Here is a 57498-nt window from a genome sequence, read left to right as displayed (position 1 = left end):
AAGCCTCCGCCGACAGCTCCCGAAAATCGTCGAGGGCGGCGCGCAGCCTTGCGTGGTCCCAATCCCACCAGGCGAGCGCCTGGTAGCGCTCTGCGGTGCGGCGGTCGAAGCGTTCGCGGATCGGCTTGGCCGGCACGCCGCCGACGATGGTGTAGGGAGCGACGTCCTTCGACACCACCGCCCCGGCACCGACCGCCGCGCCGTCGCCGACGGTAATACCGGGCAGGATGGTCGAGCCATGGCCGAGCCAGGTGTCATGACCGATGGTGACGCGTTTGGCGCGGCGCTGAGCGAAAAACTCGCTCTCGTGTTCGGCGTCGTCCCAATAGTCCGAAGCGCGATAGGTGAAATGGTGCAGCGTCGGCCGCCAGGTCGGATGATTTGTGGCATTGATGCGGACGCTTGCGGCGATGTTGGCGAATTTGCCGATCGTCGCGCACCAGACGCCGCAGTCCTGCATCATGTAGGAATAGTCGCCGATTATGCTTTCGGAAACCCGGCTGCGCTCGGCGATCTCGGTCCAGCGGCCAAGCGTCGAGTTCTCGACTTCCGCCGTCTCGTGGACCAGCGGCGCCTCCGACAGCTTCCTGGTCATGCGGCGATTTTCCCGGCAGCGAAGGCGGTCACGTCGATGACGCGGTCGGCGACCGCCTCACGTACGTCGTGATCGTGGAAGATGCCGAGCAAAGCGACGCCCGCCGCCTTTTTGGCGGCGATCAGGGAAATCACCACGTCGCGGTTCCTGGCGTCGAGCGAGGCGGTCGGCTCGTCGAGCAGCAGGATCGGATGGTCGGTGATGAAGCCGCGCGCGATGTTGACGCGCTGCTGCTCGCCGCCGGAGAAGGTTGCCGGCGGCAGCGCCCAGAGTTTTTCCGGCAGGTTCAGCTGCGCCAGCAAGGCGCGCGCCTTTTCGCGCGCGACCTCGCGCTCTTCGCCGCGCTCGACCAGCGGTTCGGCGACGACATCGAGCGCCGAGACGCGCGGTACAGTGCGCAGGAACTGGCTGACATAGCCGATGGTGAGCCGGCGCACCGCAAGCACGGTGCGCGGGCTGGCCGTGGCGAGATCGATGAGCCCACCCTCATGCTGGACGATGATCTGGCCTTCATCGACGGCATAATTGCCGTAGAGCATTTTCAGGATCGAGCTCTTGCCGGCGCCGGACGGGCCGCCGAGCACGGCGCATTCGCCGGCCCTGATCGCGAACGAGACACCGGCGACCACCGGCAGTTTGATGCCGTCGCGCAGATGCATGGTGAAGCTCTTGGCGACATCGGAGACAACGAGCGGGGTTGCCATCTTCACACCTGCAGAATGGAAGAAACAAGAAGCTGGGTGTAGGGCGCGCGCGGATCGTCGAGGACGCGGTCGGTGAGGCCGCTTTCGACGACGCGGCCGTCCTTCATCACCATCATGCGCTGCGACAACAGCCGCGCCACGGCGAGATCGTGGGTGACGACGATGGCAGCGAGGCCGAGATCGGTGACAAGGCCGCGCAGCAGGTCGAGCAGGCGCGCCTGCACCGAAACATCGAGGCCGCCGGTCGGCTCGTCCATGAACACCAGCCGCGGCCCGGTAACGAGATTGCGGGCGATCTGCAGGCGCTGGCGCATGCCGCCGGAAAAGGCGCGAGGCTCGTCGTCGATGCGGTCTTCGTCGATCTCGACGCGCGACAGCCAGTCGACGGCCGTGGCGCGGATTTTTCCATAGTGGCGGTCGCCGACCGCCATCAGCCGTTCGCCGACATTGGCGCCGGCCGACACCGTCATGCGCAACCCGTCGGCGGGGTTCTGGTGGACGAAGCCCCAGTCGGTGCGCATCAGGAAGCGGCGCTCGGCCTCGCTCATGCGGTAAAGCTCACGGAACTGGCCGTCGCGCATGCGGTAGCTGGCGGTGCCTGAAGAGGGCAGCAACCGCGTCGACAGGCAGTTGAGCAAAGTTGTCTTGCCGGAACCGGATTCGCCGACCACCGCCAGCACTTCGCCCGGCCAGAGGTCAAAGGTGACGTTCTCGCAGCCGACCCGCGAGCCGTAGAATTTGGACAGCGCCGAAACGCGCAGCAGCGGTTCGTCGGTCATTGCGCCGGCTCCGTTTTTTCCTGGGCAAGGGGGGTCTCGGGCGCAAGGTGGCCGCGATGGCCTTCGGCCCGCCGCTTCTCGCAATGATCCGTGTCGGAGCAGACGAACATGTGGCCGCCATGGTCGTCGAGGATGACTTCGTCGAGATAGACGTTCTCGGCCGCGCACAGCGCGCAGGGCTGGTCGAAGGTCTGCACCTCGAACGGATGATCCTCGAAGTCGAGGCTGACGACGTCGGTGAAGGGCGGCAGTGCATAGATGCGCTTTTCGCGGCCCGCGCCGAACAATTGCAAAGCCGGCGAACGGTGCATCTTCGGATTGTCGAATTTCGGTGTCGGCGACGGATCCATCACATAGCGGCCCTCCACCTTGACCGGATAGGCATAGGTGGTGGCGATGCGGCCGTGCCTGGCGATGTCCTCGTAGAGCTTCACATGCATGAGGCCATATTCCTCCAGCGCATGCATTTTGCGCGTCTCCGTTTCGCGCGGCTCGAGGAAGCGCAGCGGCTCGGGGATCGGCACCTGGTAGACCAGCACCTGGCCGGCACTCAGCGGATACTCGGGGATGCGGTGACGCGTCTGGATGATCGTCGCCTTCGCCGTCTCGGTGGTGACCGCGACATTGGCGACCTTCTTGAAGAAAGCGCGGATCGAAACCGCATTGGTGGTGTCGTCGGCGCCCTGGTCGATGACCTTGAGCACATCGTCCGGGCCGATGATCGAAGCCGTGACCTGCACGCCGCCGGTGCCCCAGCCATAGGGCATCGGCATTTCGCGCGACGCGAACGGCACCTGATAGCCAGGGATGGCGATGCCCTTGAGGATGGCGCGGCGGATCATCCGCTTGGTCTGTTCGTCGAGATAGGCGAAGTTGTAGGTGGCGATGTCGGTCATGGCGATCGCTTCCGCTCTGTGCTACCGAATTGAGTTCCAAGACACGTAAAAGGGGCTGGGCTCCGATGACCCCGATCGGATGGATGCGCCTCGGAATACTGTTGCTGGTGTTCGTCGGGGTGGTTGCCTTTGTGCTTCGTAGAATGGTTCTTCCTGAGCCGAGGGAAGGCGCGCAAGGCGAGACCGTCGGCAGCAGTAGCGGTTACGGCGGATCCGGAGGCCATTCCCCAGACGGGGGAAGTCACGGTGGTGGAGCTAACTGAAGTCATTCCGCGGCTTGCCTCTTCTCTTCGCCCTTGCCGGCATTTTCGCGAGCGTCGTGCTCGGCGCGCATGCGGCGCACGAGGTCGAGCTCGGCCTGGAAGTCGACATAGTGCGGCAGCTTCAGATGCTCGACGAAGCCGGTCGCCTGGACATTGTCGGAATGCGAGATGACGAACTCCTCGTCCTGCGCGGCGGCAACGACGTCCTCCCCGAACTCCGAGGCGCGCAGCGCGCGGTCGCATAGCGCCATGGCCATCGCCTTGCGCTCGCTCTGGCCGAAGACAAGGCCGTAGCCGCGGGTGAATTGCGGCGGCGCCTTGGCCGAGCCCTTGAACTGGTTGACCATCTGGCATTCGGCGACGCGGATGCTGCCGAGCGGCACGGCAAAGGGCAGTTCCGGCACGTCCAGTTCGAGTTCGACCTCGCCGATGCGAACCTCGCCGACGAAGGGATGGTTGCGCGCGTAGCCGCGCTGGGTGGAATAGCCGAGCGCCAGCAGAAACCCCTCGTCGCCGCGCGACAGCGCCTGCAGGCGGATGTCACGCGCCATCGGGAATTCGAGCGGCTCGCGGGTGATGTCGCCGGGGACATGATCACCTGGCATGTCGCCGTCGGGCTCGATCAGGCCTTCGCGGGCGAGAATGGCGGAGACGCGCGGCATCGCCTCCGCTTCGCCGGCACGCTGTTCCGGTTCGGCGACATCGCCGCCGGCGGCAAGCTCGGGATCGAGCAGCCGATGGGTGTAGTCGAAAGTCGGGCCGAGCAACTGGCCGCCGGGCAGGTCCTTGTAGGTCGCCGACACGCGCCGCTCGACCAGCATCGTGCCGGTGTCGATCGCCCTGGTGTAGCCGAAACGCGGCAGCGTCGTGCGATAGGCGCGAACCAGGAAGATCGCCTCGATCATGTCGCCGCGCGCCTGGACGATGGCCAGTGCCGCCAATTCCCTGTCGTAGAGCGAACCTTCGCTCATCACCCGGTCGACGCCCAGCGCCAGCTGCTCGACGATCTGGTCGAGGCGAAGTGCGGGCACCGATCGGTCGCCGCGCCGGCGGTCGGCGAGCAGTTTGTGAGCATTGCGAATGGCCGCTTCGCCACCCTTTACCGCAACGTACATGCTATGCCTCCATCGTCTTGATGCGCGTCGTGCGCGGCAGGCAGGCAATCGCGTCGGACGTGGCGAGGATGATGTCGACGCCACGCGGAAAGCGCTGATTGTTCTGCTTCCATTGCTCGACGAAATGACGCGGCATTTGCGCAGGCGCGATCGTCGCCGTCTTCTCGATGCCGGGGCCTTCGAGCAGCAGCGGAGCGCCGGAGACGAGATCGCCGACCCCGAGAATCAGCGTCGTGGAACGGTCGGGATAATCCTGGGTGCCTTGCGAAAACCCGTCGAGCGCCATCATCTCGGCCGCCGTGGCGATCAGCGCGAAATGCGCGTCGGCCGGGGTGTTGGCCAGCGGCGCCCCGGTATGGAAGCCAAGCCAGGATTTCACCGCTGCCGATCCCTGCAAGGCCGGGTCGAGCCAGAGCGGCGTGTCGTTGTCGCACAACGCCAGCGCGACGGCCCCGGCGGTGGCCGATAGCGGCGCCGGCGGGTGGGCGAGGGCCGGCAGCGGCTGCACGCTGCCCGGCCGCGCCATCGCGTCCATGACGGCGCGGAATACGGTCTGGGCGTTGAATACCGGATCGGCGAAGCCGCCTTCGATGGATTGAGTGGCGATATCCATCAGTCTTCTCCGCGCACCATGGTGAAGAAATCGACCTTGGTCGCAGCCGTCTCGGCGCGGCGCTGGTCACGTGCCTTGGCCAGTGCGGCCTGCAAGGGCGCGACGACCTTGGTCTCGACCTCGTTGCGGTGGGCCGGGTCCTGCCAGAGCGCGTCGGCGATTGCCGCCAGCCTTGCCTTCTGCTTGTCGCGGCCGAGCGCATAGCAGTGGCCGACATGGCCGGACGCAAGCCGTACCGTGGCACGGGTGACCGTCGCCTCGCCGACATTGAAGGGAGCGCCGCCGCCGCCGATGCGGCCACGTACCGTGACCAAGCCGGTTTCGGGGCCACGCAGAAGTTCCGCTTCGCAAGGCAGGCCGGCTTCGTCCCACAGGCGGACGATGTCGTCGCCGGTCGATTGTGACAGCGTCGCCATCACGGCCTTGCGCTCGGCCTGCTCTCGCGCTTCCCGTCCTCGCATGGTTAACAGTCCCTTGTCACCAAAAACTTGTCTATTGATATAGACAACTATACAAATTATATCTATTTTCTAATGCGTGTCCATGACGAGTGCATGACACGAGGAAAATGTCTGGGGCAAAAAAGATCGGGGGCGGAAATGATCGGACAAGCCAACAGCATCGAGCGGCGCAGCGGTGTCGCGCTGTGGCGGCAGATCGCCGACCAGATACTGCATTCGATCGCCGCCGGCGATTTTCCCGAGAATGCCGCGCTGCCGCCCGAGATCGCGTTGGCCGGACGCTATGGCGTCAACCGTCACACGGTGCGCAGCGCTATCGCAGCGCTGGTGCAGGAGGGCGTGCTCAGGGCGGAGCAGGGGCGCGGCACCTTCGTGCTGTCGCGCAGGCGCCTGTCCTATCCGATCGGCGCCCGCACCCGCTTTTCCGAGGGATTGCAAGGACAGGCGTCCGAGCGGCATATCACCTTGCTCGCGTCATCGGTCGAGCCCGCCGACCGTCGTGTGGCAGAGGGCTTGGGCCTTGCGAAGGGGGCCGAGGTGATACGCCTGGAAACGCGCGGCGAAGCCGATGGAATGCCGGTGTCCCGCGCGGCCGGCTGGTTCGATGCCAGGCGCTTTGCCGGCATCGATGCCGCCATGGCGGAAACCGGTTCGATCACCGCATCGCTGGCACGTTTGGGCATCGACGACTATCTCCGGCAATCGACTGTGCTGTCGGCGCGCCATGCCGATGCCGCCGACCTTGCCGACCTCGACCTGCAGCCCGGCGCCATCGTGCTGGTCACGGTCGCCGTCAACGTCACGCCCGACGGTCAGCCGATACAGTTTTCGGAGTCACGCTTCCCGGCCGAGCGGATCGAGCTCAAACTGTCGGCGCTGTAGGTAGTGCCGGCCGGTACGAGACCGTGATTTATCTGACTCACGCTGATATCATACCGGCTCGGTCGCGCTTACTTATCAGCGGCTTGGCGTTTGAGGACCGCCTTCCCCCACTCCGTCTCGGCTTCGCCGAGCCACCTCTCCCCCCTCCGGAGGGAGAGGAAGGGAGCCCGCTGACGGCGGGAGAAGGAGGGAGTCTGGTTGAGGAGCGTTGGCTGCAATAGGCTCGCACCCTTCCTCTACCCCGTCGATCGTCCCGTCGATCGGGGGAGAAGTGGCTCGGCAAAGCCGAGGCGGAGTGGGGGTCGACCTGCGCGGGGCGTCGTCAATTCGGGCCGGGTTCACCGCCTGCCATGTTATGAACCCACCTCGATCACGGCCTTGATGAGGCCGGACTTCTCATGCGCCCAGCGGGCGAGGTCACGCGGCGTCTCGCCAAGCGTAGTGCGATGGGTGACGAGCTTTGCCAGTGGCACCGCGCCGTTGCGGATCGAGGCGGCGACATGGTCGAAATCGGCACGCAGGGCGTTGCGGCTGCCGATGAGCATCATCTCGCGCTTGTGGAATTCCGGATCGGAAAAGGCGATGTCGTCCTTGACGACGCTGACCAGGACCAGCGCCCCGCCATGCGCGACATGGGCGAAAGCCGACTGCACCGACCGGGTGTTGCCGGTGGCATCGAAAACCACGTCGAAGCCATCGCCGCCGGTTGCTTCCCGCACCAGGTCGGCGGTGGCGCCCTGCGAGCCGTCGAGGGTCGCGAAGCCGAGTTCACTTTCGGCGAAACCCAGCCTCTCCGCACTCATGTCGAGCAGCGTCACATTGAGCCCGGCGATGCGGGCGAACAGCGCCGTGCCGAGCCCGATCGGGCCGGCGCCGATGACCAGCGTGCGCGCATCTGGATTAGCCAGCGAGCGCCGCACGGCATGGGCGCCGATCGCCAGGAATTCGACGGCGGCGGCATCGGCCAGCGACAGGCCGTTTGCCGGATAAAGATTTTGCGCCGGCACCAGGACCTGCTCGCACATGGCGCCGTCGCGGTGGACGCCGAGCACCTCGATCCTGACGCAGCAATTGGGCTTGCCTTGCCGGCAGGCGATACATTTGCCGCAGGCGAGATAGGGATTGACGATCACCGCTTCGCCGACCGAGAGATCGACATCCTCGCCAACCTCGATCACGGTGCCGGAAACCTCGTGGCCCATGATGCGGGGATAGGCGAGGAACGGGTGCTTGCCTTCGAAGATGTGATAGTCGGTGCCGCAGATGCCGACATGGCTGACGGCGACCAGCGCCCAGCCGGCGGGGGGCGCGCCAGGCGCCGGACGATCTTCGAGGACAAGTTCGCCGGGGGAACGGCAGACGACGGCTTTCATGCTTCAATCCAGTCGGGTTCATGGCACCGCCGGCCCTGCTGTCGCGAGGCCGGCGGTTGTTGGGAGGCGGTCTATTTGCCGCGGCGGCGCAGCCCGTCGAAATAGACGATGACGATGATCAGCACGCCGGTGATGATGCGCTGCCAGAAGGCGTTGACGTTAAGCAGATTGGCGCCGTTGTTGATGGTGGCAAGGATGAAGGCGCCGAGCAGCGGCCCGTGCACGGAGCCGACAGCGCCGAACAGCGAGGTGCCGCCGATCACCGAGGAGGCGATCGCCTGCAATTCCCAGCCCTCGGCCTGCGTCGGATTGCCGATGCCGATGCGCGAGGCGAGCAGCACGCCGACGAAGGCCGCACACAGCCCGGACAACGTATAGGCCATGTAGATGGTGCGCTGGACGTTGACGCCCGACAGGCGCGACGCCTCGGCGTTGGAGCCGACCGAGAACAGATAGCGGCCCCAGCGGCTGTGGTGCAGGAAGATGTAGGCCGGGATGCCGACCAGGATCACCATCCAGAACAGATTGGGGACGCCGACGAAGGAACTGCGCGAGAACGTCTGGAAGGCGTCGTTGTTGATCGAGATCGAGTTGCCGTTGGTCATCAACAGACCGATGCCGCGCAGCGAGGTCAGCGTAGCCAGGGTGATGATGAAGGGCGGCAGGCCCATCTTGACGATGCCGAAGCCATGGAACATGCCGATGGCGACGCCGACCAGCAAGGTGATCAGGATAGCGAGGAAAACCGGTGTGCCGGCGTTGATCAGCATCGCGACGATGACGGTGGCGAAGCCGACCACGGCGCCGACGGAAAGGTCGATGCCGCCGGTGATGATGACGAAGGTCTGGCCGACCGCCAGGATGGCGATCATCGACCCTTGCCGCAACAGGTTGGAGATATTGTTGGCCGAGGCGAAGCTCGGCGTCGCCACCGACAGGATGACCCACAAAAGAACCAGCAGCGCCAGCAGTGTCAGCCCGAACAGGGCGTTGTAGTTGCGTTTCGGCCTTTCGGCAGCGATCGCCTCAGTGCTCATATCCGTCCTCCCGGTCTTTCTTGTTTCTCGGCCAGTGCCTGGGTGAGGATCTCCTCGTGGTCAGCGGTACGAAACCCATGCGTGGCCACCAGCTTGCCGCGCCGGAACACGTGCAGCGTGTCGGCGAGCTCATAGACCTCCGGCAGGTAGGACGAGATCAGGATGATGCCGGCTCCCTTGGACAACAGCGCGCCGAACAGGCGGTAGATCTCGGCCTTGGTGCCGACATCGACGCCGACAGTCGGCTCGTCGAAGATGAACAGCTTGGCGCCATGGGCGAGCCATTTGCCGATGACGATCTTCTGCTGGTTGCCGCCGGACAGGCTAGAGGCCAGCGCGCCGCGCGTCGGCGTCTTGATACGCAGGTCGGCGATCTGGCGATCGGCCTGCGCCCTTTCCTGCGCGCGCGAGATCAGCAGATTATTCGAGATGCGCTTGTAGATCGGCAGATTGAGGTTGAGCCCGACCGGCAGGTTGAGGCAGAGCCCCTGGTCGCGGCGGCTTTCCGGGGCCAGCGCCATGCCGAGCCTGATCGCGTCATGTTCGGAATTGACCTTGACCTCCTTGCCCTCCCAGAGGATCTGGCCGGCCGATTTGCGGTGGCGGCCATAGAGCGTGGTGACGAACTCGCTGCGGCCGGCGCCGATCAGGCCATAGAGGCCGACGATCTCGCCCGCACGGACGGACATCGAGACATTTTCGAAGCCCTTGCCCGACAGGTTCCTGGTTTCGACGATGGTCGCGCCGGGGGTGAAATGCTCCTTGTGGTAGACCTGCTCGATCGAGCGGTTGATCATCATCTTGACCAGCTCGGCGTCATTGGTCTCGGCAATGTTCCTGGTGCCGACCAGCGTGCCGTCGCGCAGCACCGAGACGCGGTCGGCGAGCTCGAACACTTCCTCCATGCGATGGCTGATGTAGATGATGGTGACGCCTTCGCCCTTCAGCCGGCGGATCAGCGTGAACAGCTGGTCGGCCTCCTTGCGGGTGAGGTAGGCGGTCGGTTCGTCGAAGATCAGGAATTTGGTGCCGCGCACGGTGGCGCGGGCGGCGGCGATCAGCTGCTGCTGGCCGATGGTCAGGTCACCCAGCATGACATGCGCCGGCAGGTCGAAGCCGAGATCGTCGATGATCTTCTGCGCCTGCCTGACCATCGCCCGCTGCTGCAGGATGCCGAAGCGGGAATCCTCCTCGCCGAGGAACATGTTGGCGGCGACGGTGAGATGGCGGCACAGGACGACTTCCTGATGCACGGCATTGATGCCGAGCGCCATCGCCTCATGCGGTGTCGCCAATGCGGCAGGCTTGCCCTCCCAGATGACGTCGCCGGAGGTGCGCGGCATGACGCCGGTCAGAAGCTTGATCAGGGTGGATTTCCCGGCGCCGTTCTCGCCGACGATGGCGTGGATCTCCCCGGCCTTGAAGGCGAGGTCGACCGGCTTCAGCGCGTGGGTGCCGGGATAGCGCTTTTCCAGCCCGCGGAGTTCGAGGATGGTCCTGCCCGGTTCAAGCGTTGGGGCCGGATGGAGTTCCTGCGCCGTCGACATCATGACAATCCTCCCAGATTGGCCCCCAAAGATTGGCCTCGCGATTGGCACGAGCGGGATGTTTCCGGGGCGAAAGGCCCCGGAAACAGTTCACTTGCGGCTATGCTCAGTCGAGCTTCGGGTTGAGCAGCGCGTCGATCTTCGGGTCCTTCATGTTGGCCTTAGTGACCAAATTGGCGCCGGTGTCGACATTGGCCTCGACCTTCTCGCCCTTCGAGGCGGCGAGCGCCGTCTTGATGCCGTCATAGCCCATCCGGTACGGATCCTGGACGACGAGTGCCGAAATGACGCCGTCATTGAGGAATTTGATCAGCTTCTCGTCGCTGTCGAAGCCGACCAGCCCGACCTTGCCTGAGAGGCTGTTCTCGGCGATCGCCTGACCGACGCCCTGCGCCATGATCAGGTTGGAAGCGAAGATGCCCTTGAGGTTGGGGTTGGCGGTGATCAGGTCGGTGGCGATGTTGAGGCCGGTGGTGGCCTGGCCGTCGGCGTATTTGTCGGCGACCAGCTTGAGGCCGGGATATTTGGCGGCGAGCTGTTCCTTGAAACCCTGGGCGCGCTGTTCGAGCGAGCCGGCGCCCGGAAGCGCGGTGATCAGGGCGACGTCGCCTTCGACCTTGCCGCCATTGGCTTCGCCGATGGCTGCGGCAAGGCCGTCAGCGGCAACGCGGCCGCCCTGGATGTTGTCGGTGGTCAGGAACGAGGTGAAGGCCTTGGAGTCGGCACCGGAGTCGATACCGATGATCTTGACCTTGGTGGCGGCCTCGTCGATCGGCTTGCCGAGCGCCTTGGCTTCGGTCGGCGCGATGACGACGGCGGCCGGGTTGCCGGCGACGGCATTTTCGAGGATCGAGATCTGGCCGTTGACGTCGGTCTCTGCCTGGGCGCCGAGTTCCGGCACATTGACGCCGAGGTCCTTGCCAGCCTTGCGGGCACCGGCCAGAACGATCTGCCAGTAGAAGGACGTGGTGTCCTTGACGATGATCGGAATGGTCACGTCGGCCGCGGATGCCGGGGCCGAATGCATCACGCCGGCAAGCATCGAGGCGGCTGCAAGTGCCACGAAGGCGCGGCGATTGAGAATGCTGGTCACGAATTTCATTAGGAGTCCTCCCTAAGTCGCCCGGTGAATGTTACGGAAGCTCCATTCGGATGGCGCGGCCCAAACGGAACTTTATCAATAAAAAACATTTACCGCATTTTGATAGTGTATCATCTCGGTCGGCGCAAGCGCTGTTTGATGGCCGCTTCGAATGGCTGGACGGAAGAGTTTTTTCTGTCGGAACTCCGCTACCAATTTCCTCCAATATGCTGCATGGAATATTAATTCCATCTATCAGTCAATATGGAATGTTCATTCTTTTTTTGTGAGTGTTGGAACTGTGACACCTGGCGATCACGTCAGGTGTTCGCGACTGTTGCGCATGGTCCGGCTTAGAGCGTCGCTCCGAGGTGCCACGGCACGAACTCGTTGTCGCCGTAGCCGAACTCTTCGCTCTTGGTCTTGCGGCCCGAAGCCGTCTCGACGATCAGTTCGAAGATCTCGCGGCCCATGCCGGCGATGGTCTTTTCGCCCGAGGCGATGACGCCGCAATTCACGTCCATGTCCTCTTCCATGGTGTGATACATGGTCGAGTTGCTGGCGACCTTGATCGACGGCGTCGGCCGGCAGCCGAAGCAGGAGCCGCGGCCGGTGGTGAAGACGATGACGTTGGCGCCGCCCGCCACCTGGCCGGTGGCCGAGACCGGGTCGTAGCCGGGCGTATCCATGAACACCAGCCCGTGCCCGGTGACCTTTTCGGCATAGCCGAAGACGCCGTTGAGCGGCGTCTGGCCGCCCTTGGCGACCGCGCCGAGCGACTTTTCCAGGATGGTGGTCAGGCCGCCGCGCTTGTTACCCGGTGAGGGATTGTTGTCGATGGATGCGCCATGCTTGGCGACGTGGTCTTCCCACCATTTCACATAACCGTCGAGCTTGGCGGCGATCTCGGGGGTTGCGGCGCGATAGGCGAGCAGATGCTCGGCGCCGTAGATCTCCGTCGTCTCGGAAAGGATGCCGATGCCGCCGACGCCGGCCAAAATGTCGACCGCGGCACCCAGCGCCGGATTGGCGGTGATGCCGGACATGCCGTCGGAGCCGCCGCATTGCAGGCCGACGACGATCTCGCTGACCGGGATCGGCTCACGCTGAAGCTTGCCGACCTCTTCGGCGATCTCGGCCAGCACGACCAGCGCCTTCTCGACCGATTTGCGCGAACCGCCGGCTTCCTGGATGTTGAAATGGCGCTTTCCCGCGGCGACGCCCTTCTGGCCGTAGAGGGTGAGCTGGTTGACCTCGCAGCCGAGCCCGACCATCAGCACACCACCGAAATTCGGATGACGGGCATAGCCGGCCAGCGTGCGGTGCAGCACCATCATGCCGTCGCCGGTGGCGCTCATGCCGCAGCCCTGGCCGTGGACGATCGGGACGAAGCCGTCGATGCCGGGATATTGCGGCAGAAGCGTGCGGTTAGCCGCGTCAGCGATGGCGTGGCAGACGGTGGCCGAGCAATTGACGCTGGCGAGAATGCCGACGAAGTTGCGCGTACCGGCGCGGCCGTCGGCGCGGCGGTAGCCCATGAAGGTGCGGGCGCGGTCGGCCTCGGTCGCATGCACCGCCTCGCTCGGCGGCACCACCGGCAAACGCCCGCTTTCGAAAACCAGATTGTGCGAATGGACATGCTCGCCGGGCGCGATGGCTTCAGTGGCGCGGCCGATCGCCTGGGCGTATTTGACCACGGCCTCGCCGGCCGCAATCGGCTTGATCGCCACCTTGTGGCCCGGCTCGATCAGCGCGGCGGCGACGGCGCCGCCCGGCAGCACGGTGCCGATCTCGATGCGGCCATTGGCGACCGCGACATTGTCGGCGGGAGATAGAAGAATGCTGTTTGCGGCGTTCACGGGAGCTTCCTGGGTGTGTTCCTGGGTGCGCGAGCGGATTGACACGCGGCTCTTAACATATAATGTCTTTTATCGTGAAAAAACATTTTCGCGTCAATTGTTTTTTCGCCAGAGCGCGACGCGTCTTTTGGATGCGCGACGCAGGCTCTACAACCAAAACTAGCGTTGCGCATGATGTTTTCCGAAGCGGTACCGGTTTCATGCGCGAGAAACGCTTCACGTCGGACGCAAGCGGCGGCGCCACGGGGCAGGGATGTCGAAGAGCAACAACGTTTACAAGGATGCCTATAATCGCGGTCTGAGGCTGCTCGACGAAACCAGGAGCCTGCCTTCGGAGCCGGAGCTGGGTACGCTGCTCGGCGTCAGCCGCACGACGGTCCGCACCATCCTGGCGCGCATGGAAGAAACCGGGCTGATCGACTGGAACAAGCGCAGCAAGACGGTTCTGCGCGAACCGCGGCCGGACGATTTCTTCCCCGAGGAAGAAACCGACACGCTGGCCGAGATCATCGAGCGCTCCTTCATGCGGCGGCTGCTTGCCAGCGGTGCCGAAGCCGGCATGCAGATCAACGAGCTCGAACTGGCGCGCGAGATCGGCGTCGGCACCACCAGCGTGCGCGAATTCCTGATCCGCTTCTCGCGCTTTGGGCTGATCGAGAAGCGCCGCAACAGCCACTGGGTGCTGAAAGGTTTCACCCGCGCCTTCGCGCTGGAGCTGACCGAAATCCGCGAGATGTTCGAACTGCGCTCGGCCGCAGCCTTTGCCGCTCTGCCCGAGGACAGCCCGGTGTGGGCCGACCTCTTCCTTCTGGAAGACGAGCATCACCGGCTGGCGCGGGAGATCGCCGTGCGTTTCAACGAATTCTCCGAGCTTGACGAGCGCTTTCACCGGCTGATCCACCGGGCGTCGCACAACCGCTTCATTGTCGATTTCTACGACGTCATCGCCATGATCTTCCACTATCATTACCAGTGGAACAAGGCGCAGGAGCGCGAGCGCAACGAAGTCGCGGTCCAGGAGCATCTCGCCTATATCGCCGCGCTCAAATCGCGCGATCTCGCCAAGGTTGACGCCGCCTGCCGCAAGCACCTGAAATCGGCCCGCCACACGCTGCTGACGTCGATTCCCGAGGGCAGGCAGCCGCTGCGCGCGTGATTGTGTTGCGTTGCCGCAGCAACGTTTTGGCGATTTTCCGGCCGCCAGCTCCGTGCTAGAGAGTTGACGTTGCTGCGTGAAGAGGCTGGTTCTTGACCATACGCCGGAGACGATGGAGCATGCCGGTCGCGTTCGCCGCGGCATGGCTTCTCGTGCTCCAGTCGATGTTCGGCGCGTTTGCTTCCGGCGTCGAGCCGAACGCCTCGCAATTCGATGCTTTCGGCAACACGATCTGCACCCATGACGGTGCGGCGCAACTCCCCGCCGGCGATCCGCATCAGCAGCACATGCCGGCCTGCTGCATGCTTGGCTGCAACCTCGTTTCGGCGGTCTATGCGCCGCCCGATGCCGCCGGGAGCCTGTCTCGCAGCCTCTCCGTCGAAACCATCGCCTTTATCCTGCCGGCCTTTCGGCATCGCGATTTCGCCCGCGCCCGCACTCCGTCCAATCCGCGCGCCCCACCGGCGACGGCCTGATCCGTTCTTGGTTCGCGCTGCGCAACGCTTTGCCGGCGCGTTTATCGACATCGTTCGCGACCGGCCATCGGCGCGATCCCCTAAAGTCCACGGAGCAATCATGTCTCACTCTTTTCGCGCTGCCGCATCCAGCCGCAGGCGCTTCGCACTGGGTGGTTTCGAGCAGCGTCTCGGCGTCGCCCTTTGCGTTCTTTCCCTCCTGTTCGCCAGCGCCCAGACGGTGCTGGCACATGAGTTCAAGCTTGGCGATATCGAGATCGGGCACCCCTGGTCGCGTGCCACGCCAGCCGGCGCCAAGGTAGCCGGCGGCTACTTCACCATCACCAACACCGGCAGTGCGCCGGATCGCCTGCTGTCGATCACCTCCGACATTTCGGCCAAGGCCGAACTGCACGAGATGGGCGTCAGCAATGGCGTCATGACCATGCGGCCGGTCACCGGCGGCCTCGAAATCCCGGCCGGTGGCAAGGTCGCGCTGGCGCCCAACGGCTATCATTTGATGTTCATGGATTTGAAGCGGCAGCCCAAGCAGGGCGAAATGTTCTCCGCCACGCTGACCTTCGAGAAAGCCGGGCCCGTGCAGATTGAATTCGCCGTGCAAGGCATCGGCAGCCCGGCACCCCAGGACGACTGACTTGGCCGTTTCGAGAGGTAGCATCATGAAGAAATCTCTTTTGACGGGCTGCGCGCTTTTCGTCCTCGGGACCAGCGCGGCCTTCGCCCACATCACGCTCGAAACGCCGGAGGCGGCGGTCGGCTCGACCTACAAGGCGGTTCTTCGGGTGCCGCATGGCTGCGAGGGCAAGGCGACGACCGCGCTGCGCGTGCAGATCCCGGAAGGGGTGCTCTCGGTCAAACCGATGCCGAAACCGGGTTGGACGCTGCAGGTCAAGAACGGCAAATACGAGAAGTCCTACCAGCTCTACGGCCAGGCAGTGACCAGCGGCGTCAAGGAGATCGACTGGAGCGCCGGCAGCCTGCCGGACGAGTTCTACGACGAATTCGTCTTTCGCGCGACGCTGGCGTCCGACCTGCCGGCAGGCCAGATGCTGCATTTCCCGGTGGTGCAGGAATGTGACGGGGTTGCCGATCGCTGGATCGAGATTCCGGCGGCCGGGCAGGCTGAGGACGCGCTGGAATTTCCGGCGCCCGGCCTCAAGCTGCTGCCGAAGAAGTGAGCTCCAGCGGCGCGCTTTGGCGGATGAGCGCGCCGCTGCTCTTGGCGGTGAGATGAGCGCGGCATCCTTCCTGCGGCAAGCTTGCATGGCCGGCAACTATTCTGGCCGGCTTGCGGCTGGCCTGCTTGCCGCCATCGTGCTGCTCGCCGCAATTGCCATGCCTGATCCGGCCTTCGCCCATGCGGCGCTGATCAAGGCCGAGCCGGCTGACGGTGCGGTGCTGGCGCAGAGCCCGTCGCAGATGTCGCTGACCTTCAGCGAGCCGGTTTCGCCGCTGGTGCTGACGCTGGTGCGGCCCGACGGCACGTCGATCCCGCTGAGCTCCTTCCGGCTCAGCGGCCAGACCCTCGAGATCGACAATCCGCAGGCGCTGAAATCCGGCACGCATGTGCTGAGCTGGCGGGTAATCTCTGCCGACGGGCATCCGGTCGGCGGCTCGGTGCTGTTCTCGGTCGGTGCGCCGAGTGCTGCGCCGGCCGCCTCCGAAGCCGTCGACCGCGGGCTTCGAACGGCGATCTGGATCAGCAAGATATTCCTCTATATCGGCCTGTTTTTCGGCGTCGGCGGTGCCTTTACGCTGGCCTGGGTGGCGCAAGGCGGGCGATCCGGCCAGCGCCTGATCGTCGTGGCGATCCTGTGCGGGCTGGCCGCCGCACCCCTGTCGCTCGGTTTCCAGGGGCTGGATGCACTCGGCGCGCCGCTTGCCCGGCTGGCGCAGCCGGTCATCTGGCAGACCGGGCTCGGTACCAGCTTCGGCTGGACGGTGCTGATCGCGCTGATGGCGCTCGGCCTTGGCCTGTTGTCGCTGGTCGTCTCGCCAGCCGACGCAAAGCCGCTCGCCCTGGCCGGACTGGTTGGCGTCGGCGCAGCACTTGCCGCCAGCGGCCATGCCAGCGCCGCCGAGCCGCAATGGCTGACCCGGCCGATGGTGTTTCTGCACGCCAGTGGTATCGCGATCTGGGCCGGGGCGCTGGCGCCGCTCAGTCTTGCCTTGAAACGGCAGCCGGACTTGGCCGGGCCGTTGCTGCGCCGGTTTTCGCGGGCGATCCTGTTCGTCGTGGCCGTGCTTGCGGCAGCCGGCATCGTGCTCGCCGTCATCCAGGTGCAAACGCCGTCGGCGCTGGTCCATACCGCTTACGGCCGGCTGCTGCTGCTCAAGCTGGTGCTGCTCGTCTTTCTGTTCACGCTCGCCGCGGTCAATCGCTTGAAGCTTACGGCCCCGGCTGAGGCAGGAAATACGGAAGTCCAGCGGCGGCTGGCCCGCTCGATCGGCATCGAGGTGCTGATCGTGCTGACGATCTTCGGCGTTGCCGCCGGCTGGCGGTTCACGCCGCCGCCGCGCGCGCTGGCGATCGCCGCGGCACAGCCGGCATCGGTGCATATCCACACGCTGCAGGCGATGGCCGACCTCAGCATTGTGCCCGGCCATGCCGGGCCTGTTGCCGCTTCGATCTCCATCATGACCGGCGATTTCGGCCCGCTCGACGCAAAGCAGGTGACGCTGGTGCTATCAAAGCCCGATTCCGGCATCGAACCCATCAAGCGCCCGGCGACGAGGCTTGGCGACGGCACCTGGCGCGTCGACGATCTCGTCATTCCGGTTGCCGGCCGGTGGACGGCGCGGCTCGATATCCTGGTCTCGGATTTCGAGATGGTGAAGATAGAGGCGCCGATCGACATCAGGCCGTGACGAGAGCGCTGGTCCACGCAACACAATTCGGCGAGGCGGTTGACGCGGCATTGAAGGCCCGTCAATCATCGTCATCAATCGCGGGCTCAAACCAACAAGATCCGAAAGCAGGGAAGAAACGATGGAAAAAGCCGAAATAGGCCTGATCGGCCTTGGCACGATGGGCTCCAACCTGGCGCTCAATATCGCCGAGAAGGGGCACCGCATCGCCGTCTTCAACCGCACGGCGGCGCGCACCGATGCCTTTGTCGAAAATGCCGGCGCGCTCAGGGACAGGGTGGTGCCCTGCTACAGCCTCGAGGAACTGGCCGCCGCGATCCGGCCGCCGCGGCCGATCATCATCATGGTGCTGGCCGGCAAGCCGGTCGACGAGCAGATCGCGGCATTGCGCGGCGTGCTGTCGGCCAACGACATCGTCATCGACGCCGGCAATGCCAATTTCCGCGATACAATGCGGCGCTTCTCGGAGCTTACCGATTCGGGCCTGACTTTCATTGGCATGGGCGTGTCCGGCGGCGAGGAGGGCGCACGCCACGGCCCCTCGATCATGGTCGGCGGCACCGAAGAGTCATGGAAGCGCGTCGAAAAGGTGCTGACCGCGATCTCGGCCAAGTTCAAGGGCGAGCCTTGCGCGGCGTGGCTTGGCACCGACGGCGCCGGCCATTTCGTCAAGACCATCCACAACGGCATCGAATATGCCGACATGCAGATGATCGCCGAGATCTACGGCATATTGCGCGACGGGCTTGGCATGGGGCCGAAAGAGATCGCTGAGGTGTTTTCGCAGTGGAACACGGGCCGGCTCAATTCGTACCTGATCGAGATCACCGCCAAGGTGCTGGCCGCCGACGATCCAAAGACCGGCAAACCGGTGGTCGACATCATCCTCGACCGCGCTGGCCAGAAAGGCACCGGCAAATGGTCGGTGATCGAGGCGCAGCAGCTCGGCATCCCGGCCACCGCGATCGAGGCGGCAGTGGCGGCACGCGTGCTGTCGTCGATCAAGGACGAGCGGCTTGCCGCCGAAAAGGTCTATGGCGGCGGCGTGAGCAAGATTTCCGGAGACAGGGACGCCCTGCTCGGCGATCTCGAGCTGGCGCTGTTTGCCGGCAAGATCGCCGCCTACGCGCAAGGCTTCGCGGTGATGAGCGGCGCATCGAAGGAATTCAACTGGAACCTGCCGATGCCGGTCATCGCCAAGATCTGGCGGGCCGGCTGTATCATCCGCTCGCAATTGCTGGATACGATGGCGGAGGCCTTCGGCGCCGGCGGTGCGGCCACCAACCTGCTGATGGCGCCGGCTTTCGTCTCGTTGATGCAGGAGGCACATCCGTCGCTTCGCCGTGTCGTGGCAAGGGCGGCCGAAGCCGGCTCGCCGGTGCCGGCCCTGTCATCCGCACTTGCCTATTTCGACAGTTACCGGCAGGGCCGCGGCACTTCGAACCTGATCCAGGCGCAGCGCGATTTCTTCGGCGCGCACGGCTTCGAGCGCATCGACGGGCAGGGCGCCTTCCATGGCCCGTGGGGCAGCGGCGCGGCGGGTTAGCGCCGCGACTTGGACCTAGAGTCCAATTTTGCGGTTGCCAGAAAGCAGACGTCTCCAGCGACCAACTGGGTGTCGGGTCGCGCCAGGAACCTGCTATGCCGGTAGAGACGATTGACGGTCTCATCGGTATCGGCGGAGCCGCGAATCTGTGGTAAGCCGCCGCTCAACCAACCAAAGGACGACACCTGTGAGCGAACCGACCGTGGCCCAGGCGACCGAAAGTATCTATGCCTCCCTCCGGGCGGACAATGCCGACATCGACGCACATATCGCGACGCTTAAAGCGGCGCTGACACGAGAAGGGATAAAACAGGCGGTGTTCGATCCGACCAAGTTGGCGCAGAACAACCGCTCGGGGCGCAAGTTGATGCAGGCCTATTTTCGGCAGCGCGGCGTGAGCGTGAGGTTTTCGGACTAGTAGAGCCGCGCGCGGGTGATCTCAAGCGCGCCGTTGGGAGTTCTCGGGCCGGTCCGGCGGTTCGCAAGTTGGACGTCGGGACTGCGCCTAATGTCGGCCATTGAGGTCTCCTTCGTCGGTTCCCGAAAGCAGACATTCGGCTCGTGCGGGATGATGTCCGGGTTTGGCCCAAAGCGGCCGTCGAGAACTGGGCAACTCCGTTCCGTACGAGGCACTCCGATCCAACTCCGTCGTGTCGTCCCCTACTTCGGTCAGTCGCGCCCAAGCATCCTAATCGAGTTCGATGATGCTGCAGCCATAGGCGGGGAGCCTCATGCGGCCTGCCTTCACCTGCGCGTCGCCGAGCAGATCGGTGCCCTTTGGAATATTCGGCACGTCTGCCGGCTCGCCCAGCGTGTTGAGGATGAACAGCAGGCGGCGGTCCTTGCTCTCGCGGATGGTCGCTTCGACGCCGGCCGGCATGTCGGCGATGAGCGGCACGATACCGGCGGGCGCCAGCACCTGATCGGCCAGCACCTCGACCAGAGCATCGCTGAGGTACGTGCCGAGGTAGATCACATTGCCCTTGCCGACTTTGCGCGAAGTCATCGCGGCTTGGCCCTCGGCGAAGCGGCTCGCCCAGCTGCCGATAACCTCCGTGCCGGGCGCGATGTTAAGCAGCTCATAAAGATGCGCCGCCGTCACCTGCGCATTCCCGATCTTGAGCTCGTATTGGCGGCCTGCCGACGTCGCCGGCAGCTTCTTGCGCACCGTGTTGGCGCCGAAGCGGCCGCCATGCTCGAACATCCCCTCGCCGCCGATCGGCGTCAGCAACCCGAACTCCTCGACCGTGATCCCGGCCAGCGCCGAGAGCCTCTTGCCCGGCGAGGTGTCGCGGATGACGTGGTTGTTAACGTCGCGTGATCCGGTGCGGCCGCCCAGGATTACCGTTCCACCCGCCTTAGCGAAGGCCTCGATTCGCGCCGTCCACGCATCGGTCCATTTCAGCCAATGCGGCACGTAGAGAGCCTTGAGCTTACTGAGATCATCCTCGGGATGGATGAAGCCGCAGGCGATGTTGTGGCGGTAGCAATAGCGGTGCAGCAGCGTCGCATCGTCCTGCGGGCTCGGCATGCCGATGGGGTAGGAGCGGTGCATCTCCTGATTGTCGAAATCTGATCCGGCGATGCCCAAATCCATGCGCACATGCGTGCCGAGGATCTTGTCCTTGAGCGCCGTGACCTCACCCGCAAATTGCTTGGCCTCGTCATAGCGCCGCCGCGGGATGTCGTCGTGATCGATGATGCCCATCCAATAGATCTCGGCGCCGAAATGCGCCGGCCGCCAGCGGAAGAACATCACGCCATCGGCGCCGCGCGCCACTGACGTATAGGCCATGCGGCGCATCTCGCCGGGTTCGGGCGTCAGCGTCGAGAAGTTCGGCTGCGCACCGAAGCCCGATTGCTGCTCGGGCACAATGAAGTTGCCGGTGAAGCCGCGGCAGATGTCGAGATGCAGCGCCTGCGCCTCGCCGACGCCGCCGACCCGCTGCATCTCATCATAGAGATGCGGGTAGATGTCGAAGCCGAGAAAATCAAGATCGGTCGAGAACTCGCCGCGGAAGTCGATGTCGTCGATCCGCCCCAGATTGTGGAAGACGAACCAGTCTGGATTGGTGGCGCGCAGGATCAGCACCTGATCGTGCTGGAACCGCGCCGTGACGAAGGCGAGGAAGCGGTGATAGTCGACCACATGGGTCGGCCCGACCGGGGCAGGGGCGTAGTCGAGGGGCAGCACCACTTGATCGAAATCGTCGTAGGCGGTGGCCCAGAAATGCCCGCCCCACGCATCGTTGAGCGCGGCGATGGTCTTGTACTTGTCCTTGAGGAAGGCCTGGAACTCGGCCAGAGTCACCGGACCGTAGGACAGCGATCCAGAGGTATTGAGCTCATTGTCCGTCTGCCAGCCGATGATGTGCGAATTGCCGCGATAATGCTGGGCCATCGCTTTAGTGATGCGCTTCGAATGCTCGCGGAACACTCCGCTCGCAAGATTGGCGTGCTGGCGCGAGCCATGGCTCATGGCGCGGCCATTGGCATCGACGCGCAACACTTCGGGATAACGCGCCGTCAGCCAGCGCGGCGGCGTCGCCGTCGGCGTGCACATGATGGTCTTGATGCCAACCTTGCCCAGCACATCTATGGCGCGGTCGAACAAACCGAAGTCGAACGTCCCCTCGTGCGGCTCGATAATATGCCAGGCGAATTCCGCAAGTCGCACCGCGTTGAAGCCCGCGGCTGCCATGCGGTCGGCGTCGCGCTGCCAATAGCTCTCATCGACATGCTCCGGGTAATGCGGGGTACCGACGAGGAAAGTGTCGGTCGCGATCGGCCGCCAGACAGAGAGCGGCGCGGATTTCGAGGCAGTCGTCATAGTCGGAAAACTCCAGGCGATAGTCTATTTGATGGCGCCGGCGGTGAGGCCGCCCTGCCAGAACCGCTGCAGCAGCAGGAACACCACGATGACCGGGATGATGCTGACCAGCGCGCCGGTGATGATGATCGAGAACAGCACCTGTCCGCCGCCACCGCCCTGCTGCGCGAGCTGATACCAGGTCGCAAGGCCCACCGTAATCGGCTGATATTCCGGCGTGCGCAGCACGATCAGCGGCAGGAAGTAATTGTTCCAGGTCCCGACGAACGAGAGCAGCGCCACGGTCACTATGCCCGGCGCCACCAGCCGCAGCACGATGGCGCGGAAGATCACGAACTCGCCGGCGCCATCGATACGCGCTGCGTCGAGCAGTTCGTCGTCGACGCCCTGCTCGATATAGACGCGCATCAGATAGACGCCGATCGGCGAGATCATCGAGGGCAGGATCACGCCCAGGGGATTGTCGCTGAGTCCCGAAAGCGCCAGCAGCAGGAAGGTCGGTACGACGAGGGCCGTCTGCGGGATCATCACAGCGCCCAAGACCAGCGCAAACAGCAGATTGCGGCCGACGAATTTGAACTTGGCGAACGCATAGCCTGCCGCGGTAGCAAAGATCGCGGCACCGAGCCCGGCGACGGTGGAATAGAGCACGCTGTTGAACATCCAGCGCACGAAGACGCCGTTGTCGCGCACCAGAAGATCGCTCAGATTCTGCCAGAGGTTGAACTCGGTGCCGAAGCCGAAGCCGAACGTGGTGAACAGGTCGCCATTCGTCTTCGTTGCCGATAGGACCAGATAGACCAGCGGCATGAAGCTGTAGAGGAGGAACAGTGACAGCAGCAGCGTGAGCATGATCCGCGAGCGCCGCCGTTCGCCGGGCCGGCGCTTGGCAGCTTCGAAAGTGGCGATGTCGGTGGTCGCAGTCATCATTGCTCCGGCCGACGGCGGTTGGCGATCAGGGTGAAGATGTAGGAGGCCCCGGCGATCACGACGCCAAGCACGAACGAGACGGCGGCCGCATAGCCATACTGCTGGTTCGAAGTCGCCAGCGAATAGGCATAGAGGTTCGGCGTGTAGCTCGAATTGATGGTGTTTCTGGCGAGCGCGCGCATCAAATATGGCTCATTGAACAGCTGCAGTGTGCCATTGATCGAAAAGATGATGGTGAGCAGGATCGCCGGCCACAGCAGCGGCAGCTGGATCATCCGCGCAAATTGCCAGGGCGAGGCGCCATCGACCCGCGCGGCCTCGGCGAGGTCCGACGGGATCGCCTTCAGCGCGGCGTAGTAGATCACCATATTGTAGCCGACATATTCCCACGTCACGATATTGGCCAATGAGAAGATCATCACGCCCGGCGACAGGAAGTCCGGCGGCGGCAGGTTGAACGCCTTGGCCATCTGCGTGAACGGGCCGAAGGTGGGGCCGTAGAGATAACCCCAGATGATCGTCGCGATCACGCTCGGCACGGCGTAGGGGAGGAAGAAGCCGAGCCGGAAGACGCCCTTGGCATAGACCTGCCCACGATCGAGCACGATGGCGAACAACAGCGCCAGGCCCAGCATGATCGGCATCTGCACGATGCCGAACAAAACAAGGTTCCCCACGCCGCCCCAGAATTTGGCGTCGCCGGTGACCTTGATGTAGCTGGCTGCACCCGCGAATTGCCGTCCGCCCACCAGCGTGTCGCGGTAGAGGCTCATATAGAACGCATAAACCAGCGGCGCGACGATGAAGGCGATAAACAGCAGCACGAAAGGCGCCAGGAACACATAGGGCGCGAGCTTTCGTGACGTAAAACCGCTCGATCGCGCTGGGCGCGTCGCTGCGGCTGGCGAATTCGACAATGCCCTGGTCCCCCGTCCGGCAAGATGAAGAGATCGGGCGCGCCGATCAAGCGCGCCCGGCCGTTGCCCGGGAGAAGTCAGGCTACGGTGAAGCCTTGTTCCTTCGCGTAGGTGACCACGGCGTGCTGGATGCGGTCGAACGCATCCGACAGCGTGCCCTTGCCGCCGATCGAGGCGCCGAATTCATCGGACATCGACTGGTACAAGAAGCTCTGGAACGGGCTCCACTCAAATGGCGTCACAGCATTCGCCGATTTGGCGAACACTTCGTTCACCGCCTGGCCGCCGTAGAAATCCATCTTGTTGCCCGCCCATTCCGGGCTAGACAGCAGCGCGGAGGTACAGGGGAAGAAGAATTGCTTGGTGGTGTAGAGCTTTGTGGCTTCGGGATTCGTGGTCAGCCAAATCGCGACTTCGGCGGCCTCGGGCAGATGCTGAGTCGCTTTCATCACGGCCAGCGCTGAGCCACCCCAATTGCCGGTCGCGAACTTGCTCGTGTCCCACTGCGGCAGATCGGCGGCACGCCACTGGCCCGCGCTGGTCTTGGCGAACGAAGTCAGGAATACTGGACCCCAGCCCGCAGTGAGCCAGGTGGCATAGCGGCCCGTGTCGAGGCCGGTGTACCACTCATTGTTGAACCCCGGCTTGGTCTCGATGACACCCGCGGTAATAAGGTCCTGCCAATAGGCGGCGAAGTCCTTGGAAATCTTGTCGTTGATGTTGATCGCGAGCTTGTCGCCATCGCGGCTGACCGGCTTCCAGCCCATCGGCCACAGCAGAGCAGTGACCCAGTCGCCTGAGCTGAACAGCGCGTCGGTGATGAACACATTCGGATCGGCCGCATGGATCTTCTTGGCCGCATCGGCAAACTCGGCCCAGGTGGTGGGCGGCGTGATCCCCTGCTTGTCGAAGACGTCCTTGCGATAGAGCATCGCCATCGGACCGGTATCCTGCGGCATGGCGTTGACCACATCGCCCTTGGCGACCTGCTTCCACGTTGCTTCGGGGAACTCGCCCTTATGGGCATTGGCGTACTGGCCGATGTCGGCGAAGGCGTCGACCTGGCGGAAGCTCTCGAGGTGCTGGTATTCGATTTGGACGACGTCGGGCAGGCCGCTGCCCGCCTGCAGGCCCGCACGGACCGCCTGATACTCCGGGTCGCCCTGGCCGGGATTCACGAGTTCGATCTGGATGCCCGGATGCGCGGCGTTGAACATGTCTACCTGAAGCTGGAGATTCGGCACCCACGACCACACAAGCACCTTGACGGGCTCGGCACCGCGAACTGCCGCAGGCAGACCCGCTACCGCAACGCTCGCACCCGCAACTTTCAAGAAGTCACGACGTTGCATCATCCGCCCAAGCGGATTGAAAATCTTCGTCATTGAAGTCCTCCCACGAAAGATACGCTCCCACACGATGCAGGGCGCAGTTTTTCTTTCAGTTAGAAACTTAATGCCGACATACAGTCGCTGTCAATCGCGATCGATTGATCTTCAGTCGGCCATCACGAGGCTGTCGGCAGGGTTGAGGGTCGTCGCATCGAGCACCAGACGCACCGCTCCAAGCACGATGTCGCGGTGCCCCAGCGCGCCTATCACGAGGCGGGGCGGGTCGTATACATTGCCCTTGAGGCGATGCCGCAGCACATCGAGCACCAGATCACCGCCGCCGACGACCCGGCCCGCCAGTACGATGATTTCGGGGTTCATGAAGGCTGCAACACTGCCCACCGCCATCGTCGTATAGTCGAGCAGTTCGGTCACGACTGGCGCGATTTTGCCCGCCTGCCGGTCGGTGACGGCAGCCAGGGTGAGCTTCCCCGCCGCATACTGCGTGTTGGCCTCTTCGAGCATCTTGGTCGCCTGTTCGGGGATGCCGAAAAAGCGCAGCGATTGCTTGTCGCCCAGATGTTCGAACGGCCGCCCGGTGAGGAGGGGGTCATCGAGATACCAGCCGAGCTCGCCCGCCGCATGTGAGTGCCCGCCATAGAGCTTGCCGTCGATGACGACGCCCGCGCCGGCGCCGGGCCCGATCGAGAGGCTCACGACGCTGTCGGCGCCACGCCCGGCCCCGAACCCCCATTCGCCCACGGCGGCGAGGTTGCGCCCGTTCTCGACGACGATGGGCATCTGAAAATGTTCGCTGAGCCGCGCCCGCAACGGCATGTCGCGCCAGCCGAGCCCGAGCGTCAGCACCACTTCGCCCTCCGGCTGCCTGACGATCGAGGGCAGGCCAATGCCGATGCCGCGAATGGTCTGGCCGCGCGGGCTGGGGGCCGCCATCAGCCGGCGGATCAGGCCGACCAGCTTCTCGAAATTGCGCTCGCCATCATCGTCGGCGGTCTCGTGCATTTCTGTCTGCACGACGCCTTCGAGATTGGCCACGGCGCCATAGAACTCGCCCTTGCCGGCCTCGATGCCGATGATTGCATGCGCCGCGCCGCGGAACTTGATGCGTGCCCGGGGACGGCCCCGGACATTGGCCTCGTCAAACCCGTCATACGCCACCAGATCCTCGGCAATCAGATCCTCGATCACGCGCATCACCGTGGGCAGGCTGATGTTCAGCCGCTCGGCGAGGCTCGATGGCGAAATCACCCCTTCGGTGCGGATCAAATCCACCACGGCCGAACGATTGAGACGGCGTAACAGGCTCGACGTCGTGGGCTGGCGCTTCATTCATGGACCAGTTGCAAAAGGCCGGCGGACCGGCAACGAGCGTCGGCATAGACCAGAACCGTGCTAGAGTCCGCCTTTTTCTAATTACGCCGAACGTCAGTTGTCGCTCCGCAGTGAAAGCTACCGCGGCAGCCCGTTCGTTGATTACGGCGATCCGTGGCGGGCGCCCAAGCCCTCCGGAGTCACTGTTTCTCGTGCAAATAACTGACTCCGGTTGCTTCAATCGGTTACGAGCTCGTCCGCCTTTGGCGCGGAACCAACATCAATGACCGCTTTTGGCGCAAAGCGGCCCGCACTACGCTGGACGCAACGGTCGGCTTTCTTGCCAGTCATCCTGAAAGCTGCCAGGCCGTTAACGGCCCAAGGCTGCCAGTCAACAGCGCGCATTTTGCAGCCAAGTGGAATCACTGGCGTTGCAGAAATGCGGCTAAGACAAATAGATCGAGCCGGATGCCAGTTTCAACGAGCCGGATGCAAGTCCCAGTCTAAACGTATCCCGCTCTAGTCGGGGCGGCGATAGGCCTGCACTTCGCCCGGCTCGCTCAGGCTTTGCAGGGTGCCGGGTGCGGCGCCGCCGATCCAGCCCAGCACCGAGCGGGCGAGCTCGGCGCCGGCCAGCCGGAAGTTCTCGTTGACGACCAGCAATTCGCTGCGAAACAGGTGCAGAAGCTCCGACGATTGTTTGGACACCACATCGACATCGCGGCCGAGCTTGAGACCTGCGTCTTCGATGCCGGCGACGATGGCGAGCGTCGCGGCGGCGGCGCTGCTGATGAAACCATCCGGGCGGTTTTCGCGGCGCATCAGCTGCGCCGTCCGCATTCTGATCTGCTCAATCGAATGATCGATCGAAACGGTGTTGAACGGGATCTCGCTGGCGCCGACCTCGCTCAGCGCATCGGCAAAGCCGGCGAGCGTGTGGCCGTGATAGGTCAGCTCGACAGGCGGCGCCAGCAGAGCCAGCCGGCGGCGGCCGAGGCCGGCCAGATGACGCACTGCCTCGGCTGCGAAAGCGTAATTGTCGAAATCATGATAAGGATGGATCAGCCCCATATCGGTGCGACCGTGCGTGGCAAAGGGGATGCCGCGCTCCAGCATATAACGGGCCCTCGGATCGTTTGGCTGTGTGCGCGAAATGATGACGCCGTCGGCTGAACCGGTTTCCACGAGGTAGCGGATCGGGTCGAGCGGATCCTGCGAGCGCGAGTAGGGCGTCACGATCAAATGATAGGGCGTGTCGGCAATGACTTCCGAAACGCCGTAGATGATGTCCGAGACAAAGCTCATGATCTCGTGCTCGGTGTTGAGCACCAGGCTGATGACATTGGTCTTGCCGGTGCGCAGGCGTACGCCGGCACGGTTGGGCCGATAACCGATCTGCTTGGCGACAAGCTGGACGCGCCGCCTGGTCTCGGCGCCGATCTCGGGCGCGTCCTTCAGCGCGCGCGACACGGTGGTGACGCCCAGCCCGGTCATGAAGGCGAGCGTCTTCAGTGTCGGCCGGCCCTGGCCCGACGCTTCGTCGGCCTTTTCTTTTTGATGCCTGTTCATTCACCCCGCCCCGTCAGGCGCATAACAGTTGCCGGACAGCCCGGCAATCGGCCGGCCGCGGGTTCGCCGCGCGCCTTCACCGAATGAAACCGCTATATACTGAAACGTTACAGATTGTCACGACCATCGCCACATCACTGGTGACAGAGCAGAACGAGCGGTGCTGCAATCGGCGCAAAACCGTGATTGGAACGGGCTTTTTCGATTTTTTGGCGTCGCAGCATTCTATTTTGCAGTGCAACCCCTCTTGTTGCGATGCGGTAGGCCGGCGAGCCGCGCGATTTTATTCGCGCTTCGAAAAAACTTGATGCCACCTTCGCCTGAGGGGTTGCGCGCCTCAAGCAATTGCCGTATCGAAAATCTGTAACGTTTCAGATTCTGGGAGGAACGAAATGCGATACCAACTCATGACTGCTGCGCTGGCTGCGACGGTCGCGCTGCAATTCGCCGGCCCCGCGGCCGCGACGGATCTGGAAGTCACCCATTGGTGGACCTCCGGCGGCGAGGCGGCAGCGGTCGCCGAACTCGCCAAGGCTTTCGACGCAACCGGCAATCATTGGGTGGACGGCGCTATCGCCGGCTCCGGCGGCACGGCGCGGCCGATCATGATCAGCCGCATCACCGGCGGCGACCCGATGGGCGCGACCCAGTTCAATCACGGCCGGCAGGCGGAAGAATTGGTGCAGGCCGGGCTGATGCGCGACCTCACCGATCTCGCCACCAAGGAAAAGTGGACGGAAATCGTGCACCCGAAGAGTCTGCTCGACGGCTGTACCCTCGACGGCAAGATCTATTGCGTGCCGGTCAATATCCACTCCTGGCAGTGGCTGTGGCTGTCGAATGCCGCCTTCAAAAAAGCCGGCGTGCCGGTGCCGAAGAACTGGAATGAATATGTCGCTGCGGCGCCCGCTCTTGAAAAAGCAGGCATCCAGCCGCTCGCGGTCGGCGGCCAGCCCTGGCAAGCCTCCGGCGCTTTCGACGTGCTGCTTGCGGCGGTCGGCGGCACCGACGCCTTCCTCAAGGTCTACAAGGACAAGGACGCGGAATTCGCCGCCGGGCCCGAAGTCGCCAAGGTCTTCAAGGCCGCGGACGACGCCCGCAAGATGGCGAAGAACACCAATGTGCAGGACTGGAACCAGGCCACCAACCTGGTCATCACCGGCAAGGCCGGCGGCCAGATCATGGGTGACTGGGCGCAGGGCGAGTTCCAGGTTGCCGGTCAGGTCGCCGGTAAGGACTATACTTGCCTTCCGGGCCTCGGTCTCAACGAGATGATCGCCACCGGCGGCGACGCTTTCTACTTCCCGCTGCTGAAGGATCCCGAAAAATCGAAGGCACAGGAAGTGCTGGCCCACACGCTGCTCGATCCCAAGACGCAGGTCGCCTTCAATCTCAAGAAGGGTTCGCTGCCGGTGCGCGGCGACGTCGACCTCAAGGCGGCGAACGACTGCATGAAGAAGGGCCTCGAAATCCTCGCCAAGGGCAATGTCATGCCCTGGACCGATCAGCTGCTTTCGCAGGATACGCAGAAGCAAAAGGAGGATCTTTTCTCCGAGTTCTTCGCCAAGCAGGACATGACCGTGGAAGATGCGCAGAAGCGCTTCGCCGCCATCGTCGGTTCGGCCGATTGAGCGATCGACCAACCGCCTCACTCCCGCCCCTGCGAGCGCAGGGTCGGGAGCTCGGGTCAAGGCCTCTTGACCCTCCGGCCCTTACCCGATCCAGCGCGGCTGTGCAGATGAGCAAGAGCGAACGCCCTAGCCAACTCTTTCGCAACCTCAATGCGAAAATCGCCTCGATCCCAATGATCTTCACCGCGCTGGTGATCTTTGTCGGCGGCACCGTCTGGACGGTGTTCTATTCCTTCACCAATTCCAAGCTGCTGCCGCGGCTGCATTTCGTCGGTCTCGACCAGTACTACCGGCTGTGGGCAACGCCGCGCTGGCTGATCTCGATCGAGAACCTGCTGATCTACGGCGTGCTGTCGCTGGTGTTCTCGCTGGTCATCGGCTTCCTGCTTGCGGCCCTGCTCGACCAGAAGATCCGGTTCGAGGACACGTTCCGGACCATTTTCCTCTATCCCTTCGCCCTGTCCTTCATCGTCACCGGTCTCGTCTGGCAGTGGCTGCTCAATCCCGAGTTCGGTGTCCAGGCAGTGGTGCGCAGCCTCGGCTGGACGAGCTTCAGCTTCAATCCGCTCTATGATTCCAGCATCGTCATCTACGGCATATTGATCGCCGCTCTCTGGCAAGGCACCGGGCTCATCATGTGCCTGATGCTGGCCGGCCTGCGTGGCATCGACGAGGATATCTGGAAGGCCGCGCGAGTGGACGGGATACCGACCTGGAAGACCTATCTGTTCATCATCATACCGATGATGCGGCCGGTCTTCATCACCACGCTGGTCATCGTCGCCTCCAACATCGTTCGCGTCTACGACCTTGTCGTCGCCCAGACCAGCGGCGGGCCTGGTATCGCCTCCGAAGTCCCGGCCAAATATGTCTATGATTACATGTTCTTCGCCCAGAACCTCGGTCAGGGGTTCGCCGCCTCGACGATGATGCTGCTGTCGGTGATCATCGTCATCGTGCCGTGGGCCTATCTCGAGTTCGGAGGCAAGAAGCGTGTCTGACCAAGCCGTTTCATTGCCCGCCATTGCCGCCGCCGGCGGGCTCGAAGCCTACGGGCCGAGCGGACCGAAGCCGCGCCACACATTCTCGCGCCGTAACATCTTCCTCTACGGCACGCTGATCGTGGTGGCGCTCTACTATCTTTTGCCGCTCTACGTGATGGTGGTGACATCGCTCAAAGGCATGCCCGAGATACGCCTCGGCAACATCTTCTCGCCGCCGATGGAGATCACCTTCGAGCCGTGGGTCAAGGCCTGGTCGAGCGCCTGCACCGGGCTCAACTGCGACGGGCTCTCGCGTGGCTTCTGGAATTCGGTGCGCATCACGATCCCGTCGGTGATCCTGTCGATCGCGCTCGCCTCGGTGAACGGCTATGCGCTTGCCAACTGGCGCTTCAAAGGCGCCGACACGTTCTTCATCATCCTGATCGTCGGCGCCTTCATCCCTTACCAGGTGATGATCTATCCGATCGTCATCATCCTGCGCGAAGTCGGCCTTTACGGCAGCCTCAGCGGCCTGGTGATCGTCCATTCCATCTTCGGCATGCCGATCCTCACACTCTTGTTCCGCAACTACTTTACCTCCATGCCGGAGGAGCTGTTCCGGGCAGCGCGTGTCGACGGCGCCGGCTTCTGGGGCATTTATTTCCGCATCATGCTGCCGATGTCGCTGCCGATCTTCGTCGTCGCCATCATCCTGCAGGTGACCGGCATCTGGAACGACTTCCTGTTCGGCGTCGTCTACACCCGCCCCGACACCTATCCGATGACGGTGCAGCTCAACAACATCGTCAACTCGGTGCAAGGCGTGAAGGAATACAACGTCAACATGGCAGCCACCATCCTGACCGGCCTGGTGCCGCTGATCGTCTATTTCCTGTCCGGAAAATTGTTTGTGCGCGGCATCGCCGCCGGCGCGGTGAAAGGGTGATGGCGATGAACGCAAACGGCAGCATTGCGGTAAACGGCAGCAAGGGGGCAAACGGCACCAGCGTCTCGATCCAGAACCTGTCGCTGAATTTCGGCGCGATATCGGTGCTGCAGACGCTCAACCTCGATGTCGCCGAAGGCGAGTTCATCGTGCTGCTCGGCCCGTCCGGCTGCGGCAAGTCGACCCTGCTCAACTGCATTGCCGGGCTGCTCGACGTTTCCGAAGGCCGCATCTTCATCAAGGGCAAGAACGTCACCTGGGAAGAGCCCAAGGATCGCGGCATCGGGATGGTGTTCCAATCCTACGCGCTCTATCCGCAGATGACGGTGGAGAAGAATCTGTCGTTTGGGCTGCGCGTTGCCGGTCTCGCCAAGGACGAGATCGCCAAGCGCATCGCCCGGGCCGCCGAGATCCTGCAGATCGAACCGCTTTTGCATCGCAAGCCGGCGGCCCTGTCCGGCGGCCAGCGCCAGCGCGTGGCGATCGGGCGCGCACTTGTGCGTGATGTCGACGTCTTTCTGTTCGACGAGCCGCTCTCCAACCTCGACGCCAAGCTGCGCGCGGAATTGCGCGTCGAAATCAAGCTGCTGCATCGCAAGCTCGAGAACACCATGATCTACGTCACCCACGACCAGATCGAGGCGATGACGCTGGCCGACCGTATCGCGGTGATGAAGGGCGGCGTCATCCAGCAGCTCGATGCGCCGCAGACCATCTATAACCGGCCGGTCAACCGGTTTGTCGCCGGCTTCCTCGGCTCGCCGGCGATGAACTTTCTCGACGGCAGACTGGAGCAGGCGGCAGGCGACTGGCATTTCGTCGCCGAGGATGTGCGGATACCGCTTGCCACCTATGCTTTCGAGAAGGACCCGGTGCCGGGGCCGGCCGTGTTCGGCATCCGCCCCGAGCACGTGGCGTTCAACAGCGGCACGGGATGGCCGTTCGCAGCCACGGCAAATGTCGAGGTCGTCGAGCCGATGGGTTCCGACACGCTGGTCTGGCTGAAGCTCGCCGGCCAGAATTTCACGGTGCGGGTGACAGCCGAGCGCACGCCAAACAACGCCGAGGCGGTCGGCATCGGTTTTGATCCGATGCGCGCTTCGCTTTTCGACGCCGCCACCGGTAGCCGCCTCTAGAGCATGATTTAGCCTCCCAAGACTCTTCCATCCCAAAAGACCCATCCATCCCCCCAAAGACTCATCCCCCAAGACTAACCATCCCAAGAAACGGACAGAGACGATGAACTGGTCATTCCAACTTTACAGCGCCCGCAATTTCCAGCCCTGGGAGGGCGTGCTCAAAATGCTGGGCGAGCTTGGTTACAGCCAAGTCGAAGGATTCGGCGGCGTCTATGACGATCCCAAGGCGTTCCGTGCCGAGCTCGACAAGAACGGCCTTGCCATGCCGACCGGGCATTTCTCGATCGACGCGCTCGAGAAGGATTTCGACGGCGTGCGCAGGACGGCCGACGCGCTCGGCATCACGCTGCTCATCTGCCCCTTCCTGAACGCCGAGTTCAGGCCGGCCGACGCGGCCGGCTGGCGCGGCTTCGGCGAACGCCTGGCCAAGGTCGGCGAGACGGCCAAGAAAGCCGGCTATGGCTTTGCCTGGCACAACCATGATTTCGAGTTCAAGGCGCTTGCCGACGGCTCGGTGCCGCAGGACCATGTCCTGTCTTCCGCGCCCGACGTCGGCTGGGAGATGGACGTCGCCTGGGTGGTGCGCGGCGGCGTCGATCCGCTGCCCTGGATCGAGAAGCACGGCAAGCGCATCGTCGCCGTCCACGTCAAGGACATGGCCAAGCCGGGCGAGGGCCTCGACGAGGACGGCTGGTCGGATGTCGGCCACGGCACCATCGACTGGCCCGGCCTGATCAAGGCGCTGCGCGCCAAAAGCGCCGCAAAATACTACGTCATGGAACAGGACAACCCCAACGACATCGAGCGCTTCGCCCGCCGCTCGATCGCAGCTGCCAAGACCTATTAGGAGCACACCAGCATGGCAACAAAACTTGGCATCGGCGTCATCGGCTGCGGCAACATCTCGAAGGCGTATTTCTCGCTGGCGCCGCTGTTTCGCGGCATCGAGATGCGCGCCTGCGCCGACATCAACATGGAAGCGGCGAAAGCGCGGGCAAAGGAGTTCAAGCTGCGCGCCGAGACCGTCGAGGGGCTGCTCAAGGCCGACGATATCGACATCATCGTCAACCTGACCATTCCGGCGGTGCATTACGAGGTGTCGAAGCAGATCCTCGATGCCGGCAAGCACGTCTATTCGGAGAAGCCCTTCGTGCTGTCGGTCAAGGAAGGACTCGACCTGAAGAAACGGGCGGAAAACAAGGGGCTGCGCATCGGCTCTGCCCCCGACACCTTCCTCGGCGGCGCGCACCAGCTTGTCCGCGACCTGATCGACACCGGCAAGCTCGGCAGGATCACCAGCGGCACCTGTCATGTGATGAGCCATGGCATGGAGCATTGGCACCCCAATCCGGACTTCTTCTTCCAGCCGGGCGCCGGGCCGGTGCTCGATATCGGACCCTATTACATCACCAATCTGATCCAGTTGATCGGGCCCGTGAAGCGGGTCGCGGCTTTTGCTTCGATCCCGATGACGGAACGCATCATCAGCTCGAAGCCGCGCGCCGGCGAAAAGATCCCGGTCTCCACGCCGACGACGATCCACGGCGTGCTGGAATTCGAGAACGGCGCCGTGGTGACGCTCAACACCAGCTGGGATGTCTGGAGCCACGGCCACGCGCCGATGGAGCTCTATGGCGAGGCGGGCACGGTGTTCGTGCCAGATCCGAACTTTTTCGGCGGCGAAGTGCGCTACACCGAAGCCGCCAAGCCGGTGAAGAAGCTGCCGAAATGGCCGCATCCGTTCGGCGTGCCCAACGAGATGCATTCGCAAGGCATGATGGCCAACTACCGCACCGCCGGTCTGGCCGACATGGCGATCGCGATAAGGGAAGGCCGGCCGCACCGCTGCTCGATGGAACTGGCGCTGCATGCCGTCGATGTCATGACCGGCCTGTTGCGCTCTGGCGAGACCGGAAAGTTCGTCGCCATGCAGACCAGCTGCGAGCGGCCCGCGGCACTCGGCGTCAAGGCGGCGAAGGAGCTGCTGGCGAAGAAGAAAACCAAGTAGGCGGCGCACCTCCCAAGCACCGCAAAAAGCCTCTCCCCGTTTGCGCGGGGAGAGGCTAAGGGTGGCAAGCTCGACTGCCCCACTGTCGCGGCGGCAGCCGTCGGGCCCGTTTCGATATGAGGATTTTCCATGCCCTATGTTCCCGCCGAAAACCGCTACGAAAAGATGGTCTACAATCGCTGCGGGCGCTCCGGCCTGAAGCTGCCGGCGATCTCGCTTGGGCTGTGGCACAATTTCGGCGACGACACGCCGCATAGAACCAAGCAGGCGATCACGCGCAAGGCCTTTGATCTCGGCATCACGCATTTCGACCTCGCCAACAATTACGGCCCGCCGCCCGGCTCGGCGGAACGGGCCTTCGGCGAGATCCTGCGGACGGACTTGGCCGGTTATCGCGACGAGCTGATCATCTCGACCAAGGCCGGCTACGAAATGTGGGCAGGACCTTATGGCGAATGGGGCGGCCGCAAATATGTGCTGGCCAGCCTCGACCAGAGCCTGAAGCGGATGGGGCTCGACTATGTCGACATTTTCTATTCGCACCGCTTCGACTCCGACACCCCGCTGGAAGAGACGATGGGCGCGCTCGATCACGCGGTGCGCTCGGGCAAGGCGCTTTATGCCGGCATTTCCTCCTATAATTCGCAGCGCACCCGCGAGGCCGCCGACATATTGAAGCAGCTCGGCACGCCTTGCGTGATCCATCAGCCGAGTTATTCGATGCTCAACCGTTGGGTCGAGGATGACGGCCTGCTCGACACGCTGGAGGGGCTTGGCGTCGGCTCGATCGTGTTCTCGCCGCTGGCGCAAGGCATGCTGACCGACAAATATCTCGGCGGCATCCCCGATGGCAGCCGCGCCAGCCAGGGCAAGTCGCTGCGCCCGGCATTCATCAATGACAAATCGATCGCCAATATCGAGGCGCTGAACGTCATCGCCCGTCGCCGCGGTCAGACGCTGGCGCAGATGGCGCTGGCCTGGGTGTTGCGCCGGGGCAGGGTGACGTCAGCGCTGATCGGCGCCAGCCGGCCGGAACAGGTCGTGGATTGCGTCGGCGCGCTGGAGGCGCTCGACTTCAGCGATGCCGAGCTCGCCGAGATCGACACCTTTGCCCGCGAGTCGGACATCAACCTCTGGGCGGCATCGGCCGAGCGCAAGGGGCCGCCGAGGAAGTAGGCGACGACGGTCTGCGGTCCGTTTTCATCGAAAAGACGCGGCAGCGAAAACTGGCAGCTGTCTTCGACATGGTGGCCAGCCGCTAACTTTCGGCTGTCTTGAGGTTCCGCGCGGCTTCCTCGAGCGTCGCCCTGTCGGTGCCAAGCCTGTCGATCAGCTCTTGCGCCTGATCACCGGTTATCCCGGTGCGCATCGCCAGTGCCTCGACCGTCAGAACGTCGGAGCTGGCGATCGTTCCAGCCGGACCGTGCTCGGCCGCGTCATCATTGGCCTGGCCGGTCGTCGTCTCATCGTAGCCAAGCTCTTGCTTCGCCTGCTGCCAATGACGCTCATGCGCGCCATCCGGGCGGCCCTCGCGCAGCCAGATTTCATAGGCTCGCTGCCGAATTTTTTCATGCGGATCGTTGTCCATGGCGGTTCCTCCCTTGTGGCGTTTTCACCAACGCGGGGAGCGCCGGAACGATCCGATGTTCAAGCCGATTTCGCAGGCAAAGCCGCGCTTTCAACGAACAAACACCGGACAGAATCGTTTTGCCGAGGAACCTGCACAGCGGGCACGCCGTTGATCCTCACCTGAGCAAAGGAGATTACCATGGCCGACGAACCAAACGAATCCGCAGCACCCAAGATGACTCAACGTGAAGCTCAGGAAGCCCTGGAGAAGCAGGTCGCGCAGCTGAAGCGCGAGATCAGCAAGATCAATCGGACCTTGGCCGAACGCGCGGAAGAGGCGATCGAAGACGCCGGCGGCTGGTATGACAGCGCTGCTGACCGCGCCTCCCGGACTGCACAAGCCCTGCGCAACAGGGCGCAGACGGTGTCCGGGGTTGTCCAGGATAATCCCGGCACAGTATCGTCGGCATTCATCCTCGGAGCGGCTGTAGGGGCGCTACTCGGCCTCACCTTGGCCGCCACAGACCAGCGCCGCGATCGCTGGTTCTAGTCCCGACCCCAGGTTGTGGGACAGAAACAGCGGGATTGCTCCCGCTGTTCATTGGTTCAGCAGGTGAACCGGTCAGGGCGTGGCCGGCTTCTGCGCCGTGCCGAGGGCTTTGGGCGCTGCGGGTACGGGCGCTGCGGTATTCATCTTTTCCTCGATCCAGCCGGTGTAGTTGGCCAGCCGCGTGTAGATGCCGTAGGCGTTCTTGTGGCCGCAGGCGGTGCCGCCGTCGGCCGGACCTTCGCCCCAGCTGACGACGCCGACCTGCACCGGACCATCGGCGCCGGTCATGAACAGCGGTCCGCCGCTGTCGCCATTGCAGGCGTCGCGCTCGCCGCTGGCCGTGCCGGCGCAGATCATGTTGCCGGTCAGCGGATCGGCCATGTCGGCTGCAATCGCGTTGGCGGCCGCCTCGATGCCCCGTTCCGAATAACGCATGCGGCGGGCGAGCTCGCCGAGCGCTGCTTTCAAATCATGCGCATAAATCGCCTTGATGCCGCTGTTGCAGGTTGCGTTCGGCTGGAGATCCAGGTCGGCGACCATCAGCGCGGTGGGAAATGTTCCGTCCTGCATCTTGCCCCAGCCGGTGACCGTCGTCTTGCCGGCGTCGGGGGTCGGCTCACGGGCAATTTTGATGGTCGGGGCATCGGCCGGCTCGGCCAGCCGGATCAGGCCGAGATCGTTGTCCAGCGTCTGCTCGCTATAGCCCTCGTTGACGATGATCTCCACCGCCTTGTAGCGCTTGCCCTCGCTCAGATCGGTGGCGCCGGTGAGCACGGTGACCACATCAGGCGAAATCGGCTCGCCGTCGTCATTGAGGCAGTGCGCCGCCGTCAGCACCCATTGCGGCGCGATCAGGCTGCCGCCACAGAACTGCGCATTCGCCTGCGAGGTCGGGCTTTTGTCCAGTTTGCCGGTGGTCAGCAATGCCACCTGGAACGGGTAAGCGCCCTTCTCGGCCTCTTTGCCGCCGTAGACGCGATCGGCGCCTTCGGGATTCTCCGCCCTGGCCTTGGCCCTGGCCTCGGCCACGCGTTTCATCGGCGAGATCGCCGCCTCCGGCCGGGCGGCCGCGTCCGTAGCATGAACGGAATTGACGGCCGGCACGGCCGCCGCGATGCCAAGCAGCGCGGCGGCGGCAATCGGTCTGAACCTATGGATGATCTTCACCTCGAACCCCCTGAGACGATGTTCCCGACAGGTCAGTCGCCGACGCATGATCCACTGAAATGAACCGGCCGGTGAGATCATGCTCCACGGCGAAGCACGATCCGTCACAAAGCCGAGCGCCATTTCTGCTAGTCGTGCTGTCGAGCCAAACCCGCCCAAAATCCTATAGCCCCCCACGGGCTATGTGGAAGCAATTTGTCGTTGCCAATGTTGGATTATTTTAGGCAGTATACCGTTGCAGGCATTTTTGGCGGGGACCTAAACTGGCTGCACTGAATAATGGCCCGGTAAAGGCACCGGTAACCAATTTCATTTTTCTGCGCCACCACGATCTCGACAATATTTCTGTATCTTGATCCAGTCCTTGCTGACTTTTGGGAGAGTCTCACCATGACAAAACTGACACAGTGCATTATTGCGTCCGCGTTGCTTTCCACCGCAATGTGGGCGGTTCCTGCCTTGGCTGCCGATCCAGGTTCCGCCAATGCCGGCAACGGCGAAAGCATGCGGGACGTAACGTCGGGCGATTACAAGCCCGGCCGGGCGAAACCGATCGCCCCGCCGAAACTGACCGACGACGAGGCCAACCGCGCCGCGCCGCTCACCGACGAAGCAACGGCCGTGAAATCCTATGGCATCGTCGGCCGCTCCGCCGATGGCAAGGACATCAAGATCGACCCGAACGATACGCTCAAGAACCTTGTCATCAAGGAAATGAACGCGCCCGCCGACGGGCAGAAGTCCGATAATTCCGGGCTGAGCGGCGGCGAAGAGGCTGGCCGCCAGGTGTTCGGGACGGACGACCGCGAGCAGATCAAGAATACCAAAACTTACCCGTTCACCGCGATCGGCTATCTCGAAGGCAAATCGAAGAGCGGCAGCTATGGCAGCTGCTCGGCGACACTGATCGGTCCGCGCACCGTGCTCACCGCGGCGCACTGCCTCTACAGCCACGAAGACAAGGCCTGGCTCGACGACATCCTGTTCGTGCCGGCCCTCAATGGCAAGACCGCCGACGACGCCCCATTCGGCGCCTTCACCTATGAAAGCGCCTATGTCATCCAGGGCTTCATCGACAATTACCAGGGCTTTTACGGCTCGGTCGTGCCGTGGGACCTCGGCATTGTCACCCTGAAGCAGGATGTCGGCACCAATCTCGGCTGGCTGGGCTATGCCAATTACGAGGATCTCGGCGATTTCACCGCCAACATCATCGGCTATCCCGGCGACAAGCCGATGGGCACGATGTGGAAGGCGACCTGCGAAGTGCACGCCGAAAACATCGCCACCGAGTATTTCCAGTACGACTGCGACACGTATCCCGGATCGAGCGGCAGCTCGGTCTACGCCTATGACAACGGCTCCAAGCAGCGCGTCATCACCGGCGTGAACGTGGCCGAGAGCCCGGATGCCAATACCGCCGTGCGCCTGAACGCCATCAACGTCCAGTGGATCAACAGCCTGTACAAATAGGCGTGCAGAATTTCGGCCGCGATCGTCGCGGAGGGCTAGAGCGGAATGCGTTCTAATTGAACAGTGCATTCCGCTCTATTGTTTGTCTAGCCGCATTTCTGCGACGCCAAGTGATTCCGCTTGGCTGCAAAATGCTCCAGCCGCCGGCGGAGCATTTTCCGTCGCCGGCTTTTCGCATTTTCGGGGATTATCTGGACTGGGTCGAGGCTGGCGCCTGGCGGACATAGTTCTCGATCGGCAGGGCGAAGGTCGGCGAGCCGGCCTTGCGCTCCTTGTCGATATAGCCGGCAAAATAGCTCCAGAACGAAGCGGCGTAGTCGCGGAAATAGGAGTCGGCGACCTCGCGCGAGCACAGCCTGCCTTCGACGCAGAAGGAAAGGCGGTTGAGAAAATAGACGATGCGGTCGAAATTATCGCTGAACTCGGCAAGCGGCATGTCGCCGCCAGTAGCGCTCATCGCTTCGATGCCGATGCGCTGTCTGAACACCTGTTCCTCGGTCGGCGTCGGATTGGCACTGAGCAGATTGCCGTATTTGGCGTTGAGCGCCGCCAGGCGTTGCTTGAGGGCCCGTTGCGCCTGCTGGTAATCCTTGCTTTCCCAGAGCTCGACCAGCGACATCGTCTGTTCGACGCGCTTCTGCTCCTGGTTCGCCAGGAACTGGTAGACCGAAAAGATCAAGGTGAAAATGATCGCCAGGCGTACCAGCAATCCGGACCAGGCATAGACGAGCATGCGCCAGTCGCGATCGGTGAACGGGTTCGCCTCCTTCTTGACCTCGTGATTGCTCACCCACGGCAGGCCTTCGATGGTTTCCGGCAATGACACCGGCTTCTTTTGCGGTACCGGCGCCGTCACTGCCTGCTGCGTTGCGTTGCCCCCCGCTTTCGTCATCCGCAGCTGTCCAGTTCTATGGTGGCGGACGGGTCGAGCACGATGCCCGGCGTCTCCAGCTTCTTCTTCAGGCAATCCAGCTGCGTGCGCGAAACGATGAACTGCACGTCAGGCTCCGCCTGCGCCTTGCCCGGCGACGGCAACGGTTCGACCACGCCGCGTGAGGTGCAGCTGCTGAGATCGACGACGACGGCGGTGTTGCCGGTTTTGGCGATCTGGTCGTATTGGTCGAGAAAGCAACTCGCCAGTTCGGAGTTGATGACGACCTCCTTGGCGCAGAGGCCGCAAGCCTCGTCCGCCGAAGCATTGGCGGCCAGCAACAGCCCGGCGACAAGGCCGGCGGCTGCTGCGCACCACGAAAATACCATCCTGTTCACGAACGCCCTCATCCGTTCCGTTCGGCCGCCGACAGCGGCGGTCGAAGAGTGTTCATTATCAGCCGATTAGGCAAGAGGCCCGGTCGGGCACTTGATCCCGCTTCAGGCGCGCGGCACCGTCTCCATCGGGAAGATCATCACGGCGCCCTTCGACCCCTTGTCGTCGGTGAGCCGCATGGCCGACCGCGTCGCCGGCGCCATGCCGATGTCGGCCAGCATGTCGGCGAAGCTTGGCTGTCCCAGTCCGCGCGTTACCGAGACAACCCTGTCTTGCGCCAGGAAGCTCAGATCCTGCTTCTCGCTCTGCGGCGGCGCCTCGGTCAAGACGGCGATCATCCGCTCCATGCCGAAGCTGGTGTCGGTGAATTTGAACAGGCCTTCCTCGAGCACGGCGCCTTCGGTCAGGCGCTCGGCAAGAAAATGCTGGATGGAATAGTCGGAGCCGACATAGAGCACGTTGATGTCGACAAGGTTGGTCGAGCTGTTCCTGGCCAGCACGTGCACCTGATCATCGGGCGAAACACGCGGCACCGTCGACGGTTCGATCGGCTGCAGCGTGTCATTGTCCAGGCGCTTGATCCGGAACTCGACACTGACCTCTTCCGGCCGATAGTCGGAAGCGGCGGCCAGCCTCGACAGGCCGATGGCGCGGAAGATTTTCGTCAGAGTCCCTGCCGCGGCGTCGATCAACGTTTCGCGGCCATCCGGATGAATGACGATCATCGGCGGCTTGTTGCCTTCCTTGAGCGTCATGTCGCCCGAAGCCGGAAGGAACCACAGCGCAGGCGCGTCGGTGGCATCTTCTGCGGCGCCGGCAATGGCGCTCTCGCGCAGCACGGCGAGACGCAGATCTGCGCTCTTGCCCGGCTCGATCAGCGCGATGTGGAACCCCGAGCTCTCCCTGGCCGCCAGTTCGTCGAGAACCGAGTTCGCCAGCGCGGCCTCTTTCTCGAGGCCTTTGGCCGCTGCCGGCCGCGCGACCACGAGCTTGTAGTCGACGGCGAGCTCGGCCAGCCTGGCATAGGCATTGGCGGGGATGTCGGCCAGCTTGAGCGCCGGCTTGCCGCCGAACTCGACCGGCTGGACGCGGCTTTCCAGGTTTTTCGCCGACTGAACCTGGAGATAGCCAAGCGCCTCGGACAGCGGCGACAGCGCCGACGGCAATATTGCGAGCCTGCTGCCGGGGGTGAGGCGATGCAGCAGTCCGGCGCCGATCGTGGCTTTGTCGTTCTCGACGACGATCGGCCATTGCATGACCGCGTCGGTCTTGTCGGTGCCGAAGACGCGTGCGTCGAGTTCCCCTTCGAACAGCGGCGTCGGCCGGGTGCGGCCGTCCGCCGAATATTGCTGCAGCACGGCCTGGCCGAGCTGGCGGTAGGTGATGTTGGGGTTCTCGGCCAGTTTCGACAGGATGGTGAAGGTGAACAGCCCGAAACGCGGCGCATCGGCCGTGCCCTTGGGCAGCGGCATCTCGGGCGTCGTCTCCACCGTCTGCGCCGCGTAGAAGGCGACCAATTTGCCCTTAGTCGTCGGCTCGGCGCCGGTCGGCGTCAGCTTGAAGGCCGGCTTGCGCTGCCCGTCCTCGTCAAAGCCGCGCGGCGCGGCCGACGCAAGCTCGTCATAGGCTTTCACCGCGGCCGCCCTGGCAGCGTCGTCGCCGCCGACCAGATCGGCGAACTCGACCTTGCGTTCAAGCTCATCGTCGACCTCGGCGGCGCGCGTCGCCGTGCCGGAATGGCAGCAGTCGAACACGGCCCAGATAAAGGCGCCCTTGTCGCGGATGGCGTCGAGCGCGGTGCCGATCTCGTTGTCGACCAGCGCATTGGGCACGCCCTGTTCGCGGTTGATCCATTTGTCGATGTCGGACGGCAAGAAAATCTCGTCGAGGCCGTCGGTCTCGTCGCCCTTGTTCGCCGCCGGCTGCTGCGCGCCATGACCGGACAAATGCAGATAGACGAAATCGTCGCGCTGGACCTTGGCGGCAAGGTCGGCCAACGCCGCCTTGATCGCCGCATGTGTCGGCGGTCCGTTGGAGCCTTCGACATCCTTGGCGAGCAGCGTGACGTTTTCGGCCGAAAACTTCACCGGCGCGGGCGTGTTCTTCAGGAGATAATCGCGCACCAGGCCGGCATCGTTCCTCGGTCCGATCAGCCAGTTTTTCTTCGGCAGGTTCGGGTAATCGGTGCAGGCAACAAGCAGCGCATGGTAGGTGCGCGCCGCTGCGAATGCCCGAAACGGCACCAGGCCGGCAGCGGCCAGCGCGGACGTGCCGGCAAGCAGCGTCCGCCGCGTCACTTTGATCATGATTGCTTCCCCAAGCCCGATCGAATTTCCAAGCACGGCCAGCCTGGCCGAGGATTTTGTCAGTATTTTGAATATGGCGCCGCCGGCCAGCCGACCACCGGCTGCGAACAGAAACAGTAGCAAAAATGGCAGTTCGTCGCTATCTCAGTGGAAGTGGTCCGATCGCATGCGAAAATGGCAGTGATCGGCACGAAGCGGCTTGGAACAGGATCATGGCGGCAAGGGATGTACTGACGAAGAACCAGCTTTGCGTTCTCGAGAAACTCGAGGCCGCCAGCGGCCCGCTCAGCGCCTATACGTTGCTCGACCAATTGCGCGAGCGTGGCTTTCGCGCGCCGCTGCAGGTCTACCGGGCGCTCGACACGCTGGTGAAATCCGGCTTCGTGCACAGGCTCGAAAGCCTCAATTCCTTCGTCGCCTGTGCCGAGCCGCACGACCACAGCCATTCGATGACGGCGTTTGCCATCTGCGACACCTGCGGCCAGGTAACCGAGTTCTCCGACCACGATGTCGGCCACCGGCTCGACGAATGGGTACGCTCGACCGGCTTCGCCGCCAAGAAGGCGGTGATCGAGTTTCGTGGGACATGTGCAAAGTGTTTGGCCGAGGCGGCTTAGCAAGCCCGAAGGCAACACTTCGAAGGTGGCGAGGCAGTATTCACGCCTCGCGGGTGGGCTCACGATGGTTCCTATGCTTTGGCGATAGCCTCCATGAGGCGGAAGCCGCCAGTCGACAAACGACCCGTTGCAGACATTCGGCTATGAAAGTGCAGTCCAAACTACCCTCTCAAGATCGGGAGAGTAGCGTGCGATGATAGCCTCTTGATCATTTTCCTGCGTGAGAATTATCTGCTTCCCAGTAGCGTCACCGAGCAATCGCATAAAGCGGTCAAGGTGCTCAACCTCGGTTTTTCCGCTGACTTGCCTTGGATCGAAGTCGAACTCAATTTCCATAACGGTAAAGAAGTGACATGCAAGCTGAATTGGCCCGACGTAAAAAGACAGTAAGCTGCCTGTTTCGCTTTCCAGGGCCGCTTCGACGCCCAATGGCATCGACTCGATCTTGCCGGAGACACTGAAACTAGCAGGCGGGGTCCATTCGAGGAGGATGTTCCAGACGCCCTGCCAATCTGCCTCAGACGTGTTCAGAACATAGATGTCTCGCCAGAAGCCGTCCCAAGCGAAATCCGATGCTATCTGTTCCCAATTCATGCATGAACCATTCTGGATGACTGCGGTTCTAGCATGACATACGCCATGAGTGCTTTCCATAAATCCCAAGTCTGCTTTCCACCTATCCCGGTCATTCCGCATTTATGAGTTTATGGCCTAGCCAACCGGCCTTCTTGAGGTATGCCGGATGTGCAAGATCTCAATTGCGTCGGCACGGGCACGATAGAAGATCTTATAAGGGTAGCGGCCTGTGAAGAGGACGCGAACGCCAGGGATGTCAGTCGCGTGACCGCTTTCGGGAAATTCGGCAAGTCGCGAAATCCCAGCGTGGATCCAAGAAATGACTGAAAGGGCGCCCTGAGGCGCCGCCCTTCGAGGTAGTTGAAAATCGCCTCGCGTTCGGCAAAAGCTTGCCGCGTAAATCGGACCTTCAGAGCCTGCGGCGGGTGTCGGCCGCGCGAACGGTATCCTCATCTACGAAAGTGCCGTGACCGGCCTCTGCTAGCCCCGCTGTGACCGCGCTGCGCTCTGATTCCGACGTCGCATACACGCCGGTCTGCCGCGCCTCGATGACGCGGGCATAGTCGGCAAGCTCCTCCTGGTCTTCGCGAGGCCAAGCCTCCGCACGCTTTACGAGACTCTCGAGTGTCTTGGTGATCATGCGGGCTTTGTATCATACTGGGGATGCGTTTGGATTTTTCACTTTGCGCCGATTCCAGGCGTCTGCGATGCCCCTCACCCTTACCCTCTCCCCGTGAAGGACGGGGAGAGGGGGGCGCCAGCGTTGGTGCCAGCTTCCCTTCTCCCCGTCGTTGACGGGGAGAGGTGCCCGGCAGGGCGATGAGGGGCGTTGCCGAGGACTGTCAGTTGGTGCTGTTATGGAAATGCAGAAGCCGCCGTTCGCAGGCCGGCGTCGCTTGAACACAACACGGCCCTAATGCGCCTCTTCCCAGTTGTTGGCGGCGCGGGCGTCGACGTGCAGCGGCACCGACATCGATACCGCCGGCATGGCGGCGTTCTCCATGACGTGACAGACGACCGGGATCGTCGCCTCGACCTCGGCTTCGATCGTCTCGAAAACCAGCTCGTCATGCACCTGCAGCAACATGCGGGCGGAAAGCTTGGCCTTTTCCAGCGCCTCGTCCATGCGGATCATGGCGCGGCGGATGATGTCGGCGGCGGTGCCCTGCAGGCGTGCGTTGATCGAGGCGCGCTCGTTGAAGGCGCGGACCGAGGGATTTGACGATCTGATCTCCGGGTAGTGGATGCGGCGGCCGAAAATGGTCTCGACGAAGCCATGCTCGCGGGCATAGGCCTTGGTCGCGTCGATATAGTCGCGGATGCCTGGGAAGCGCTCGAAATATTTCTTGATGTAGTCGCCGGCTTCCTCGCGCGCGATCGACAGCTGGTTGGCGAGGCCAAAGGCCGAAATGCCGTAGATGATGCCGAAATTGATCGCCTTGGCGCGGCGGCGCACTTCCGAAGGCATGCCCTCGACCGGCACGTTGAACATTTCAGACGCGGTAATCGCGTGGATGTCGGCGCCATCGGCGAAGGCTTGCTTGAGCTGCGGGATTTCGGCGACGTGGGCGAGCACGCGCAATTCGATCTGGCTGTAGTCGGCGGATACCAGCTTGTTGCCCTTGTCGGCGATGAAGGCCGTCCTGATCTTTCGGCCCTCGGCGGTGCGTACCGGAATGTTCTGCAGATTGGGATCCGAGGACGACAGCCGCCCGGTCGTCGTCGCGGCAAGCGCGTAGGAGGTGTGGACACGCTTGGTGTCGGGATGGATGAAGCCGGGCAGTGCGTCGGTATACGTCGATTTCAATTTGGTCAGCTGGCGCCAGTCGACGATCTTGCGCGGCAATTCGTGGCCTTCGGCGGCGAGGTCTTCGAGAAGCTGCGCCGAGGTCGACCATTGGCCGGTCTTGGTTTTAGAACCGCCGGGCAGGCCCATCCTGCCGAACAGGATGTCGCCGAGCTGTTTTGGCGAGCCGATGTTGATGCGCTCGCCGACCAGCTGGTAGATCTCGTCCTCGAGCCGTGCGGCACCCTGTGCCAGTTCGCCGGAGAGCCGCGACAGGATCTGCCGGTCGACGGAGATGCCGCGCTGTTCCATCCGCGCCAAAACCGGCACCAGCGGCCGTTCCAGCCGCTCATAGACCGAGACCAGGCCCTTGGCGGCAAGCCGCGGCTTCAGCACCTGCCAGAGCCTGAGCGCGACATCGGCGTGCTCGGCGCCGTAAGCCGTCGCCTTGCCGAGGTCGGCCTGATCGAGGCCGACGAAGCTTCTTCCCGAACCGGCCAGTTCCTTCAGCGGAATGGTCGCGTGGCCGAGCCACTTGTCGGCCAGCGCCTCCAGGCCATGGCCACCATGGGTGCCGGCCTCGAGCACGTAGGAGATCAGCATGGTGTCGTCATAGGGGCCGATCTCGATGCCGTGACGGCTCATGACGACAAGGCGGTATTTCATGTCGTGCACGATCTTGAGGACGGATCTGTCCTCGAGCAGCGGCTTGAGCAACGCCAGCGCGTCGCGGATCGGGATCTGGTTTTCGACCGCGCCGCCGCCGAGCAGGTCGCCATTGCCGTTTTTATGGGCAAGCGGCACGTAGGCGGCGTGGCCGGGCGCGACGGCCATGGCAAGGCCGATCAGTTCGGCCCGCATCGGATCGGGCGAGGAGGCTTTAACGTCGAAGGCGACGATGCCTCTCTCCATCGCCTCGGCGATCCAGACCTTCAGCGTCGCGGCGTCGCGGATGCAGGCGTAAGCGCTGGTGTCGATCTTGCGGGCGGTGGCAGCCTCCAGGCGAAGCGCCGAAAGCAGGGATGGGGTGTCGCCTTGCTTGGCTGCGGCCGGGGCTTCGAGTGCCGCTTCGTCCGACGGCGGTGCGCTCTCGGCGGCCGCGGGCACGCCAAAACCCATATCGGGGCCATGCGCGGTATCGGCACGCTCTATCGTGACGGGAGTGGCTGGAACGTCGCCCGCATCGGTTCCCGTCGCTTCGGCCACGCGGCGGGTCAGCGTCGAGAATTCCATGGTCTTGAGAAAGCCGATCAGCCTGGGGCCGTCCGGCGCATGCAACACGAACTCGTCGAGCCCCTCGGTCACCGGCACGTCGTTCTTCAGCGTCACCAGGTCACGCGAAATGCGCGCCTTGTCGGCATTGGCGATGATCGATTCGCGCCGCTTGTCCTGCTTGATCTCGCCGGCGCGGGCGAGCAGCGTATCGAGGTCGCCGAACTGTTCGAGCAATTGCGCGGCCGTCTTCGGCCCGATGCCGGGCACGCCCGGCACATTGTCGACCGAATCGCCGGTCAGCGCCTGCAGGTCGATCATCTTCTGAGGCGGCACGCCCCATTTCTCGATCACCTCGGGAACGCCGATCTGGCGGTCCTTCATCGGGTCGTACATGGCAACCGTTGGGCCGACCAGTTGCATCAAGTCCTTGTCGGAAGAGATGATGGTGGTGTCGGCGCCGGCTTCGCAGGCAAGCCGGCAATAGGTGGCGATCAAATCGTCGGCCTCGTAGCCTTCCGTCTCAAGGCATGGCAGGTTGAAGGCCCTGGTCGCCTGGCGGATCAGGCCGAATTGCGGGATCAAGTCTTCCGGCGGCGCCGAGCGGTTGGCCTTGTATTCGGGGTAGAGGTCGTTGCGGAAGGTCTTCGACGAATAGTCGAAAATCACGGCGAAATGCGTCGGCACGATGCCGACGTCGGTGTTGCGGGCGTCCTGCGTCAGCTTCCAGACCATGTTGCAGAAGCCGAGCACGGCACTGGTCGGCAGCCCGTCGGACTTGCGGGACAGTGGCGGGAGCGCGTGATAGGCACGGAAGATGTAGCCGGAGCCGTCGACAAGGAAGAGATGATCGCCTTTTTTCATGGCACGAGGGATAGCGCGGCGCAGCGCCGCGGTCCATGCCAAAGGCGGCTTGCGCCAAGGGTTCCGGCAACACCCTGACAAATGGCTGTGAGCTTGGCCGGCCCTGGCGGCTTGCTCGGAGCTTTGTTCGCTCACGCCTATGTTACAAAAGTGTAATTTTTGTGCCCTTGAATCGCCACGTTCGCAGACACAGATAAACGCCATCGGCAGTTTTCGCCGAAGTCCGGAGCAAGGCCCGTCCCCCGCCTATCCCGGACACTTGCGGCAGCCTATCCCCCCTCTCCGGGCTGCCGCATCGTTTCGAGTAAAGGCCGCCGTGGTTCCCCTCCACCACGGCGGCCTTTTTTTGCCTTTCGACGGCATCCTGCCTGTGGCCCAACGGTCGCGGGCTTTCCGTTTCGGCGCATGGGCTCTAGATTCGCCGCCAGAATCGAAAGGCCCGCCAGATGTCCGCAGTTTCCCCTGTTCTCGACCGCCTCGACAAGAACTTCGACCAGAGCCTGGAACGCCTGTTCAGCCTGCTCGGCATCAAGTCGATCTCCACCGATCCGGACTACGCCGCCGACTGCCGCAAGGCCGCCGAATGGCTGGTCGCCGAGCTCAAGCTGATCGGCTTCGACGCCAGCGTGCGCGACACGCCGGGGCATCCGATGGTGGTCGCGCATCACGACGGGCCGGCGGGCGCGCCGCATCTGTTGTTTTACGGTCATTACGACGTCCAGCCGGTCGATCCGATCGAGCTGTGGGAAAGCGACCCGTTCGCGCCGGCGGTCAAGGAGATCGAGCCCGGCCACAAGGTGATCACCGGCCGCGGCGCGGCCGACGACAAGGGCCAGCTGATGACCTTCGTCGAGGCCTGCCGCGCGTGGAAGCAGGTGCATGGCGGATTGCCGTGCCGCATCACGATCCTGTTCGAGGGCGAGGAGGAGTCCGGATCGCCGTCGCTGAAACCGTTTCTCGAGGCGAATGCGGATGAGCTGAGGGCCGATTTCGCCCTGGTCTGCGACACCGGCATGTGGGATCGCGATACGCCGTCGATCTGCGTCTCGCTGCGCGGGCTGGTCGGCGAGGAGATCACGGTGACGGCCGCCGACCGCGACCTGCATTCCGGGCTCTATGGCGGTGCGGCCGCCAATCCAATCCGCATCCTGGCAAATATCCTGGCCGACATCCACGATGAGGACGGCCACGTCACCATTCCGGGTTTCTATGACGGCGTCGAGGAAACACCGTCGCAGATATTGCAGTCGTGGCTGTCGCTGGGCGAGACCGCCGAGACCTTCCTCGGACCGATAGGCCTGTCGATTCCGTCCGGCGAAAAGGGCCGCTCGGTGCTCGAACTGACCTGGGCGCGGCCGACGGCCGAGTTCAACGGAATCATCGGCGGCTATACCGGCAAGGGCTTCAAGACGGTGATCGCAGCACAAGCCTCGGCGAAAGTGTCCTTCCGCCTCGTTCACAAACAGGATCCGGAAAAAATCCGCGCCGCCTTCCAGGCATTCGTCAGGGAGCGCGTTCCGGCCGACTGCTCGGTCGAATTCCATCCGCATGGCGGCTCGCCGGCAATCCAGCTTTCCTACGACTCGCCCTTCCTGGCCAAGGCCAAGCAGGCGCTGTCCGACGAATGGCCGAAGCCGGCGGTGGTGACCGGCAGCGGCGGCTCGATCCCGGTGGTCGGCGATTTCCAGACCTATCTCGGCATGGAATCGCTGCTGGTCGGTTTCGGCCTCGACGACGACCGCATCCACTCGCCGAACGAGAAGTACGAGATGAGCTCCTTCCACAAGGGCCAGCGCTCCTGGGCGCGCATTCTCGAGGCGCTGACACGCTGAAATTGCGCCAGACTCAAGTTTTTGTTGATTTTTCGCCGGATCGCGGCAAGGACGGGCAAGGTCCGTCGCGCATCGCTGCACGGGGCCGCGACCGGAGAAGACGATGAGCGACATACGTTTCCACAAAAACGATCTGCCCGGCCTGCTGCATTACGATGTCGGGGCGGTCGCCATCGACACCGAGACGCTGGGGCTGAACCCGCATCGCGACCGGCTGTGCGTCGTGCAGATCTCGCCGGGCGACGGCTCGGCCGACGTCATCCAGATCGCGCCCGGCCAGAAGAAGGCGCCGAACCTCGTCAGCCTGCTCAAGAACCGCAGCATCACCAAGCTCTTCCATTACGGCCGCTTCGACCTTGCCGTGCTCTACAACGCCTTTGGCGTCATGCCGGAGCCGGTGTTCTGCACCAAGATCGCGTCGCGGCTGACGCGCACCTACACCGACCGGCACGGGCTGAAGGACATCTGCTTCGAGCTTCTCGGGGTCGGCCTGTCGAAGGCGCAGCAATCCTCGGACTGGGCGGCCGAGACGCTGTCGCCCGAGCAGCTCGAATATGCCGCCTCCGACGTGCTCTATCTGCACCGGCTGCGCGACGTGCTGAGCGCGCGGCTGGCGCGCGACAACCGGACCAGGGAGGCCGATGCCTGCTTCCGCTTCCTGCCGACGCGTGCGAAACTCGACCTGATGGGCTGGGATGAGGAGGATATCTTCGCCCACAGCTAATGGCCTTCATGATAATTCTACTCCGGCGGCCATCTGGCGCAGTTTTCTCTGCTTCCGGTGCTCACGGACCCAAATGTCCGCTGCGCTCCGGTTCTCGAAAACACGCCATATGTCTCGCCGGAGCGAATTCTCATAAAGGCCATCGGCCAGCAACCGAGGGCGCTTGTCCCGGCGCTCCGTTCGCTTTCACCGGAGGAATTGAAATGGCTGCGCGAAAACCGATCGAAACGGCACCGAAGGACGGCTCCAAGGTCACCGTCTACTGGCAGGACAGCGACGGCGTGATGAACGAGAGCATCGCGCAATACCGTTCGCTCGACCGGCTGAAGGCGGCCGGCGGCGACTGGGACGAAAGCGACGCCGGCTGGTGGGCCTATACGGACGGCCATACGCAAAGGAAGATCGAGCCGATCAGCTGGCGGCCGGCCTCCGACGATGCGGATGCCGACGACTGAGGGTTGTCGCAACCGCCGAACTGAAGTGATTATTCTGAGGCAAGGCATATTTTGTTCTTGCTTTGTGCCGGCAGCTATGCTACTAATCTCGCTATGGTGCTCATTGGCTCCAACGACCCGTCCGCCGAGGCGGGTTTTTCATTTCCGGCTTTGGCACTGTCGCGGACCGCGCCGGTTCGGCAAACGATTGAATACAGTTTACTTCGATTTTTCCCGACTTAACCCGCCTTTAAACCGCCGCATCTAGTCTTCAACCCGAACGCCATAGGCATGGGGAAGACAGCACAGCGCATGGCGAACCGGAAAGACAGTCGCATCGAGCCCAGCTTCGAGGCATCGCCGGGGGCGAGATCCTCGGCCGGTTTTTCGGTGAGCGAGGAGGACCGCGTCGTGCCGAGCAACCGAAAAGCCGCTGCAAATCGCAAATCGTCCAAGGCCAAGCCGTCACGCGGCGGGCGCGGCAAAGGCCGGCGCGGCGCGTTCGGCGTCCTTGCCCGGCTGTTCTACTGGTGCTTCGTGCTGGCCATCTGGGGCGGTATCGCCACTGCCGGCATCGTGGTCTATTACGGCGCGAAAATGCCTGCGGCCACCACCTGGGCCATTCCCGACCGCGCCCCCAACATCAAGATCGTCTCGGTCGACGGCCAGCTGCTTGGCAATCGCGGCATGAGCGGCGGCGAAGCCGTCGGCCTGCACGAAATGTCGCCCTATATTCCCGAGGCCGTCATCGCGATCGAGGACCGCCGCTTCTATTCGCATTTCGGCATCGACCCGATCGGCCTTTCCCGGGCCATCGTCACCAACGTTGTCGGCGGGCATTTCTCGCAAGGCGGCTCGACGCTGACCCAGCAATTGGCCAAGAACCTGTTCCTGACGCCGGACCGCACCCTGGAACGCAAGGTGCAGGAGGTGCTGCTGGCGCTGTGGCTGGAGCACAAGCATACGAAGGACCAGATCCTCGAAATGTACCTCAACCGGGTCTATTTCGGTTCCGGCGCCTACGGCGTCGAAGCGGCCTCGCGCCGCTATTTCGGCAAGAGCGCGCGCGATGTCACGCTGTCGGAGGCGGCACTTCTCGCCGGCCTGCTCAAGGCGCCGTCGCGGCTGTCGCCGGCGCGCGACCCGAAGGCGGCCGAACAGCGTTCGCAGCTGGTGCTCGCCGCAATGCGCGACGAAGGCAAGATCAGCGCCAAGGAGATGACCACGGCGATGAGCGCGCCGGCGACGCGTTCGCCGTCCTACTGGACCGGCTCGGAAAACTATGTCGCCGACACGATCATGGAAGAACTGCCCGACCTGATCGGCGACGTGCGCCGCGACATCGTCGTCGACACGACCGTCGATCTGACGCTGCAGAAGCTCGCCGAGCAATCGATCCGCCGGCTGATCGACCAGAGCGGCAAGAAGCTCAATGTCAGCCAGGGCGCGCTGGTGTCGATCGACAATTCCGGCGCGGTGCGCGCCATGGTCGGCGGCTATGATTATTCGACCAGCCAGTTCGACCGCGCCTCGGAAGCACGCCGCCAGCCCGGTTCGGCATTCAAGCCGTTCGTCTATATGGCGGCGCTGGAATCCGGCCGTACGCCCGACAGCGTGCGCAACGACGCGCCGATCAAGATCGGCAACTGGACGCCCGACAATTACGGCGGCAAATATTTCGGCAAGGTGACGCTGGCGACGGCGCTGGCAAAATCGCTGAACTCGGTGGCCGCGCAGCTGACCATGGAAGTCGGACCGAATGCGGTGGTCGAGGCGGCGCACCGCATGGGCATCCAGTCCGAGCTGACGGCCAACACATCGATCGCGCTCGGCACCTCGGAAGTGACGCCGCTGGAACTGACCTCGGCCTATGTTCCCTTCGCCAATGGCGGCTACAAGCCGGACATCCATTTCATCCGCCGCGTCACGACGAGCGACGGCAAGGTGCTCTACGAAAACAATGGCGGCGGTGCGCCGCGCGTCGTCAAGCCCGATGTCGTCGGCATGATGAACTCGATGATGACCGGCACGGTCGAGATAGGCACGGCCAGGAAGGCGGCGTTCGCGTGGCCGGCGGCTGGCAAGACCGGCACCAGCCAGAACTCGCGCGACGCCTGGTTCATCGGCTATACCGCCAACCTCACCACCGGCGTCTGGTTCGGCAATGATGACGGCAGCGCGATGAAGAAGGTCACCGGCGGCGCATTGCCGGCGCAGGCCTGGCACGAGTTCATGGTCGCCGCCCATGAGGGCGTGCCGGTGCGGCCGCTGCCCGGAACCTGGAAATCGACGCCGCCCGACACCGTCGTCCCGGACGAGATACCGTCCGACACGGCACCGCCGGCGCCGGTCGCTTCCGTTGGCCAATCGGCGCCGCCTGCAGCAGCCACCCAGTCGCCTTCGCGTCCCGCGCGTCCTGCCGAGACGGTCGATGCCGGCGGCCTTGCCATGCCGGGCGTCGATAGCGCCACCGGATCGATCAAGCATCCGGTGCCGCCCGGCGAAGTTGGCGGCCCGGCCAAGAAGCGGCAGACCTCGATCCTTGACATCCTGACCGGCGGCTGAGCGGCGATCCCCCTCGCAACCGCGACGATGTTCCGCTACATGTCCGCTTGGAGACAAGCGACATGGCTGAACCCGACACCAGAAAGACCATTGTGCTGACCGGCGCCAGCCGTGGCATCGGCCATGCCACGGTCAAGCGCTTTTCACGCGAAGGCTGGCGCGTCATCACCTGCTCGCGCCAGGCCTTTGCCGAGGACTGCCCGTGGCCGGCCGGCCCGGAAGACCACATCAAGGTCGACCTCGCCGACCAGGAGGATGTCGGCATCGCCATCTCCGAGATCCGCCACCGGCTCGAGGCGCATGGCGGGCAGCTGCATGCGCTGGTCAACAATGCCGGCATCTCGCCCAAGCTCAAGGACGGCAACAGCCGCATGAACTCGATCGACACGCCGATGCATGTCTGGCGCGACGTCTTCCAGGTGAATTTCTTCGCGCCGATCATGCTGGCGCGGGGCCTGTTCAAGGAACTGGCATCGGCCAAGGGTTCGATCGTCAACGTCACCTCGATCGCCGGCACCCGCGTGCACCCCTTCGCCGGTACCGCTTATGCGACGTCGAAGGCGGCACTCGGCTCGCTGACACGCGAGATGGCGCATGATTTCGGTCCGCACGGCATTCGCGTCAACGCCATTGCACCGGGCGAGATCGACACCGCGATCCTGTCGCCGGGCACGGAAAAAATCGTCGAGACCATCCCGCTGAGACGGCTGGGTACCACGGCGGAAGTTGCCGACATAATCTTCTTCCTGTGCTCGCAGCAGGCGTCTTACGTGACCGGCTCGGAAATCCACATCAATGGCGGCCAGCACGTTTGAGCGAGCAGACCGATCGATATGAGCGTTTCACCGAAACCAACGTGGTTGGATCGCTCATTATCTACGAATGGGCCGCCAGTTTAGATATTTCCGGCGCGCGCGACATACTGGATCGTATAGTCGAGGTCCTCGGCTCTGCGCCTGACATCGCCACGGTCACTGACGAAAAGACGGGCAAGGATTATCTCTACCGAAACTTTGCGAAACGCGACGTTATAACCAAGAAAGATTGGCAGTCGGTCGGGTACTTGTGGAAGAGAAATCCGAATGTGCTATTGGATTTTTCCATAGACATTGGCTGCTCTGTCGATCGTTTCAGGCTCTTCGAGATTCATATCGATCGAGCGGCTAGATGTTTGATCCCAGGCTTTGATGGTTCATCATTGTCGTCCGAATCAAAGGATGCACTATGGGCCAGGTTCTGCATGGGAGCGCCACAACGACAGAGGCGATCCGTCGAGCGATACAACATAGTGAAGCGAGCCTGAGGTCGCTTTCATGCGCGAAGTGATGAACGGCACCTCGACGTAAATCTCCGGGATGTATTCCCGTTCAACTTGCTGTCCCAGGGGCATTTGGACCGTCGGATCGACCGCAAGCGGTTGCAGAATTGGATTCTGGACTCCGCCTATGGTGTCTTGCGGCAACTGTCGCCTGTGTCATGGCGGTGGGATGTTCCGCCCGAAGACATTCAAAAAATCAGAAAATTTCTGATCGATGCAGGAATCACGATTGTGAAAGAGTAGCCGTCGTAGCGGTGTCGGCAGCCAAAGCCGGCTCGGTCCTGCTCGCCGTCACCACTTCGACGATCCCGCGGGCGATCTCGCGTTCGCCCATGATGACAGTGTCGGCACCAAGGCCCTTGAGGTGCTCGACCTCGGCATCGGAATGGGCGCGGGCGATGATTTCGATTGCCGGATTGGCGGCGCGGGCGCGCAGCACGACCTGCCCGGCCTCGAAGGCGTTGGGGATGGCCAGGATCAGCCGCTTCGCGCCGTCGGGGTTTGATGCGGCGAACACGTCGCCATTCGCCGCGTTGCCGGGTACGGTTTCAATGCCGTCGGCCTTTAGCTTCGCCAATGTCTTGTCGGCATCCTCGATGACGAGGAAGGGCAGGGCGGCCTGCTTCAGCGAGACGCCGACGAGGCTGCCGACGCGGCCGTAGCCGATCAGGATGGTGTGGCCGGTCAGCCTCGTCCTGGGCGGCGGGCCATCCTCCTTCGCAGGCGCCGCTACCGATGCCACCTGGCCGGGCTCTGTCGCCGGGCCGATCGGCCTTGCTTCGCCGGGCGGCGCCGTCCTGCCGGCGCGTGCTTCCAGCCAGGGTTTCATCCGGTCGACGGCAAGAAACATCAGCGGATTGAGGACGATCGACAGGATGGCGCCGGCGAGGATGAGGTCGCGGCCTTGTTCGGGCAGCAGCTTCAGCCCGACACCGAGTTCGGCCAGGATGAACGAGAATTCGCCGATCTGGGCAAGGCTTGCCGAAATCATCAACGCGGTTGCGACCGGATAGCGGAAAACGACGACGATGACGAAGGCTGCCAGCGACTTGCCGATAACGATGATGGCCAGCGTCGCCAGGATCGGCCAGCCATTGCTGATCAGGCTGAACGGGTCGAACAGCATGCCGACCGAAACGAAGAACAGCACGGAAAACGCGTCGCGCAGCGGCAGGGATTCCTCGGCCGCCCGATGGCTGAGCTCGGATTCGCTCATGATCATGCCGGCGAAGAAAGCGCCGAGCGCCAGCGACACACCGAACAGCTTGGCGGCGCCGAAGGCGACGCCGAGCGCTATCGCAAGCACCGCCAGCCGGAACAGTTCGCGCGATCCGGTATGGGCGACGTAGTGCAGGATCCAGGGGATAAGCCGGCGGCCGACCACCAGCATGACCAGGACAAAGGCCGCGACCTTGGCCAGTGTGATGCCGACGACGCCCCAGACGCCGTAGCTCGCCGGCAGCGACAGCAGACCGCTGGAGTGCACCTCCACCTGTTCTTGGCCGCCGAGCACGCCGGCCAATGCCGGTAAAAGCACCAGCGCCAGCACCATCGCCAGATCCTCGACGATCAGCCAGCCGACGGCGATGCGGCCGCGCTCGGTCTCGATCAGCCGCCGCTCCTGCAAGGCGCGCAACAGCACCACGGTCGAGGCCACGGAAAGCGCCAGGCCGAAGACCAGCCCGGCGCCCATCGACCAGCCGAGCATCCAGGCAAGGCCGGCGCCAAGGGCTGTCGCGAAGCCGATCTGCACAATGGCGCCGGGCACGGCGATGGCGCGGACCGACAATAGGTCCTTCAGCGAGAAATGCAGGCCGACGCCGAACATCAGCAGGATGACGCCGATCTCGGCAAGTTCATTGGCCAAGCCGGCGTCGGCAACGAAACCCGGCGTGTTCGGTCCAACCAGAACGCCGGCGACGAGATAGCCTACCAGCGGCGGCACGCGAAAACGGTTGGCAAGTGCGCCGAAGACGAAAGCCAGCCCCAGACCGGCGACGATGGTGGCGATAAGGGGCGTGTCATGCGGCATTGTCTATGGAGCGCCTTCAGGAATTGCGATGTCGGATATGCGCCGCCCGAAAGCCGCCGCCTTGGCAGTATGGAGGCTGGGATAGTCGCGAGACAACCCCGCAATCCCCATGAAATCGATGACAAGGCAGCAAAAAGGCGGAGAGCCGGCGGGATTTGCCACTACGGCGCGGCTTGCTCCGTAGGGCGCAACCAATTGGCAAAGTCGGCGCCGCCCCTCAACCCCTTGCCGGGACCTTCTCCCCGTGCAGAACGCTATCGCATTCACACATCTGGGTTGCGCTTTGCGGCGAAGCTCGATTCTATTTCGGCCGGAAAAGCCGAAGGAGGGTTGAATGAC

At 63.5% G+C, this 57498-nt stretch carries 52 protein-coding genes (1 of these 52 only partly in view); 24 read left to right on the top strand and 28 right to left on the bottom strand.

Annotated features, from left to right (window positions below; genetic code table 11):
- The 7 genes from NKJ46_RS26250 to phnG form a co-directional block, all read right to left on the bottom strand.
- A protein-coding gene (locus NKJ46_RS26250; protein WP_352668728.1) for a DapH/DapD/GlmU-related protein crosses the window boundary here: on the bottom strand, window positions 1-595 show its 5' portion. 23 nt of this gene lie to the left of the window's left edge; only the first 595 of its 618 coding nucleotides appear in the window; its start codon is at window positions 593-595; its stop codon lies beyond the left edge, outside the window.
- Entirely contained in the window at window positions 592-1299 is a 708-nt protein-coding gene (gene phnL, locus NKJ46_RS26245) for a phosphonate C-P lyase system protein PhnL (protein WP_352668726.1), read from the bottom strand. Before phnL ends, NKJ46_RS26250 begins: the two co-directional genes overlap by 4 nt.
- A gap of 2 nt (window positions 1300-1301) precedes the next feature.
- Window positions 1302-2078, bottom strand: a complete 777-nt coding sequence (phnK, locus tag NKJ46_RS26240) for a phosphonate C-P lyase system protein PhnK (protein ID WP_065009749.1) — start codon at window positions 2076-2078, stop codon at window positions 1302-1304.
- Window positions 2075-2974, bottom strand: coding sequence for an alpha-D-ribose 1-methylphosphonate 5-phosphate C-P-lyase PhnJ (locus NKJ46_RS26235; RefSeq protein ID WP_292665040.1), 900 nt, complete (start codon window positions 2972-2974; stop codon window positions 2075-2077). Before NKJ46_RS26235 ends, phnK begins: the two co-directional genes overlap by 4 nt.
- Before the next feature lie 265 nt (window positions 2975-3239).
- Window positions 3240-4352, bottom strand: a complete 1113-nt coding sequence (locus tag NKJ46_RS26230) for a carbon-phosphorus lyase complex subunit (protein ID WP_352668724.1) — start codon at window positions 4350-4352, stop codon at window positions 3240-3242.
- A 1-nt stretch (window position 4353) separates the two neighbouring features.
- Window positions 4354-4965: a phosphonate C-P lyase system protein PhnH gene (phnH, locus tag NKJ46_RS26225; protein WP_352668722.1), complete on the bottom strand. Its 612-nt coding sequence runs from the start codon at window positions 4963-4965 to the stop codon at window positions 4354-4356.
- Window positions 4965-5426 (bottom strand): phosphonate C-P lyase system protein PhnG, encoded by a 462-nt coding sequence (phnG, locus tag NKJ46_RS26220; protein ID WP_352668720.1) that lies wholly within the window; start codon window positions 5424-5426, stop codon window positions 4965-4967. The genes phnH and phnG overlap by 1 nt, the downstream gene beginning before the upstream one ends.
- A gap of 138 nt (window positions 5427-5564) precedes the next feature.
- On the opposite strand from phnG, the gene phnF reads away from it, so the two are divergent.
- Window positions 5565-6308 carry a phosphonate metabolism transcriptional regulator PhnF gene (phnF, locus tag NKJ46_RS26215; RefSeq protein WP_352668719.1) on the top strand — a complete coding sequence of 248 codons (744 nt, stop codon included), beginning with the start codon at window positions 5565-5567 and terminating at the stop codon, window positions 6306-6308.
- 353 nt (window positions 6309-6661) lie between these two features.
- Here the strand turns inward: phnF and NKJ46_RS26210 are convergent, their stop codons facing one another.
- The 5 genes from NKJ46_RS26210 to NKJ46_RS26190 all read right to left on the bottom strand — a co-directional run bounded on the left by NKJ46_RS26210 (window position 6662) and on the right by NKJ46_RS26190 (window position 13205).
- Window positions 6662-7681: a zinc-binding alcohol dehydrogenase family protein gene (locus tag NKJ46_RS26210; RefSeq protein WP_352668718.1), complete on the bottom strand. Its 1020-nt coding sequence runs from the start codon at window positions 7679-7681 to the stop codon at window positions 6662-6664.
- A 71-nt stretch (window positions 7682-7752) separates the two neighbouring features.
- On the bottom strand, window positions 7753-8718 hold the full coding sequence (locus NKJ46_RS26205) for an ABC transporter permease (RefSeq protein ID WP_352649512.1): 966 nt from the start codon (window positions 8716-8718) through the stop codon (window positions 7753-7755).
- Window positions 8715-10268 carry a sugar ABC transporter ATP-binding protein gene (locus NKJ46_RS26200; protein ID WP_352668716.1) on the bottom strand — a complete coding sequence of 518 codons (1554 nt, stop codon included), beginning with the start codon at window positions 10266-10268 and terminating at the stop codon, window positions 8715-8717. Before NKJ46_RS26200 ends, NKJ46_RS26205 begins: the two co-directional genes overlap by 4 nt.
- A 103-nt stretch (window positions 10269-10371) precedes the next feature.
- On the bottom strand, window positions 10372-11367 hold the full coding sequence (locus NKJ46_RS26195; protein WP_352491760.1) for an ABC transporter substrate-binding protein: 996 nt from the start codon (window positions 11365-11367) through the stop codon (window positions 10372-10374).
- A 332-nt stretch (window positions 11368-11699) separates the two neighbouring features.
- Window positions 11700-13205, bottom strand: a complete 1506-nt coding sequence (locus tag NKJ46_RS26190; RefSeq protein ID WP_292664620.1) for a UxaA family hydrolase — start codon at window positions 13203-13205, stop codon at window positions 11700-11702.
- Window positions 13206-13458: 253 nt separating this feature from the next.
- Here NKJ46_RS26190 and NKJ46_RS26185 point away from each other — a divergent pair, with 253 nt between their 5' ends.
- From NKJ46_RS26185 to NKJ46_RS26155, 7 genes are all read left to right on the top strand, one after another.
- Entirely contained in the window at window positions 13459-14361 is a 903-nt protein-coding gene (locus NKJ46_RS26185; RefSeq protein WP_352668714.1) for a GntR family transcriptional regulator, read from the top strand.
- Between the two features lie 119 nt (window positions 14362-14480).
- Complete coding sequence (locus NKJ46_RS26180) at window positions 14481-14837, top strand: DUF2946 family protein (protein WP_352668712.1); 357 nt, start codon at window positions 14481-14483, stop codon at window positions 14835-14837.
- Between the two features lie 100 nt (window positions 14838-14937).
- The gene (locus NKJ46_RS26175) at window positions 14938-15471 is read left to right on the top strand and encodes a copper chaperone PCu(A)C (protein WP_352668710.1); all 534 of its coding nucleotides are present in this window, start codon (window positions 14938-14940) and stop codon (window positions 15469-15471) included.
- A 25-nt stretch (window positions 15472-15496) separates the two neighbouring features.
- Complete coding sequence (locus NKJ46_RS26170; RefSeq protein ID WP_352668708.1) at window positions 15497-16015, top strand: YcnI family copper-binding membrane protein; 519 nt, start codon at window positions 15497-15499, stop codon at window positions 16013-16015.
- Between the two features lie 52 nt (window positions 16016-16067).
- Entirely contained in the window at window positions 16068-17705 is a 1638-nt protein-coding gene (locus tag NKJ46_RS26165; protein ID WP_352668706.1) for a copper resistance CopC/CopD family protein, read from the top strand.
- A 121-nt stretch (window positions 17706-17826) separates the two neighbouring features.
- Window positions 17827-19251 carry an NADP-dependent phosphogluconate dehydrogenase gene (gene gnd, locus NKJ46_RS26160; protein ID WP_352668704.1) on the top strand — a complete coding sequence of 475 codons (1425 nt, stop codon included), beginning with the start codon at window positions 17827-17829 and terminating at the stop codon, window positions 19249-19251.
- A gap of 187 nt (window positions 19252-19438) precedes the next feature.
- Window positions 19439-19669: a hypothetical protein gene (locus tag NKJ46_RS26155; RefSeq protein WP_095488311.1), complete on the top strand. Its 231-nt coding sequence runs from the start codon at window positions 19439-19441 to the stop codon at window positions 19667-19669.
- Window positions 19670-19939: 270 nt separating this feature from the next.
- On the opposite strand, the gene NKJ46_RS26150 is transcribed toward NKJ46_RS26155, so the two are convergent.
- The 6 genes from NKJ46_RS26150 to NKJ46_RS26125 form a co-directional block, all read right to left on the bottom strand.
- Complete coding sequence (locus tag NKJ46_RS26150) at window positions 19940-22081, bottom strand: beta-galactosidase (RefSeq protein WP_352668702.1); 2142 nt, start codon at window positions 22079-22081, stop codon at window positions 19940-19942.
- 24 nt (window positions 22082-22105) lie between these two features.
- Window positions 22106-23008 (bottom strand): carbohydrate ABC transporter permease, encoded by a 903-nt coding sequence (locus tag NKJ46_RS26145; RefSeq protein ID WP_352668700.1) that lies wholly within the window; start codon window positions 23006-23008, stop codon window positions 22106-22108.
- The gene (locus NKJ46_RS26140) at window positions 23008-23928 is read right to left on the bottom strand and encodes a carbohydrate ABC transporter permease (protein WP_352668698.1); all 921 of its coding nucleotides are present in this window, start codon (window positions 23926-23928) and stop codon (window positions 23008-23010) included. The genes NKJ46_RS26145 and NKJ46_RS26140 overlap by 1 nt, the downstream gene beginning before the upstream one ends.
- 77 nt (window positions 23929-24005) lie before the next feature.
- The gene (locus NKJ46_RS26135; protein WP_352668696.1) at window positions 24006-25313 is read right to left on the bottom strand and encodes an ABC transporter substrate-binding protein; all 1308 of its coding nucleotides are present in this window, start codon (window positions 25311-25313) and stop codon (window positions 24006-24008) included.
- Window positions 25314-25424: 111 nt separating this feature from the next.
- Window positions 25425-26609: an ROK family transcriptional regulator gene (locus tag NKJ46_RS26130; protein WP_352668693.1), complete on the bottom strand. Its 1185-nt coding sequence runs from the start codon at window positions 26607-26609 to the stop codon at window positions 25425-25427.
- 501 nt (window positions 26610-27110) lie between these two features.
- Entirely contained in the window at window positions 27111-28160 is a 1050-nt protein-coding gene (locus tag NKJ46_RS26125) for a LacI family transcriptional regulator (RefSeq protein ID WP_352668691.1), read from the bottom strand.
- Window positions 28161-28552: 392 nt separating this feature from the next.
- On the opposite strand from NKJ46_RS26125, the gene NKJ46_RS26120 reads away from it, so the two are divergent.
- The 7 genes from NKJ46_RS26120 (at window position 28553) to mgrA (ending at window position 36043) form a co-directional block, all read left to right on the top strand.
- Window positions 28553-29791, top strand: a complete 1239-nt coding sequence (locus tag NKJ46_RS26120) for an ABC transporter substrate-binding protein (RefSeq protein ID WP_352668689.1) — start codon at window positions 28553-28555, stop codon at window positions 29789-29791.
- A 107-nt stretch (window positions 29792-29898) separates the two neighbouring features.
- A complete protein-coding gene (locus NKJ46_RS26115) occupies window positions 29899-30792 on the top strand; it encodes a carbohydrate ABC transporter permease (RefSeq protein ID WP_023721950.1) in 894 nt (297 codons plus the stop codon).
- Window positions 30785-31720, top strand: a complete 936-nt coding sequence (locus NKJ46_RS26110; RefSeq protein WP_352668687.1) for a carbohydrate ABC transporter permease — start codon at window positions 30785-30787, stop codon at window positions 31718-31720. Before NKJ46_RS26115 ends, NKJ46_RS26110 begins: the two co-directional genes overlap by 8 nt.
- Window positions 31720-32856, top strand: coding sequence for an ABC transporter ATP-binding protein (locus NKJ46_RS26105; protein ID WP_352668684.1), 1137 nt, complete (start codon window positions 31720-31722; stop codon window positions 32854-32856). Before NKJ46_RS26110 ends, NKJ46_RS26105 begins: the two co-directional genes overlap by 1 nt.
- A 103-nt stretch (window positions 32857-32959) precedes the next feature.
- A complete protein-coding gene (locus NKJ46_RS26100; protein WP_352668682.1) occupies window positions 32960-33706 on the top strand; it encodes a sugar phosphate isomerase/epimerase family protein in 747 nt (248 codons plus the stop codon).
- A gap of 12 nt (window positions 33707-33718) precedes the next feature.
- Complete coding sequence (locus NKJ46_RS26095; RefSeq protein WP_352668681.1) at window positions 33719-34867, top strand: Gfo/Idh/MocA family protein; 1149 nt, start codon at window positions 33719-33721, stop codon at window positions 34865-34867.
- A gap of 129 nt (window positions 34868-34996) precedes the next feature.
- Complete coding sequence (gene mgrA, locus NKJ46_RS26090; RefSeq protein WP_352668680.1) at window positions 34997-36043, top strand: L-glyceraldehyde 3-phosphate reductase; 1047 nt, start codon at window positions 34997-34999, stop codon at window positions 36041-36043.
- Between the two features lie 82 nt (window positions 36044-36125).
- Here mgrA and NKJ46_RS26085 read toward each other — a convergent pair whose 3' ends face one another.
- A complete protein-coding gene (locus NKJ46_RS26085) occupies window positions 36126-36455 on the bottom strand; it encodes a DUF2934 domain-containing protein (RefSeq protein ID WP_352668678.1) in 330 nt (109 codons plus the stop codon).
- A 180-nt stretch (window positions 36456-36635) separates the two neighbouring features.
- On the opposite strand from NKJ46_RS26085, the gene NKJ46_RS26080 reads away from it, so the two are divergent.
- Entirely contained in the window at window positions 36636-36986 is a 351-nt protein-coding gene (locus tag NKJ46_RS26080) for a hypothetical protein (RefSeq protein WP_352668677.1), read from the top strand.
- Window positions 36987-37058: 72 nt separating this feature from the next.
- Here NKJ46_RS26080 and NKJ46_RS26075 read toward each other — a convergent pair whose 3' ends face one another.
- Entirely contained in the window at window positions 37059-38153 is a 1095-nt protein-coding gene (locus NKJ46_RS26075; protein WP_352668675.1) for a S1 family serine peptidase, read from the bottom strand.
- Window positions 38154-38543: 390 nt separating this feature from the next.
- Here NKJ46_RS26075 and NKJ46_RS26070 point away from each other — a divergent pair, with 390 nt between their 5' ends.
- Window positions 38544-39626, top strand: coding sequence for a trypsin-like serine peptidase (locus NKJ46_RS26070; RefSeq protein WP_352668672.1), 1083 nt, complete (start codon window positions 38544-38546; stop codon window positions 39624-39626).
- 187 nt (window positions 39627-39813) lie between these two features.
- On the opposite strand, the gene NKJ46_RS26065 is transcribed toward NKJ46_RS26070, so the two are convergent.
- The 3 genes from NKJ46_RS26065 to NKJ46_RS26055 form a co-directional block, all read right to left on the bottom strand.
- Window positions 39814-40518 carry a DUF4760 domain-containing protein gene (locus NKJ46_RS26065; protein WP_352668669.1) on the bottom strand — a complete coding sequence of 235 codons (705 nt, stop codon included), beginning with the start codon at window positions 40516-40518 and terminating at the stop codon, window positions 39814-39816.
- On the bottom strand, window positions 40515-40886 hold the full coding sequence (locus NKJ46_RS26060) for a hypothetical protein (RefSeq protein ID WP_352668738.1): 372 nt from the start codon (window positions 40884-40886) through the stop codon (window positions 40515-40517). The genes NKJ46_RS26065 and NKJ46_RS26060 overlap by 4 nt, the downstream gene beginning before the upstream one ends.
- Before the next feature lie 111 nt (window positions 40887-40997).
- Entirely contained in the window at window positions 40998-43199 is a 2202-nt protein-coding gene (locus NKJ46_RS26055; protein ID WP_352668668.1) for a caspase family protein, read from the bottom strand.
- 212 nt (window positions 43200-43411) lie between these two features.
- Between NKJ46_RS26055 and NKJ46_RS26050 the strand changes: the two genes are divergently transcribed.
- Entirely contained in the window at window positions 43412-43816 is a 405-nt protein-coding gene (locus tag NKJ46_RS26050; RefSeq protein WP_023675234.1) for a Fur family transcriptional regulator, read from the top strand.
- Between the two features lie 141 nt (window positions 43817-43957).
- Here the strand turns inward: NKJ46_RS26050 and NKJ46_RS26045 are convergent, their stop codons facing one another.
- The 4 genes from NKJ46_RS26045 to polA form a co-directional block, all read right to left on the bottom strand.
- The gene (locus tag NKJ46_RS26045) at window positions 43958-44410 is read right to left on the bottom strand and encodes a hypothetical protein (RefSeq protein WP_352668666.1); all 453 of its coding nucleotides are present in this window, start codon (window positions 44408-44410) and stop codon (window positions 43958-43960) included.
- Window positions 44411-44527: 117 nt separating this feature from the next.
- Complete coding sequence (locus NKJ46_RS26040) at window positions 44528-44845, bottom strand: type II toxin-antitoxin system RelE/ParE family toxin (RefSeq protein ID WP_352668663.1); 318 nt, start codon at window positions 44843-44845, stop codon at window positions 44528-44530.
- On the bottom strand, window positions 44802-45032 hold the full coding sequence (locus NKJ46_RS26035; RefSeq protein ID WP_352668742.1) for a hypothetical protein: 231 nt from the start codon (window positions 45030-45032) through the stop codon (window positions 44802-44804). The genes NKJ46_RS26040 and NKJ46_RS26035 overlap by 44 nt, the downstream gene beginning before the upstream one ends.
- Before the next feature lie 273 nt (window positions 45033-45305).
- On the bottom strand, window positions 45306-48254 hold the full coding sequence (gene polA, locus NKJ46_RS26030) for a DNA polymerase I (RefSeq protein WP_352668660.1): 2949 nt from the start codon (window positions 48252-48254) through the stop codon (window positions 45306-45308).
- A gap of 446 nt (window positions 48255-48700) precedes the next feature.
- Here polA and NKJ46_RS26025 point away from each other — a divergent pair, with 446 nt between their 5' ends.
- From NKJ46_RS26025 to NKJ46_RS26000, 6 genes are all read left to right on the top strand, one after another.
- Window positions 48701-50086 (top strand): M20/M25/M40 family metallo-hydrolase, encoded by a 1386-nt coding sequence (locus tag NKJ46_RS26025; RefSeq protein WP_352668658.1) that lies wholly within the window; start codon window positions 48701-48703, stop codon window positions 50084-50086.
- A gap of 103 nt (window positions 50087-50189) precedes the next feature.
- Window positions 50190-50810 carry a ribonuclease D gene (locus NKJ46_RS26020; RefSeq protein ID WP_023675237.1) on the top strand — a complete coding sequence of 207 codons (621 nt, stop codon included), beginning with the start codon at window positions 50190-50192 and terminating at the stop codon, window positions 50808-50810.
- Between the two features lie 203 nt (window positions 50811-51013).
- Entirely contained in the window at window positions 51014-51265 is a 252-nt protein-coding gene (locus tag NKJ46_RS26015) for a hypothetical protein (protein WP_352668657.1), read from the top strand.
- Window positions 51266-51556: 291 nt separating this feature from the next.
- Complete coding sequence (locus tag NKJ46_RS26010) at window positions 51557-53809, top strand: transglycosylase domain-containing protein (protein WP_352668655.1); 2253 nt, start codon at window positions 51557-51559, stop codon at window positions 53807-53809.
- 62 nt (window positions 53810-53871) lie between these two features.
- On the top strand, window positions 53872-54624 hold the full coding sequence (locus tag NKJ46_RS26005; protein ID WP_023718933.1) for an SDR family NAD(P)-dependent oxidoreductase: 753 nt from the start codon (window positions 53872-53874) through the stop codon (window positions 54622-54624).
- The gene (locus NKJ46_RS26000) at window positions 54621-55112 is read left to right on the top strand and encodes a hypothetical protein (protein WP_352668740.1); all 492 of its coding nucleotides are present in this window, start codon (window positions 54621-54623) and stop codon (window positions 55110-55112) included. Before NKJ46_RS26005 ends, NKJ46_RS26000 begins: the two co-directional genes overlap by 4 nt.
- A 238-nt stretch (window positions 55113-55350) precedes the next feature.
- On the opposite strand, the gene NKJ46_RS25995 is transcribed toward NKJ46_RS26000, so the two are convergent.
- Complete coding sequence (locus tag NKJ46_RS25995) at window positions 55351-57159, bottom strand: cation:proton antiporter domain-containing protein (protein WP_352668653.1); 1809 nt, start codon at window positions 57157-57159, stop codon at window positions 55351-55353.
- Window positions 57160-57498 lie beyond the last annotated feature (339 nt).

Source organism: Mesorhizobium sp. M0166, from assembly GCF_040322255.1.
Taxonomy (GTDB): Bacteria; Pseudomonadota; Alphaproteobacteria; order Rhizobiales; family Rhizobiaceae; genus Mesorhizobium.
This window is presented reverse-complemented; position numbering and strand designations above follow the sequence as displayed.

Coding starts and splice junctions, on each gene's coding strand:
- phnL (WP_352668726.1), bottom strand. CDS start 1,299: ATGGCAACCCCGCTCGTTGTCTCCGATGTCGCCAAGAGCTTCACCATG.
- phnK (WP_065009749.1), bottom strand. CDS start 2,078: ATGACCGACGAACCGCTGCTGCGCGTTTCGGCGCTGTCCAAATTCTAC.
- NKJ46_RS26235 (WP_292665040.1), bottom strand. CDS start 2,974: ATGACCGACATCGCCACCTACAACTTCGCCTATCTCGACGAACAGACC.
- NKJ46_RS26230 (WP_352668724.1), bottom strand. CDS start 4,352: ATGTACGTTGCGGTAAAGGGTGGCGAAGCGGCCATTCGCAATGCTCAC.
- phnH (WP_352668722.1), bottom strand. CDS start 4,965: ATGGATATCGCCACTCAATCCATCGAAGGCGGCTTCGCCGATCCGGTA.
- phnG (WP_352668720.1), bottom strand. CDS start 5,426: ATGCGAGGACGGGAAGCGCGAGAGCAGGCCGAGCGCAAGGCCGTGATG.
- phnF (WP_352668719.1), top strand. CDS start 5,565: ATGATCGGACAAGCCAACAGCATCGAGCGGCGCAGCGGTGTCGCGCTG.
- NKJ46_RS26210 (WP_352668718.1), bottom strand. CDS start 7,681: ATGAAAGCCGTCGTCTGCCGTTCCCCCGGCGAACTTGTCCTCGAAGAT.
- NKJ46_RS26205 (WP_352649512.1), bottom strand. CDS start 8,718: ATGAGCACTGAGGCGATCGCTGCCGAAAGGCCGAAACGCAACTACAAC.
- NKJ46_RS26200 (WP_352668716.1), bottom strand. CDS start 10,268: ATGATGTCGACGGCGCAGGAACTCCATCCGGCCCCAACGCTTGAACCG.
- NKJ46_RS26195 (WP_352491760.1), bottom strand. CDS start 11,367: ATGAAATTCGTGACCAGCATTCTCAATCGCCGCGCCTTCGTGGCACTT.
- NKJ46_RS26185 (WP_352668714.1), top strand. CDS start 13,459: ATGTCGAAGAGCAACAACGTTTACAAGGATGCCTATAATCGCGGTCTG.
- NKJ46_RS26180 (WP_352668712.1), top strand. CDS start 14,481: ATGCCGGTCGCGTTCGCCGCGGCATGGCTTCTCGTGCTCCAGTCGATG.
- NKJ46_RS26175 (WP_352668710.1), top strand. CDS start 14,938: ATGTCTCACTCTTTTCGCGCTGCCGCATCCAGCCGCAGGCGCTTCGCA.
- NKJ46_RS26170 (WP_352668708.1), top strand. CDS start 15,497: ATGAAGAAATCTCTTTTGACGGGCTGCGCGCTTTTCGTCCTCGGGACC.
- NKJ46_RS26165 (WP_352668706.1), top strand. CDS start 16,068: ATGAGCGCGGCATCCTTCCTGCGGCAAGCTTGCATGGCCGGCAACTAT.
- gnd (WP_352668704.1), top strand. CDS start 17,827: ATGGAAAAAGCCGAAATAGGCCTGATCGGCCTTGGCACGATGGGCTCC.
- NKJ46_RS26150 (WP_352668702.1), bottom strand. CDS start 22,081: ATGACGACTGCCTCGAAATCCGCGCCGCTCTCTGTCTGGCGGCCGATC.
- NKJ46_RS26145 (WP_352668700.1), bottom strand. CDS start 23,008: ATGACTGCGACCACCGACATCGCCACTTTCGAAGCTGCCAAGCGCCGG.
- NKJ46_RS26135 (WP_352668696.1), bottom strand. CDS start 25,313: ATGACGAAGATTTTCAATCCGCTTGGGCGGATGATGCAACGTCGTGAC.
- NKJ46_RS26130 (WP_352668693.1), bottom strand. CDS start 26,609: ATGAAGCGCCAGCCCACGACGTCGAGCCTGTTACGCCGTCTCAATCGT.
- NKJ46_RS26125 (WP_352668691.1), bottom strand. CDS start 28,160: ATGAACAGGCATCAAAAAGAAAAGGCCGACGAAGCGTCGGGCCAGGGC.
- NKJ46_RS26120 (WP_352668689.1), top strand. CDS start 28,553: ATGCGATACCAACTCATGACTGCTGCGCTGGCTGCGACGGTCGCGCTG.
- NKJ46_RS26115 (WP_023721950.1), top strand. CDS start 29,899: ATGAGCAAGAGCGAACGCCCTAGCCAACTCTTTCGCAACCTCAATGCG.
- NKJ46_RS26105 (WP_352668684.1), top strand. CDS start 31,720: ATGGCGATGAACGCAAACGGCAGCATTGCGGTAAACGGCAGCAAGGGG.
- NKJ46_RS26100 (WP_352668682.1), top strand. CDS start 32,960: ATGAACTGGTCATTCCAACTTTACAGCGCCCGCAATTTCCAGCCCTGG.
- NKJ46_RS26095 (WP_352668681.1), top strand. CDS start 33,719: ATGGCAACAAAACTTGGCATCGGCGTCATCGGCTGCGGCAACATCTCG.
- mgrA (WP_352668680.1), top strand. CDS start 34,997: ATGCCCTATGTTCCCGCCGAAAACCGCTACGAAAAGATGGTCTACAAT.
- NKJ46_RS26085 (WP_352668678.1), bottom strand. CDS start 36,455: ATGGACAACGATCCGCATGAAAAAATTCGGCAGCGAGCCTATGAAATC.
- NKJ46_RS26080 (WP_352668677.1), top strand. CDS start 36,636: ATGGCCGACGAACCAAACGAATCCGCAGCACCCAAGATGACTCAACGT.
- NKJ46_RS26070 (WP_352668672.1), top strand. CDS start 38,544: ATGACAAAACTGACACAGTGCATTATTGCGTCCGCGTTGCTTTCCACC.
- NKJ46_RS26065 (WP_352668669.1), bottom strand. CDS start 40,518: ATGACGAAAGCGGGGGGCAACGCAACGCAGCAGGCAGTGACGGCGCCG.
- NKJ46_RS26060 (WP_352668738.1), bottom strand. CDS start 40,886: ATGGTATTTTCGTGGTGCGCAGCAGCCGCCGGCCTTGTCGCCGGGCTG.
- NKJ46_RS26055 (WP_352668668.1), bottom strand. CDS start 43,199: ATGATCAAAGTGACGCGGCGGACGCTGCTTGCCGGCACGTCCGCGCTG.
- NKJ46_RS26050 (WP_023675234.1), top strand. CDS start 43,412: ATGGCGGCAAGGGATGTACTGACGAAGAACCAGCTTTGCGTTCTCGAG.
- NKJ46_RS26045 (WP_352668666.1), bottom strand. CDS start 44,410: ATGAATTGGGAACAGATAGCATCGGATTTCGCTTGGGACGGCTTCTGG.
- NKJ46_RS26040 (WP_352668663.1), bottom strand. CDS start 44,845: ATGAGGATACCGTTCGCGCGGCCGACACCCGCCGCAGGCTCTGAAGGT.
- NKJ46_RS26035 (WP_352668742.1), bottom strand. CDS start 45,032: ATGATCACCAAGACACTCGAGAGTCTCGTAAAGCGTGCGGAGGCTTGG.
- polA (WP_352668660.1), bottom strand. CDS start 48,254: ATGAAAAAAGGCGATCATCTCTTCCTTGTCGACGGCTCCGGCTACATC.
- NKJ46_RS26025 (WP_352668658.1), top strand. CDS start 48,701: ATGTCCGCAGTTTCCCCTGTTCTCGACCGCCTCGACAAGAACTTCGAC.
- NKJ46_RS26020 (WP_023675237.1), top strand. CDS start 50,190: ATGAGCGACATACGTTTCCACAAAAACGATCTGCCCGGCCTGCTGCAT.
- NKJ46_RS26015 (WP_352668657.1), top strand. CDS start 51,014: ATGGCTGCGCGAAAACCGATCGAAACGGCACCGAAGGACGGCTCCAAG.
- NKJ46_RS26010 (WP_352668655.1), top strand. CDS start 51,557: ATGGCGAACCGGAAAGACAGTCGCATCGAGCCCAGCTTCGAGGCATCG.
- NKJ46_RS26005 (WP_023718933.1), top strand. CDS start 53,872: ATGGCTGAACCCGACACCAGAAAGACCATTGTGCTGACCGGCGCCAGC.
- NKJ46_RS25995 (WP_352668653.1), bottom strand. CDS start 57,159: ATGCCGCATGACACGCCCCTTATCGCCACCATCGTCGCCGGTCTGGGG.